Annotated in this window: 60 protein-coding genes and 1 tRNA gene (1 of these 61 running past the window's edge); 34 read left to right on the top strand and 27 right to left on the bottom strand. The window is 61.9% G+C overall.

Features of this window, described 5'->3' with window-relative positions; all coding sequences use genetic code 11:
* On the bottom strand, positions 1 to 868 hold the 5' portion of the coding sequence (locus HNQ71_RS20920; RefSeq protein ID WP_184874551.1) for a TauD/TfdA family dioxygenase. 191 nt of this gene lie to the left of the window's left edge; 868 of the gene's 1,059 nt are visible here — the first part of the coding sequence; its start codon is at positions 866 to 868; its stop codon lies off the left edge, out of view.
* Between the two features lie 314 nt (positions 869 to 1,182).
* Between HNQ71_RS20920 and HNQ71_RS20915 the strand changes: the two genes are divergently transcribed.
* Both HNQ71_RS20915 and HNQ71_RS20910 read left to right on the top strand, forming a co-directional pair.
* On the top strand, positions 1,183 to 1,476 hold the full coding sequence (locus tag HNQ71_RS20915; RefSeq protein ID WP_095091717.1) for a GYD domain-containing protein: 294 nt from the start codon (positions 1,183 to 1,185) through the stop codon (positions 1,474 to 1,476).
* Between the two features lie 133 nt (positions 1,477 to 1,609).
* Positions 1,610 to 1,978, top strand: a complete 369-nt coding sequence (locus HNQ71_RS20910; RefSeq protein WP_184874550.1) for a thiol-disulfide oxidoreductase DCC family protein — start codon at positions 1,610 to 1,612, stop codon at positions 1,976 to 1,978.
* Positions 1,979 to 2,045: 67 nt separating this feature from the next.
* Here HNQ71_RS20910 and HNQ71_RS20905 read toward each other — a convergent pair whose 3' ends face one another.
* Positions 2,046 to 2,303, bottom strand: coding sequence for a DUF2798 domain-containing protein (locus HNQ71_RS20905; protein WP_184874549.1), 258 nt, complete (start codon positions 2,301 to 2,303; stop codon positions 2,046 to 2,048).
* 271 nt (positions 2,304 to 2,574) lie between these two features.
* Here HNQ71_RS20905 and HNQ71_RS20900 point away from each other — a divergent pair, with 271 nt between their 5' ends.
* Both HNQ71_RS20900 and HNQ71_RS20895 read left to right on the top strand, forming a co-directional pair.
* Positions 2,575 to 3,243: a PadR family transcriptional regulator gene (locus tag HNQ71_RS20900; RefSeq protein ID WP_184874548.1), complete on the top strand. Its 669-nt coding sequence runs from the start codon at positions 2,575 to 2,577 to the stop codon at positions 3,241 to 3,243.
* 237 nt (positions 3,244 to 3,480) lie between these two features.
* Positions 3,481 to 3,777, top strand: a complete 297-nt coding sequence (locus tag HNQ71_RS20895; RefSeq protein WP_184874547.1) for an HlyU family transcriptional regulator — start codon at positions 3,481 to 3,483, stop codon at positions 3,775 to 3,777.
* 60 nt (positions 3,778 to 3,837) lie between these two features.
* On the opposite strand, the gene HNQ71_RS20890 is transcribed toward HNQ71_RS20895, so the two are convergent.
* From HNQ71_RS20890 to HNQ71_RS20870, 5 genes are all read right to left on the bottom strand, one after another.
* The gene (locus HNQ71_RS20890; RefSeq protein WP_184874546.1) at positions 3,838 to 4,632 is read right to left on the bottom strand and encodes an ATP-binding cassette domain-containing protein; all 795 of its coding nucleotides are present in this window, start codon (positions 4,630 to 4,632) and stop codon (positions 3,838 to 3,840) included.
* Complete coding sequence (locus HNQ71_RS20885; RefSeq protein ID WP_184874545.1) at positions 4,632 to 5,729, bottom strand: ABC transporter permease; 1,098 nt, start codon at positions 5,727 to 5,729, stop codon at positions 4,632 to 4,634. The genes HNQ71_RS20890 and HNQ71_RS20885 overlap by 1 nt, the downstream gene beginning before the upstream one ends.
* A gap of 57 nt (positions 5,730 to 5,786) precedes the next feature.
* Positions 5,787 to 6,743: a rhizopine catabolism ABC transporter substrate-binding protein gene (locus HNQ71_RS20880; protein ID WP_184874544.1), complete on the bottom strand. Its 957-nt coding sequence runs from the start codon at positions 6,741 to 6,743 to the stop codon at positions 5,787 to 5,789.
* A 115-nt stretch (positions 6,744 to 6,858) separates the two neighbouring features.
* Positions 6,859 to 7,758 (bottom strand): myo-inosose-2 dehydratase, encoded by a 900-nt coding sequence (gene iolE, locus HNQ71_RS20875; protein ID WP_184874543.1) that lies wholly within the window; start codon positions 7,756 to 7,758, stop codon positions 6,859 to 6,861.
* On the bottom strand, positions 7,755 to 8,873 hold the full coding sequence (locus tag HNQ71_RS20870; RefSeq protein WP_184874542.1) for a Gfo/Idh/MocA family protein: 1,119 nt from the start codon (positions 8,871 to 8,873) through the stop codon (positions 7,755 to 7,757). The genes iolE and HNQ71_RS20870 overlap by 4 nt, the downstream gene beginning before the upstream one ends.
* Positions 8,874 to 8,971: 98 nt before the next feature.
* On the opposite strand from HNQ71_RS20870, the gene mocR reads away from it, so the two are divergent.
* Positions 8,972 to 10,423, top strand: a complete 1,452-nt coding sequence (gene mocR / locus HNQ71_RS20865; protein WP_184874541.1) for a rhizopine catabolism transcriptional regulator MocR — start codon at positions 8,972 to 8,974, stop codon at positions 10,421 to 10,423.
* A gap of 10 nt (positions 10,424 to 10,433) precedes the next feature.
* Here the strand turns inward: mocR and HNQ71_RS20860 are convergent, their stop codons facing one another.
* Positions 10,434 to 11,636, bottom strand: coding sequence for an MFS transporter (locus tag HNQ71_RS20860; RefSeq protein WP_184874540.1), 1,203 nt, complete (start codon positions 11,634 to 11,636; stop codon positions 10,434 to 10,436).
* 248 nt (positions 11,637 to 11,884) lie between these two features.
* Positions 11,885 to 12,343, bottom strand: coding sequence for an Lrp/AsnC family transcriptional regulator (locus HNQ71_RS20855; RefSeq protein ID WP_184874539.1), 459 nt, complete (start codon positions 12,341 to 12,343; stop codon positions 11,885 to 11,887).
* A 170-nt stretch (positions 12,344 to 12,513) separates the two neighbouring features.
* On the opposite strand from HNQ71_RS20855, the gene HNQ71_RS20850 reads away from it, so the two are divergent.
* Positions 12,514 to 13,248, top strand: a complete 735-nt coding sequence (locus HNQ71_RS20850; protein ID WP_184874538.1) for an AzlC family ABC transporter permease — start codon at positions 12,514 to 12,516, stop codon at positions 13,246 to 13,248.
* Entirely contained in the window at positions 13,245 to 13,544 is a 300-nt protein-coding gene (locus HNQ71_RS20845) for an AzlD family protein (protein ID WP_184874537.1), read from the top strand. Before HNQ71_RS20850 ends, HNQ71_RS20845 begins: the two co-directional genes overlap by 4 nt.
* 62 nt (positions 13,545 to 13,606) lie before the next feature.
* Here the strand turns inward: HNQ71_RS20845 and HNQ71_RS20840 are convergent, their stop codons facing one another.
* Genes HNQ71_RS20840 through HNQ71_RS20820 form a run of 5 tightly spaced genes read right to left on the bottom strand, consistent with a single transcriptional unit; the run spans position 13,607 to position 18,707 of the window.
* Positions 13,607 to 14,665, bottom strand: coding sequence for an ABC transporter ATP-binding protein (locus tag HNQ71_RS20840; RefSeq protein WP_184874536.1), 1,059 nt, complete (start codon positions 14,663 to 14,665; stop codon positions 13,607 to 13,609).
* Between the two features lie 44 nt (positions 14,666 to 14,709).
* Positions 14,710 to 15,642: a 3,5-dioxohexanoate:acetyl-CoA acetone transferase gene (kce, locus tag HNQ71_RS20835; RefSeq protein ID WP_184874535.1), complete on the bottom strand. Its 933-nt coding sequence runs from the start codon at positions 15,640 to 15,642 to the stop codon at positions 14,710 to 14,712.
* Between the two features lie 32 nt (positions 15,643 to 15,674).
* Entirely contained in the window at positions 15,675 to 16,523 is an 849-nt protein-coding gene (locus HNQ71_RS20830) for an ABC transporter permease subunit (protein WP_184874534.1), read from the bottom strand.
* A complete protein-coding gene (locus HNQ71_RS20825) occupies positions 16,520 to 17,455 on the bottom strand; it encodes a carbohydrate ABC transporter permease (protein WP_184874533.1) in 936 nt (311 codons plus the stop codon). Before HNQ71_RS20825 ends, HNQ71_RS20830 begins: the two co-directional genes overlap by 4 nt.
* A gap of 1 nt (position 17,456) precedes the next feature.
* Positions 17,457 to 18,707, bottom strand: coding sequence for a sugar ABC transporter substrate-binding protein (locus HNQ71_RS20820; protein WP_184874532.1), 1,251 nt, complete (start codon positions 18,705 to 18,707; stop codon positions 17,457 to 17,459).
* A gap of 150 nt (positions 18,708 to 18,857) precedes the next feature.
* On the opposite strand from HNQ71_RS20820, the gene HNQ71_RS20815 reads away from it, so the two are divergent.
* From HNQ71_RS20815 to HNQ71_RS20805, 3 genes are all read left to right on the top strand, one after another.
* Positions 18,858 to 19,784: a BadF/BadG/BcrA/BcrD ATPase family protein gene (locus HNQ71_RS20815; RefSeq protein ID WP_246461747.1), complete on the top strand. Its 927-nt coding sequence runs from the start codon at positions 18,858 to 18,860 to the stop codon at positions 19,782 to 19,784.
* Positions 19,785 to 20,807, top strand: coding sequence for an SIS domain-containing protein (locus HNQ71_RS20810; RefSeq protein WP_184874531.1), 1,023 nt, complete (start codon positions 19,785 to 19,787; stop codon positions 20,805 to 20,807). It begins immediately after the preceding gene.
* Between the two features lie 130 nt (positions 20,808 to 20,937).
* Positions 20,938 to 22,164: an ROK family transcriptional regulator gene (locus HNQ71_RS20805; protein WP_184874530.1), complete on the top strand. Its 1,227-nt coding sequence runs from the start codon at positions 20,938 to 20,940 to the stop codon at positions 22,162 to 22,164.
* Positions 22,165 to 22,217: 53 nt separating this feature from the next.
* Here HNQ71_RS20805 and HNQ71_RS20800 read toward each other — a convergent pair whose 3' ends face one another.
* Positions 22,218 to 22,853, bottom strand: coding sequence for an FMN-dependent NADH-azoreductase (locus HNQ71_RS20800; RefSeq protein WP_184874529.1), 636 nt, complete (start codon positions 22,851 to 22,853; stop codon positions 22,218 to 22,220).
* A gap of 113 nt (positions 22,854 to 22,966) precedes the next feature.
* Here HNQ71_RS20800 and HNQ71_RS20795 point away from each other — a divergent pair, with 113 nt between their 5' ends.
* Positions 22,967 to 23,926 (top strand): LysR family transcriptional regulator, encoded by a 960-nt coding sequence (locus HNQ71_RS20795; RefSeq protein WP_184874528.1) that lies wholly within the window; start codon positions 22,967 to 22,969, stop codon positions 23,924 to 23,926.
* Here the strand turns inward: HNQ71_RS20795 and HNQ71_RS20790 are convergent.
* On the bottom strand, positions 23,856 to 24,485 hold the full coding sequence (locus HNQ71_RS20790) for a TetR/AcrR family transcriptional regulator (protein WP_184874527.1): 630 nt from the start codon (positions 24,483 to 24,485) through the stop codon (positions 23,856 to 23,858). The genes HNQ71_RS20795 and HNQ71_RS20790 overlap by 71 nt on opposite strands.
* Positions 24,486 to 24,582: 97 nt before the next feature.
* Here HNQ71_RS20790 and HNQ71_RS20785 point away from each other — a divergent pair, with 97 nt between their 5' ends.
* On the top strand, positions 24,583 to 24,969 hold the full coding sequence (locus tag HNQ71_RS20785) for a VOC family protein (RefSeq protein ID WP_246461738.1): 387 nt from the start codon (positions 24,583 to 24,585) through the stop codon (positions 24,967 to 24,969).
* Positions 24,962 to 25,981 carry an arginase family protein gene (locus HNQ71_RS20780; protein ID WP_343068203.1) on the top strand — a complete coding sequence of 340 codons (1,020 nt, stop codon included), beginning with the start codon at positions 24,962 to 24,964 and terminating at the stop codon, positions 25,979 to 25,981. Before HNQ71_RS20785 ends, HNQ71_RS20780 begins: the two co-directional genes overlap by 8 nt.
* Positions 25,982 to 25,984: 3 nt before the next feature.
* On the opposite strand, the gene HNQ71_RS20775 is transcribed toward HNQ71_RS20780, so the two are convergent.
* Positions 25,985 to 26,932: a S1C family serine protease gene (locus HNQ71_RS20775; RefSeq protein ID WP_184874526.1), complete on the bottom strand. Its 948-nt coding sequence runs from the start codon at positions 26,930 to 26,932 to the stop codon at positions 25,985 to 25,987.
* Between the two features lie 224 nt (positions 26,933 to 27,156).
* Between HNQ71_RS20775 and HNQ71_RS20770 the strand changes: the two genes are divergently transcribed.
* From HNQ71_RS20770 to HNQ71_RS20760, 3 genes are all read left to right on the top strand, one after another.
* A complete protein-coding gene (locus tag HNQ71_RS20770) occupies positions 27,157 to 28,029 on the top strand; it encodes a S1C family serine protease (RefSeq protein ID WP_184874525.1) in 873 nt (290 codons plus the stop codon).
* Between the two features lie 8 nt (positions 28,030 to 28,037).
* Positions 28,038 to 28,667, top strand: a complete 630-nt coding sequence (locus HNQ71_RS20765; protein WP_184874524.1) for a helix-turn-helix transcriptional regulator — start codon at positions 28,038 to 28,040, stop codon at positions 28,665 to 28,667.
* Positions 28,668 to 28,777: 110 nt separating this feature from the next.
* A complete protein-coding gene (locus HNQ71_RS20760; RefSeq protein ID WP_184874523.1) occupies positions 28,778 to 29,644 on the top strand; it encodes an SDR family oxidoreductase in 867 nt (288 codons plus the stop codon).
* A 108-nt stretch (positions 29,645 to 29,752) separates the two neighbouring features.
* On the opposite strand, the gene HNQ71_RS20755 is transcribed toward HNQ71_RS20760, so the two are convergent.
* Together HNQ71_RS20755 and HNQ71_RS20750 are read right to left on the bottom strand one after the other, a co-directional pair.
* A complete protein-coding gene (locus HNQ71_RS20755) occupies positions 29,753 to 30,268 on the bottom strand; it encodes a TIGR00645 family protein (RefSeq protein ID WP_184874522.1) in 516 nt (171 codons plus the stop codon).
* A 322-nt stretch (positions 30,269 to 30,590) separates the two neighbouring features.
* Positions 30,591 to 32,846 (bottom strand): OmpA family protein, encoded by a 2,256-nt coding sequence (locus HNQ71_RS20750; RefSeq protein ID WP_184874521.1) that lies wholly within the window; start codon positions 32,844 to 32,846, stop codon positions 30,591 to 30,593.
* A gap of 197 nt (positions 32,847 to 33,043) precedes the next feature.
* On the opposite strand from HNQ71_RS20750, the gene HNQ71_RS20745 reads away from it, so the two are divergent.
* Both HNQ71_RS20745 and HNQ71_RS20740 read left to right on the top strand, forming a co-directional pair.
* Positions 33,044 to 33,490, top strand: a complete 447-nt coding sequence (locus HNQ71_RS20745) for a YcgN family cysteine cluster protein (RefSeq protein ID WP_184874863.1) — start codon at positions 33,044 to 33,046, stop codon at positions 33,488 to 33,490.
* 177 nt (positions 33,491 to 33,667) lie between these two features.
* A complete protein-coding gene (locus HNQ71_RS20740) occupies positions 33,668 to 34,066 on the top strand; it encodes a hypothetical protein (RefSeq protein ID WP_184874520.1) in 399 nt (132 codons plus the stop codon).
* Between the two features lie 253 nt (positions 34,067 to 34,319).
* Here HNQ71_RS20740 and HNQ71_RS20735 read toward each other — a convergent pair whose 3' ends face one another.
* Positions 34,320 to 35,033 carry an SIMPL domain-containing protein gene (locus tag HNQ71_RS20735; protein ID WP_184874519.1) on the bottom strand — a complete coding sequence of 238 codons (714 nt, stop codon included), beginning with the start codon at positions 35,031 to 35,033 and terminating at the stop codon, positions 34,320 to 34,322.
* A gap of 135 nt (positions 35,034 to 35,168) precedes the next feature.
* Between HNQ71_RS20735 and HNQ71_RS20730 the strand changes: the two genes are divergently transcribed.
* The 3 genes from HNQ71_RS20730 (at position 35,169) to HNQ71_RS20720 (ending at position 36,534) form a co-directional block, all read left to right on the top strand.
* Positions 35,169 to 35,244: transfer RNA gene (locus tag HNQ71_RS20730), tRNA-Ile, on the top strand.
* Positions 35,245 to 35,523: 279 nt separating this feature from the next.
* Positions 35,524 to 36,072, top strand: coding sequence for an ATP-dependent DNA ligase (locus HNQ71_RS20725; RefSeq protein WP_246461735.1), 549 nt, complete (start codon positions 35,524 to 35,526; stop codon positions 36,070 to 36,072).
* Between the two features lie 168 nt (positions 36,073 to 36,240).
* Complete coding sequence (locus HNQ71_RS20720) at positions 36,241 to 36,534, top strand: hypothetical protein (RefSeq protein WP_184874518.1); 294 nt, start codon at positions 36,241 to 36,243, stop codon at positions 36,532 to 36,534.
* Between the two features lie 653 nt (positions 36,535 to 37,187).
* On the opposite strand, the gene groL is transcribed toward HNQ71_RS20720, so the two are convergent.
* Both groL and HNQ71_RS20710 read right to left on the bottom strand, forming a co-directional pair.
* On the bottom strand, positions 37,188 to 38,816 hold the full coding sequence (groL, locus tag HNQ71_RS20715; RefSeq protein WP_184874517.1) for a chaperonin GroEL: 1,629 nt from the start codon (positions 38,814 to 38,816) through the stop codon (positions 37,188 to 37,190).
* 49 nt (positions 38,817 to 38,865) lie between these two features.
* On the bottom strand, positions 38,866 to 39,135 hold the full coding sequence (locus tag HNQ71_RS20710) for a co-chaperone GroES (protein ID WP_343068202.1): 270 nt from the start codon (positions 39,133 to 39,135) through the stop codon (positions 38,866 to 38,868).
* Positions 39,136 to 39,678: 543 nt separating this feature from the next.
* On the opposite strand from HNQ71_RS20710, the gene HNQ71_RS20705 reads away from it, so the two are divergent.
* Positions 39,679 to 39,978 carry a DUF982 domain-containing protein gene (locus HNQ71_RS20705; RefSeq protein ID WP_184874516.1) on the top strand — a complete coding sequence of 100 codons (300 nt, stop codon included), beginning with the start codon at positions 39,679 to 39,681 and terminating at the stop codon, positions 39,976 to 39,978.
* Positions 39,979 to 40,242: 264 nt separating this feature from the next.
* On the opposite strand, the gene HNQ71_RS20700 is transcribed toward HNQ71_RS20705, so the two are convergent.
* The gene (locus tag HNQ71_RS20700) at positions 40,243 to 40,419 is read right to left on the bottom strand and encodes a hypothetical protein (RefSeq protein ID WP_343068201.1); all 177 of its coding nucleotides are present in this window, start codon (positions 40,417 to 40,419) and stop codon (positions 40,243 to 40,245) included.
* 234 nt (positions 40,420 to 40,653) lie between these two features.
* Between HNQ71_RS20700 and HNQ71_RS20695 the strand changes: the two genes are divergently transcribed.
* The 3 genes from HNQ71_RS20695 to HNQ71_RS20685 all read left to right on the top strand — a co-directional run bounded on the left by HNQ71_RS20695 (position 40,654) and on the right by HNQ71_RS20685 (position 42,121).
* Positions 40,654 to 41,121 carry an Hsp20 family protein gene (locus tag HNQ71_RS20695; protein ID WP_184874861.1) on the top strand — a complete coding sequence of 156 codons (468 nt, stop codon included), beginning with the start codon at positions 40,654 to 40,656 and terminating at the stop codon, positions 41,119 to 41,121.
* Between the two features lie 84 nt (positions 41,122 to 41,205).
* Positions 41,206 to 41,715, top strand: a complete 510-nt coding sequence (locus HNQ71_RS20690; protein ID WP_184874515.1) for an Hsp20/alpha crystallin family protein — start codon at positions 41,206 to 41,208, stop codon at positions 41,713 to 41,715.
* Positions 41,716 to 41,854: 139 nt separating this feature from the next.
* Entirely contained in the window at positions 41,855 to 42,121 is a 267-nt protein-coding gene (locus tag HNQ71_RS20685; protein ID WP_184874514.1) for a DUF982 domain-containing protein, read from the top strand.
* Positions 42,122 to 42,640: 519 nt separating this feature from the next.
* Here the strand turns inward: HNQ71_RS20685 and HNQ71_RS20680 are convergent.
* Positions 42,641 to 42,883, bottom strand: a complete 243-nt coding sequence (locus HNQ71_RS20680; RefSeq protein WP_184874513.1) for a hypothetical protein — start codon at positions 42,881 to 42,883, stop codon at positions 42,641 to 42,643.
* 547 nt (positions 42,884 to 43,430) lie between these two features.
* On the opposite strand from HNQ71_RS20680, the gene HNQ71_RS34950 reads away from it, so the two are divergent.
* The 3 genes from HNQ71_RS34950 to HNQ71_RS20665 all read left to right on the top strand — a co-directional run bounded on the left by HNQ71_RS34950 (position 43,431) and on the right by HNQ71_RS20665 (position 44,994).
* On the top strand, positions 43,431 to 43,844 hold the full coding sequence (locus HNQ71_RS34950) for a cupin domain-containing protein (protein ID WP_246461733.1): 414 nt from the start codon (positions 43,431 to 43,433) through the stop codon (positions 43,842 to 43,844).
* Positions 43,845 to 44,019: 175 nt separating this feature from the next.
* Positions 44,020 to 44,493 (top strand): YidB family protein, encoded by a 474-nt coding sequence (locus tag HNQ71_RS20670; RefSeq protein ID WP_184874512.1) that lies wholly within the window; start codon positions 44,020 to 44,022, stop codon positions 44,491 to 44,493.
* Positions 44,494 to 44,715: 222 nt separating this feature from the next.
* Entirely contained in the window at positions 44,716 to 44,994 is a 279-nt protein-coding gene (locus tag HNQ71_RS20665; RefSeq protein WP_184874511.1) for a hypothetical protein, read from the top strand.
* A 128-nt stretch (positions 44,995 to 45,122) separates the two neighbouring features.
* On the opposite strand, the gene HNQ71_RS20660 is transcribed toward HNQ71_RS20665, so the two are convergent.
* Positions 45,123 to 45,362, bottom strand: coding sequence for a hypothetical protein (locus tag HNQ71_RS20660; RefSeq protein ID WP_246461731.1), 240 nt, complete (start codon positions 45,360 to 45,362; stop codon positions 45,123 to 45,125).
* Between the two features lie 208 nt (positions 45,363 to 45,570).
* On the opposite strand from HNQ71_RS20660, the gene HNQ71_RS20655 reads away from it, so the two are divergent.
* The 5 genes from HNQ71_RS20655 to HNQ71_RS20635 all read left to right on the top strand — a co-directional run bounded on the left by HNQ71_RS20655 (position 45,571) and on the right by HNQ71_RS20635 (position 49,387).
* Positions 45,571 to 45,861, top strand: a complete 291-nt coding sequence (locus tag HNQ71_RS20655; RefSeq protein WP_184874510.1) for a DUF982 domain-containing protein — start codon at positions 45,571 to 45,573, stop codon at positions 45,859 to 45,861.
* A 679-nt stretch (positions 45,862 to 46,540) separates the two neighbouring features.
* A complete protein-coding gene (locus HNQ71_RS20650) occupies positions 46,541 to 47,062 on the top strand; it encodes a hypothetical protein (RefSeq protein ID WP_184874509.1) in 522 nt (173 codons plus the stop codon).
* 76 nt (positions 47,063 to 47,138) lie between these two features.
* Complete coding sequence (locus HNQ71_RS20645; RefSeq protein ID WP_184874508.1) at positions 47,139 to 47,348, top strand: hypothetical protein; 210 nt, start codon at positions 47,139 to 47,141, stop codon at positions 47,346 to 47,348.
* A 628-nt stretch (positions 47,349 to 47,976) separates the two neighbouring features.
* Complete coding sequence (locus HNQ71_RS20640; protein ID WP_184874507.1) at positions 47,977 to 49,029, top strand: HWE histidine kinase domain-containing protein; 1,053 nt, start codon at positions 47,977 to 47,979, stop codon at positions 49,027 to 49,029.
* Positions 49,022 to 49,387, top strand: a complete 366-nt coding sequence (locus HNQ71_RS20635; protein WP_184874506.1) for a response regulator — start codon at positions 49,022 to 49,024, stop codon at positions 49,385 to 49,387. Before HNQ71_RS20640 ends, HNQ71_RS20635 begins: the two co-directional genes overlap by 8 nt.
* 68 nt (positions 49,388 to 49,455) lie before the next feature.
* On the opposite strand, the gene HNQ71_RS20630 is transcribed toward HNQ71_RS20635, so the two are convergent.
* Together HNQ71_RS20630 and HNQ71_RS20625 are read right to left on the bottom strand one after the other, a co-directional pair.
* Positions 49,456 to 50,316 (bottom strand): alpha/beta hydrolase, encoded by an 861-nt coding sequence (locus HNQ71_RS20630; protein ID WP_184874505.1) that lies wholly within the window; start codon positions 50,314 to 50,316, stop codon positions 49,456 to 49,458.
* 587 nt (positions 50,317 to 50,903) lie between these two features.
* On the bottom strand, positions 50,904 to 51,233 hold the full coding sequence (locus HNQ71_RS20625; RefSeq protein WP_184874504.1) for a hypothetical protein: 330 nt from the start codon (positions 51,231 to 51,233) through the stop codon (positions 50,904 to 50,906).
* A 1,438-nt stretch (positions 51,234 to 52,671) separates the two neighbouring features.
* On the opposite strand from HNQ71_RS20625, the gene HNQ71_RS20620 reads away from it, so the two are divergent.
* The gene (locus HNQ71_RS20620; RefSeq protein ID WP_210333985.1) at positions 52,672 to 53,460 is read left to right on the top strand and encodes an NYN domain-containing protein; all 789 of its coding nucleotides are present in this window, start codon (positions 52,672 to 52,674) and stop codon (positions 53,458 to 53,460) included.
* Positions 53,461 to 53,487: the final 27 nt, after the last annotated feature.

The following is a 53,487-nucleotide window of genomic DNA, read 5'->3' as shown; positions in this document are numbered from 1 at the left end:
GCAGCGAATGATTGTAGACGAACTGCATGTCACCGGGCCGCAGCCGCATCGACAGGTTTAGTCTGGGATCATTGGCGAGGCTGTCGAAGAGATCCAGCGCTTCGACATGCGCGGCGCTGAGCCGCATGGCATCCGGGAAGCGTTGCGCGCTGTCGATGTACTGGCGCTGATAGATGCCGGTCAGCAACCCCGCATGCCAATTGAAGACCGGGATTTCGAAGTAGGGTTTTTCCCCTTCCGGTATCTCGCCGCGCCGGTCGGTGGCGATCCGATCAAACAGCAGGCGGGTGAGATCGGGCGGGCTTTTGCGCATCTCATTGTAGATCGTCACTGTGCTTACCAGCAGGGACTCGCCGCCTTGCATGGCATCGCGCAGGCAGAGCAGGCCGACCACGTCGGCGGAGTCGGTGTGAAAGGTCTGGCGCTCCGAGGTCTGGTAGATGCGTGTCGTGGCGTCCCTGGCGTCGGCGCCTGTGTCGCGAACATGGCCGAGGATATGGCCCTGGGCATTCTGGGATCTTGCGCTTCCCAGATGCGCGCCAATCCCGCAGAAAATCGTTGCCGCCATTTGCGCGGAATATCTCTCGACCGGGAGACCGCGAAGCACCTCGAACCCAATGCCTGCGATCAGTTTTTCGCGAAGGGCGGCAAGATGGCCGGCAAGCCGGGGCAAGGGGAAATCGGCCTTGGTCAGGTTGCCGATGTCCTGCGAGCGGGCGAGAAAGCCGGTTGCCCCCAACTCCAGTTCCGCGACGTCGCGCGGGTCCAGTTCGACCAGCCAATGCTCAGGATGTTTCGCCATGTCCTCGCCGGTCCATGCGGCAGGACTTTCGATCGATTCCGGCGGCAGGTCGATGGTCTCGCGCATGAAGCTCTCCGGCGGCGGGATCGGGCTCGGATGCCGGCTGGGGATTCCCGCCAGATCGACCGCCGACAGAGATTGCCGCAATCAGTCGGGTTTTAAAACCGGCTTTCCCTGGTCGGCGCCGAACGTCTTACGGTCGTTGCCTTGCCGCCTCGCGAGGCCTGCCTTTACCCGGCAACAGGGCGTCGGCGCGGTAGTCCTTGCAGGACGCTCGCCGCGGGAGGATAATTTTGCGTCGGATGCATTTTCTGGGCGACAAACCCCGGATGCCCGCCCCGGCGAAGCCGCCGTGCTCCGTGGCCCGGAGGGAGGTGTGCATGACAAGCTACATCGTGCTGATGAACTGGACGGAACAAGGCGCCAGAAATGTGCGCGATTCACCGAAACGACTCGATGCCGCCAGGAAGCAACTGGGAGACATGGGCGGATCGTTCAAGGCATTCTACCTGACCATGGGTGAATACGACATGGTGGCGGTGGTCGAAGCGCCCGACGACGCGGTCCTGGCTCGCTTCTCGCTGATGCTGGCGGCGGCCGGCAACATCAGGACGCGGACGCTGAAAGCCTTCCCCGAATTTGCCTATCGCGAGATCATCACCTCGCTCGGGTAAAGCTCTGTCGTGGAACGGCCCGGATCGGCTGGTCCGAAATATTCTCGTGTGAGCGCATCTGATCGGCGCCGTCTTGACGGCGCCCGATCATTCGTGGTCCTTCAGGTTGCGTTATCAACGAAATGCCGGGGCTATGCTGACCGTCTGGTACAACACACGCTGCCCGGTCTGCGATGCCGGCATCAGCCGGCAAAAGCGGCGGCTGATCGAAGCGGTCAAGGCCGGGCGGATCGCGTTTCGCGACATCAATCTTGAACCGGCAGCACTTGCCGGATTCGGGGCGTCCCTTGAGGATATCCGCCGCCGGCTGCACGCCACCGACGCCGACGGCCGACTGCTGGTCGGCGCCGATGTCGCGATTGCCGTGTGGCAGGCAACGCCGGGCGAGGGCTGGCTGGCGACGGTGTTCGGCAATCCGGTCGCCTTGCCGCTGACGCGTTTTGCCTATGATCGGTTCGCCGACCTGCTCTACGCCTGGAACCGGCGCAGCGGCCGCTGGTAGCGGTTCCTCGTCGGCGACCGGGCGAATGGAGGTCCGGAACCATTTGCGGACCTCCCTTTGCCGGACCTTATCGGCCGGCCGGCTCGCAGAGCGCGCCGACTATGCGGCGCACCACAGGCAGCACCAGTAGCAGCGTTGGAAACGCCACCAGCCAGGACAGACCCCAGGCGGTCATCCAGATGGACGGCAGGTTGGGGTGGAAACCAAGGCTTTTCAGCGTTGAGATGAACGAGACGATGAAGGTCATCAACAGCGACAGCACCAGCGGGCTGACGATGGCAGCATAGCGGGCAGGCAGCTTCCTGCGCCGATTTCTTGCAGTCATTTTGGGAGGTTCCTGAAGTGTCCGGTCCGTCGCATTTGGCATCCATTCGCCGGTGACCGGCGCAATTGCCCGGAAAGACCGGGGTTGGATGCGCTGCTTGACGTCAGACGCTTACGGAGTAGCCGAGGCGCTCGCGGGCCTTCTAGCGGCACGTTTCGGCTAAATCAAGCCTCTGGCGCCATCTTCAGATACATCGTAAGATATATCTTGACTCCGGTACTTGGTGCGCTTAATTAAGATATATCGTAAGATAGAACTCAAGGAGCAATCAATGCACAAGCACAATCATTTCGGCGAGCGCATATTCATGCACATGGCCGGCAAGTTCGGCGGCCGTGGCGGTGGTTTCGGCCCGTTCGGGCATGGCGGTCGTGGCGGCGGACGCGGCGGCCCGGGCGACATGTTCCGCGCCGGGCGCATGCTGGCCGACGGCGATCTCAAGCTGATCACGCTGTCGCTGCTGGCCGAGGCACCGCGCCATGGCTACGACATCATCAAGGCGCTGGAAGAGCGCACAAGCGGCATCTACAGCCCGAGCCCGGGCGTGGTCTACCCGACGCTGACCTTCCTGGAAGAGGCCGGCTATGCCGCTTCCGCGGCCGACGGCAACAAGAAGGTGTTTTCGATCACCGAGGCCGGGCAGGCGCATCTCGACGACAACCGCGAGATGATCGATGGCGTGCTCGACCACCTCGAGCGCTTCGGCCGCAAGATGGCCAAGGCGCGCGACTGGTTCGGCTGGAACGACGAGAGCGAAGAGGGCGGGCGTCGAGGCGGTCGTGGTGGCCGCTCTGAAGCGCGCGACGGATTCCGCGCCGTGCGTCACCGGCTGCGTGCGGCCCTCGGCGACTTCGTCGATGCCCCGGCTGACAAGCAGGCCGAGGCGATCGCCATTCTCGAAGGTGCCGCCGAGGCGCTGGAAGCGCTGTCGCGCGGCTGAGGCCGCAGTCCACCCAAAAGCCAGAACAGACAAAAGCCCGGGAAACCCCGGGCTTTTGTCATTTCGATCGACGGGCGGCGGCATATTGACGGGATCGGCCCGCCAATCGAGGCGCTAGCCGACGCTCCATCAGGGGACTGGAATGCGGCGGCACATTCGCGCATGCTGGAACAACAGCCGTCGTGAATCGCGAACAGGGCAGGCCGCGATTGCAAGGCGAACAGGGAGATTTGAGCGATGTCTTTTCTAAAGCGTCTTTTCGGCGGTGGAGGCGGAGCCGAGGCAGGTGACCCGAAGACCGCAGCGCCGGCCAAGCAGGTCGAACATAAGGGGTTCCTGATCAGCGCCACGCCCTACAAGGCCGAAGGCCAGTACCAGACCTGTGGCGTCGTCTCCAAGGAGATCGATGGCGTCGTCAAGGAGCACAAATTCATCCGCGCCGACCGCTTCGCCGGGCTCGACGACGCCGTCGACATCTCGATCAAGAAGGGCATCCAGCTGGTCGACGAGCAGGGCGAGCGGATCTTCGGGTAGGGCTCGACTGTCGAGGCGACGACCGTCGGCTTTGGGTCACCTAATTGACCTTTGCTCCCCTTACGCGTGGCTGCCTTTGACCGCTCTATTCAGTTCCTGTTCCAGGTCCACCAGTTCCTTGCCGCCGGCCATCAGATTGAGCAACTGGTCGCGATCGATTTCACTTTTCGCGTAAGTGCCAGTGCATCTGCCGCGCTTCAACAAAGTAAAGCGGTCGCCGACCACATAAGCGTGATGAACGTTGTGGGAAATGAAGATGACGCCGATGCCGCGCGCCTTGGACTGGACGATGAGCTTCAGGACCACGGATGCCTGATGGACCCCCAGTGCCGATGTCGGCTCATCCAGGATCAGCACCTTGGCGCCGAAATAAACGGCGCGGGCGATGGCCAGGCACTGCCGTTCCCCGCCCGAAAGCGTGCCGACGGGCTGTTCCGGATCGCGCAGTTGGATGCCCATCGCCGACAATTCGTCATAGGCGGTGCGGTTGGCGAACTCGGCGTCAAACTGGCTGATCGGGCCAAACTTGCGCATCGGCTCGCGCCCGAGAAAAAAATTTCGCGCCACGCTCATCAGCGGCACCAGAGCCAGGTCCTGGTAGACCGTCGCGATGCCGCTGTTGCGGGTATCGGCCGGCGACGCAAACCTTGTCGGCTTGCCCTGTACGCGGATCTCACCCTCGTCGGGCGCGTAGACGCCGGACAGCGTCTTGATCAGCGTCGACTTGCCCGCACCGTTGTCGCCGAGCAGGCAATGGACCTCGCCGGGACATACGTCGAACGACACATCCTTCAGCGCAACGACCGACCCGAAATACTTGCTGACCGACTTCAGTTCGACATAGGGCTCGGCCATCACCGGCTCCTCATCGCGCGGTTGCGCACATAGCTGTTGAACAGCACCGCGATGACCATCATGGCGCCCATGAACAGCTTGAACCAGTCCGTGTCTATGCCGGTGTAGAAGATGCCCATTTGCACCACGCCGAAGATCAATGCGCCGAACATGGCGCCGACGGCCGAGCCGTAGCCGCCGGTGAGCAGCGTGCCGCCGATGACGACGGCAATGATGGCCTCGAATTCCTTCTGGGTGCCGCGCAGCGTGTCGGCCGAGCCGGTGACAAGGACCTGGATCGCAGCAAAGAGCGCGGCCGCCATGGCCGTCATGACGAACAGCGTGATCTTGGTCCGCGCCACCGGCACACCGAGATTGCGCGCAGCGTTGGCTTCACCACCAGCGGCGAAGATCCAGTTGCCGAAGCGGCTGCGCGTCAGCAACCAGGTGCAGATCAAGGTCAATACGATCCACCAGACGATCGACACCGGGATGCCGGAGATCGACGGCAGGCCGTCCGCCCTTTTGCCGACCAGGCCGATGTCCGAAAGCCATGCGATCAGACCGGAAAACACCTGACCTGAAAACAGGCTGTTGAGAGGATCGTTCAACGCCAGTTCATGAACGCCGGAAACCTGGGTCCGCCCGGATATGCCGCGCGTGAGACCGAGCGTCAGGCCGCGCAGCATGAACAGGCTTCCGAGCGTCACGATGAAGGACGGCAGTCCGGTCCTGACGACGGCAAGCCCGTTGAGCGCGCCGATACCGCCGCAAACAGCGAAGGAAAACAGCAGCGAAAGCCAGATGGGCCAGCCCCAGAATACGGAGGGGATCGCGATCAGGATGCCGGCAAAGCCAATCATAGAGCCAACCGACAGGTCGAATTCGCCCGCGATCATCAACAGCGCCACGGGTGCGGCGAGAATGCCAAGCTGGGCCGAGACCTCGAGGAAATTGATGATGCCCTTGGCACTGAAAAGTCCGGTATTTCCCGCCGTGATAGCGAAGAACACAAAGACCAGAACGGTCCCGGCCGCCGCGCCAAGTTCCGGCCTGCTCAACAGGCGGCTCAGGCGGGAGACGGACCGGATCCGCTCGTCGCGAATCTCTGCAGCCATGGATGCGTTACCTTCATCAGTGAAAGCGGCCGGGTGCCGAGGCCCGGCCGCCAGCGGTTAACGCTTGCCCTGTTTTGCCAGATCGATGACCGAGGCGGCAGTGTCCTTGGTGACGAAGCCGGGGCCCGTTGGATAGTCGGCGATCGGCATGATCTTGTACTTCTTCCAAAGGTCGAACATCGCGACCGGGATATAGCCCATGGCATATTGCTGGGCGTCGATGCCCCACTCCATCTTGCCGGCAACAACGGCTTGGAGGATCGTGGGAGACAGATCGAACGTGCCGGTTTTCACCTTGCCCGCGAGGCCCATTTCATCGAGCGCGGCCAGCGTTGGTTCGGCACCGCTGGCGCCGACAGCCAGAATGAACTGCGTATCGGCATGAGCGGTCATGTAGGCGATCATGCGGTTCTTCATTTCAGTCGGGTCAATGACGCCGTTCATCACCGGAACATCGACGCCCAGACCCTTGGCAAAGCCCGCGCAGCGATCGTCAAGGCTGGAATTGCCCACCTCGTGATTGGCGCAGACCGCCTTGGTGAGGCCGAGCGCCTTGATGCGCTCGCCCGCCATGACGCCCGCCTGAAATTCGTCCTGTCCCATGAACAGCAGGCCGCCAAGATCATGGGTCAGCTTCGAGCCGCCGGAATCGATGACTATGACCGGGATGCCGGCGGCAACGGCATTCTTGACCGGACCTGAAAGGGCCGCGGCGTCAGGGATCGAAACAACCATCCCATCGGGCTTCGACGCTGTAATGGCGTCGATCATTTGCGCCATTTTGGCCATGTCGAATGTTTCGGGCGCCAGATATTCGGCCTTGACGCCCAGGGTCTTGGCCGCATCGTCCATGCCGTTCTTCACGACCGACCAGTAGGGGTCGCCGCTCTGGCCATGGGTTACAAACACCACGTGCGTATCATCGGCGGCCGCAAGGCTGGTGGCCGCCGCCATCATTGTAGCGCCGGCCAGCAGGCCGAGCGCAGGCTTTATTAATTTCGCAAGCGAAAACATAACAACCTCCTGTTTTGTTTTCCGCCGCCGCAGTTACGGTCGGCAGTCCAGTTGCCCCTTTATTCCAGTTTCATTCATCAGCACTGGTCCCCTGGAGGCCGCATGGCGGCCGCGACTATTCTGTGACGGTAAATCCGGCTTCCCTGGCCATGCGCGACAAATTCTGGAATCCCATTGTCGCATAGGTCAGCGGGTTAGCCTTGCTGGGATCCTGCTCGGCCTCGACGACCAGCCAGCCGCTGTAGCCGTTGTCGGCAAGAACGCGCAAAATCGAGGGATAATCGATGAAACCGTCGCCGGGAACGGTGAATATCCCGTCCATAACCGCCCCCATGAAACTCATGTCTTGCGCGCGGGCCCGATCAAGCACGGCTTTGCGCACGTCCTTGCAATGCACGTGCACGACGCGCTTGACGTGCGCCCTGATCAAGGCCAGCGGGTCGCCGCCGGAAAATGTCGAATGGCCGGTGTCGTAGAGCAGGCCGACCGCCTCGCCGGTGTGCCGCATCAGCAGGGCCACCTCGGCATCGGTCTCGACGAGGGTTCCCATATGGTGGTGAAAGGCCATGCGCACGCCGAAATCCGCCATCCGCTCGGCCAGCTCGGTCAGTTTGCTGCCGTAGGCCGGCCATTCCTCCAAGCTCAGTGCAGGGCGCTGCGAGATTGGTCCCCAGATGGCATTGTGGCGCCCGCGCGAGGTGTCGGCATAGACGACATGGGCCGCGCCCATATCCTTCAACAGCTGCAGATGCGGCATGATCGCATCCATTTCCGCGCTGACTTCCTTCTCGTCGCAGCGGCCATCATACCAGCCGGAAATCACGGCAAGGCCATAGCGCTCCATGATCGGCTTCAGCTCAGCCGACCGGCGCGGAAACTTGCCGCCCAGTTCGGTGCCGGAATAGCCAGCCTGTTTGGTCTCGCCGAGACAGACCTCGAGCGGCGTATCGCCGCCGAGTTCCGGCACGTCATCGTTGCTCCAGGTGATCGGATTTATGCCGATGCGGACCGTCACGGGCGAGCTCCTGATTGCTTGAGCTGGGCAAGATGGTGCCGGGTGAGCCCGGCCAGCAGCGCCATGTCGCGACGAGCGTCTTCGGCGCTGTTGCGCACCGGCGTGCCTTCGACGATCGCCGACCAGAAACCTTTCAACTCCTCGATAAACGCCTCTTCGTATCCGCTGCGGACGTCTCGGCTGGAAAGCGTGTGGCCGTCGCTGGTGCGCAGGGTCAACCGCGTCGGTTGGTGGTTGAGATAGGGCGAGGGGAATTCCAGTTCGAGCGAGGCTTGGTCGAAGTAGAGCGTTATGCGCTCGCGGTAGTCGGCGAGCCCCGGTACGGCCAGGTGCACCATGTTCCACAGCGCCTGGCCACCGAGCAGCCGCACGGCACCCTGACCGCCTTCGCCCCTGGCAAAAAGCGAGGCGCCGACAATGTCGCCATCCGTGACGCCGAGCGCATCGAGCAGCCCGTGCACGGCGTTCACGTCGTGCACGATCGCCGAACAATAGGCGCCGACAAAACCACGAAAGGCGTCGGCATCATCCAGTCCAGGCACCGCTCTATCCACCTGCTCGCGCTGCCTGGTTTCGGTCGAGGCAACCAAATCCACCGCGACGTCGTCACCCCGGCAAGTGGAGTAGTGCCGGACGAAGGGCCACGCGTCGGGATCATTGACCTCGACCGAAATGTAGCGAAGCGTCCGCGCCGTGCCCGGCAGCATCTTCAGCGCCGCCTCGTAGCTCGGATCGAAACGCTTCATGTAGCCGACCTGAAGCACCTTGCCGGCGCGATCCCTGGCGGCGATCAAGTCGTCGATGTCCCCGGCACTGTAGCAAAGCGGCTTTTCGCAGAAGACGTGCAGCCCCCTGGCGAAGGCGGCGAGAGCCTGTTCCCAGTGCAAGGCATCGGGCGAAGCTATGACCACCGCGTCAAGCGGCATCGCCAGAAGTCCGTCGAGATCGGCGAATGTAGCGAGGCCGAATTCCTCGCCGACAAAGGCGCGGGTTTTGCGCGAAGGATCATAGACGCCGAGGATCCTGAACTGCCGGTGCAATTTGAGCAGATTCGGGATGTGCTCGACCTGGGCGACGCCACCCGCACCGATCACTCCCACCCTTATGCACTGCATCGGCCAGCCCCACCTGAACCTCAACGCATTTTTCTTGAGCGTAGGACTGCTTTGGTTCCATTGTTAGAACCAGTTTGCATTGATTTTTGGGAACCACGATGAAGGCGAGTTTTCCAATCGACGGCATTGCGCTGGATCGCGGCAGTTCCGCCAACCTGCACAGGCAGCTCTACGTCCAGTTGCGCGGTCTGATCGAACGGCGTGTGCTGCCGAGCGGCCACGCGCTGCCCTCGACACGGGTCATGGCGCGGGATCTGCAGGTGGGCCGCAACACGGTGATTGCCGCTTGCGACCAGCTCGCGCTGGAGGGCTATCTGGCCATACGCCCACGCCGGCCCTCGGTGGTCATGGATCTGCCGACCCGATCGACCACGGCGGAGCATGTGTCGGCAGAGGACGAGAATCCGATATCGTTGCGCGGGCAGGCCATGCTCGCCCAACCCTATCATCACGGCCGGCCCGGCATGCTGGCATTTCATCCAGGCATGCCGGACCCGGATAATTTCCCGTTCAACACCTGGTCGAAACTGCTCAGCCGCCGTGCAAAATTTGCGCATATCGACCTTTTCGGCACCTATCACGTCAAAGGCTATCCACCTCTTTGCGAGGCCATAGCCCGATATCTCACCGCATCGCGGGGCGCGCAGTGCACCGCCGAGCAGATCGTCGTGACCAATGGCGCGCAGTCGGCGTTCGACCTCCTGGCCCGGCTGCTGATCGATGAAGGCGACACGGTGTGGATGGAGGAGCCGGGATACTACGGGGCGGGTTCGGCTTTCGTCTCGGCAGGTGCGAAACTGGCGCCGCTGCGCGTCGGCAATGCAGGCTGGAACCTCGATCCACCTCCTGTCGTCCCGCGCATGATTTTCGTGACGCCCTCCTGCCATCACCCGCTCGGCATAACCATGCCGATGGAACAGCGGCTCAATCTCCTGCACATGGCCGAGACTTGGCGCTCATGGATTATCGAGGACGACTACGATGGCGAATACCGGTTTCAGGGGCAGCCTATACCGGCGCTGCAGGGCATCGGCGCGTCAAACCGCGTGGTCTATGTCGGTACATTCGCGAAAATCCTGTTTCCGGCCATGCGCCTCGGCTTTCTGGTGGCGCCCAAGGCGATAGACCACACAATCGTCTCGGCGCTGAGCGTGACCGGCCAGTTCGCCCCATTGCTTGCCCAGGCAGCGCTGGCGGACTTCATGAACGAAGGGCACTTTACCCGCCATCTCAGGCGCATGCGACGCCTCTACGCGGAAAGGCGGCAGTTCTTCCTGGATAGCGCTCAAAGGCATCTCGGAGAATGGCTGGATTTCCATTCCACCGAATCCGGCATCCAGGTTGTCGGCATTTTCTGCCAGAGATGTAACGACGCGGCGATTGCTGAGGCGTTGCTCCAACAGGGGATCAATGTCTCGGCTCTATCGATTCAGTACCGTCACGGCTCGGAACAAAACGGGCTTGTCATGGGCTTTGCGGCTGCCGATGCGCAGACAACCGAAAAGACGATGCAAAAATTTCGAGCCGTGCTGAAAGCCCATTTCGGCTAGATTCCCCAGGTCACGCCGTCTGCAACTCCCGGCGCGGCAGCGGCGGGAATGCTATGGCGATGCCGACCGCGCCAAGGCCGATGATGGCCGAGCCGATGAACAGCCAGGAATAGTTGGCGTAGGCATCGAACACCATGCCGCCGGCCAGCGGACCCAGCGCCATGCCGAGGCTGGACAGCATGGTTGCAGCGCCGAACACGGTGCCCAGGATGCGCTGGCCGAAATACTCGCGCGCCAGCACCGCATAGAGCGGCATCACGCCGCCATAGGTGGCGCCGAAGATGAAAGCCAGCATGTAGAACTGCTCGAGCTGGCTGATGCTGAGATAGGCGGCAATGACGATCGCCTGGATCGCCAGGCCCGCGATCAGCACCGGCTTGACGCCGAGCCGATCGGCAAGCACGCCATAGAGAAGCCGCCCGCCGAGCCCAGCCAGGCCCTCTACGCTGTAGATCGAGACTGCCGCCATCGGCGCGACACCGCACAGCATGGCATAGCTGACCATGTGGAAGATCGGCCCGGAATGGGCAGCACAGCAGGCAAAGAAGGTCAGCCCGAGCACGATGAATTGCGGTGAGCGCAGCGCCTGGCCGGCCGTCAGACCGGCGCCTTCGGCAACCGGTGCGGAACCGATATCGGCCACGGCTGGCTTCGGTGGCTGACGGACCAGCAGCACGGCCGGCAACAGCAGCACCCATGCGGTGATGCCGATGTCGAACATGGCCGTGCGCCATTCATAGGCCGAGATCAGCCAGCGGGCGAAGGGCGAGATCGTCATCGGTGCCACGCCCATGCCGGCCGAGACCAGCGAGACCGCAAGGCTGCGGTTGGTCTCGAACCAGCCTGATGTCAGCGCGATCATCGGCGCGAAGAAGGCACTGGCCGCGAGGCCGACCAGCACGCCATAGGTGATCTGGAAGCTCAGCAGCGAGCCGGCGCGGCTGGCCAGCACCAGCGCCAGCCCGAGCAGCACCGCGCCGATCGTCACGACGATGCGGGCGCCAAAGCGGTCGGTCAGGGCGCCCCAGGCGAAGCCGCCAAGGCCCATCACCAGGAAGTTGAGGGTCATGGCGCTCGAAATGCCGGCGCGCGACCAATTGGTGTCGATCGCCATCGGTTCGAGGAAGATCGCCAGCGAAAACATCGTGCCGATGGCGATACAGGACATCAGCGCGCCAGCCGCGACGATGACCCAACGATAGGAAAGGTTCATGTTCTTTCTCCCATGCCAGAGAGCAGCGCTACGCGCTGCCTGCAGCCGAAGGACGCCGGCACAGAGGCCGATCCTACAATCCGGTTGCATTTTTTATCCAGTCTAACTCGCGTCTTTTCCGGTCGCCCCGGCCGCTTTCTACGGGCGGCTTGTCACGCCCCCAAACCGCTTCGCACTTTTAGGCGACATGGCTTTTTTGGACGCATGTCGTTATCCCAAAAACGCTTCACACTTTTGGGCGACATGCGTCAGAGCGGCAGTTCGGACGTGTATTTGATCGTCTGGCTGGGGACGTCGGTCTTGACGTTCTGCACGCCCTTGATGCGGCTCAGATGCTCCGACTGGAAGCGGCGGTAGTCGTCAATGCCGGCCGCCACCACGCGCACCAGGGCATCGCAATCGCCGAGCATCAGATAGCATTCCATCACCTGCGGCAGCTTGGCCACTTCGGTGGCGAAATGCTCGATCGTGTCCTCGTCCTGCTGCTTCAGCCAGATGCGGGCGAAGAAGGTCAGGCCCTTGCCGATGCTGGCCGGGTTGAGCACGGCGACATAGCGGTCGATGACGCCGGCCTCCTCCAGCAGCTTCACGCGCCGCAGGCAAGGCGATGGCGACAGCCCGACCTCGTTGGCCAGATCATTGTTGGCCATGCGGCCGTCGCGTTGCAGTGCCCGCAGGATGCGCTTGTCGATCTCATCGAGCTTCATGGCTGTAGATTCCATTTTCTTGGCGGTTTGTGACACTCAATGCCAAAATTGGACGAAATACAACAATCTTCGCAACCAAATTGCCGGACGGTATCGGTATATTTGCCGCCGACATCATTGATTTCAAATGCAACGGAAGCGGCGGCCGCGAGGCCGACCGATGGCAAAGCATGAGCATTTCACAGGCAGTCGAGGCGGCAGGCGACGGTTCGACGTCCGAATTCCGCCGTGGCGTGGCGTCATGCGCGCCGGTGCTGTTCGGCACCATTCCCTATGCGCTGGTGCTCGGCGCCCAGGCCACCCAGAAAGGCTTGAGCGTTGTCGAGCTCTCGGCAATGACAGGGCTGAATTTCGCCGGCGGCTCGGAATTCGCGGCGATCCAGTTGTGGACGTCGCCGCCGCACATCGTGCTCATCGCCGCCATCACCTTCCTGGTCAACAGCCGGCACCTGCTGATGGGGGCGGCATTGGCGCCGTTCCTGCGTCACCTGCCGCGGCGCAAGATGTTTCCGGCGCTGTTCTTCCTATGCGACGAAAGCTGGGCGCTCGGGCTTGCCGACGCCAGGCAGCGCGCCGCGGCTGGTATCACGCCAGCCTTCAGCCCTCGCTACTATATGGGTGCGGCACTGGCGATGTATTTCACCTGGGTGGCCTTCACCACGCTAGGTGCCTTGCTCGGCCCAATGTTGGGCCACGTCGAGACCTATGGCTTCGACATGGCGTTCCCGGCCGTCTTCCTGGTGTTGATGCGCGGCATGTGGAAGGGCGTGGCGGCCGCACGGCCCTGGCTGGTCAGCCTTGTCGTCGCGGCGCTGACCTATCTCATGGTTCCCGGCGGCTGGTATGTCGCGGCGGGCGCCGTGTCGGGACTGGTGTCGGCCTGGTTCTTATGGAGAGAAGCATGATCGACGCGACGACCCTTTTCACCATCGTGCTGATGGCTGGTGTCACCTATCTGACCCGGGTCGGCGGCTATCTCGTGCTGCGCAACCGCACACTCAGCGCCCGTGCCACGGCGGTGATGGAGGCGGCGCCCGGCTGCGTGCTGATCTCGGTGATCGCACCGGCCTTCGTGTCGAGGAATCCGGCTGACCTTCTGGCGTTGGCCATCACTTTTGTCGCCGCAACACGGTTCTCCATGCTGCCGACCGTGCTGATCGGGGTCGCCTCTGCGGGTATTCTGAGGCATCTGATCGGTTAGGACAAAAAGAGCAGACGCCGGCGCCTGCTTTTTCTCATCGGTGGCTATCTAGCCGCCGCGATCTATTGGATCGCGGACGTGATGCGCCGACCCTCGGCGTTGAACAGATGGAGCTGTGTCAGGTCCGGGGCCAGGAAAAAGTGCTGACCCGGCATCACGCGGATCCGCTCGCGCAGCAGCGCGCTCAGCGTGTTGTTGCCGGCTTTGGCAATGACAAGGGTTTCCGAGCCGGTCGGCTCGACCACTTCGACCACTGCCGGCACGCCGCTGTCGGAAAGCCTGAGATGTTCGGGCCGGACGCCCCAGGCGACGGCGCTTTCGGTCTGTTCCAGCACAGGCAGCGGGAACACGATGCCGTCGCCAGTGGTGAAGCCGTCGGCGGTGGTGCGCCCTTGCAGGATGTTCATCGCCGGCGAGCCGATGAACTGGGCTACGAACAGGTTGGCCGGTCGGTCGTAGAGATCGAGCGGGGCACCGACCTGTTCGACGATGCCGCCATTCATGACGACGATCTTGTCGGCCATGGTCATGGCTTCGACCTGGTCGTGAGTGACATAGACGATGGTGGTTCCCAGGCGCTGGTGCAGCGCCTTGATTTCGGTGCGCATCTGCACGCGCAGCTTGGCGTCGAGGTTGGACAGCGGCTCGTCGAACAGGAAGACCTTCGGCTCGCGCACGATGGCGCGGCCCATGGCGACACGCTGGCGCTGGCCACCGGACAGCTGGCGCGGGAAACGCTCAAGCAGATCCTGCAGGCCCAGGATTGTCGCGGCGCGCGCAATCTTGTCGTCGATCTCGCGCCTGTCTTCCTTCTTCAGCGTCAACGCGAAAGCCATGTTCTCGCGCACTGTCATATGCGGGTAGAGCGCATAGTTTTGGAACACCATGGCGATATCGCGCGATTTCGGCGCGATATCGTTGATGACCTTGCCTTCGAGTGCGATCTCGCCGGTGCTGATGTCTTCCAGCCCGGCGATCATCCTCAGCAAGGTCGACTTGCCGCAACCGGATGGGCCGACGAGGGTGACGAATTCGCCCGAAGCGATGTCCACCGACACGCCGTGGATGACCTTCGCCTTGCCATACGCCTTCTCGACATCGGTGATGGAAAGCGCGCTCATCGTGTCATCCTTGGAAAAGACTGGCCTCGGGAAAGAAAATCGTCTCAGAAAGAGACCTTGTCGCCGCCCTTGAGTTGCAGGATCTGCCGCGCTTCGTCAGGGGTGGCCACCGAGGCGCCGAGCCCCTCGATGATCTGGCGCACCTTGCGCACCTGCTCGGCGCTGGATTTCGCCAGCTGGCCCTTGCCGATCCACAATGAATCCTCCAGCCCGACCCGCACATTGCCGCCAAGCGCAATCGCCTGGGTGGCGATGGGTAGCTGGCTGCGCCCGGCGCCCAGCACCGACCAGTGGTAGTCGTTGCCGAACAGGCGGTCGGCGGTGCGCTTCATATGTGCGACATCCTCCGGATGGGTACCAATGCCGCCGAGGATGCCGAACACGCTCTGGACGAAGAACGGTGCCTTGACAAGGCCGCGGTCGACGAAATGGGCGAGCGTGTAGAGATGGCCGATGTCGTAGCACTCGATTTCAAAACGCGTGCCGTTTTCCGCGCAGGTTCGCAGGATGTGCTCGATGTCGCCAAAGGTATTGCGGAAGATACGATCGCGCGACCCTTCGAGGTATGGCCGCTCCCATTCGTGCTCGAAGGTCTTGAAGCGCTCAAGCATGGGATAGAGGCCGAAATTCATCGAGCCCATGTTGAGTGAGGCGACTTCCGGCGCAAAGGTCGCCGCCGGCTTGACCCGTTCCTCGACGCTCATCGTCGCGGCACCGCCGGTGGTGATGTTGATCACGCAGTCCGAGCGCTGCTTGATCACCTGCAAAAAGGGCGCAAAGGCCTCGGTCGACTGGTCGGGACGGCCATCGGCGGGATTGCGCGCATGCAGATGGACGATGGCGGCACCTGCCTCGGCGGCTTCGATCGCGGCCTGTGCGATCTGCTCGGCGCTTACCGGCAGGTGCGGCGACATCGACGGCGTATGGATCGAGCCGGTGACGGCGCAGGTGATGATGATCTTGTTCTGGTTGGCCACTTGAAAGGATTCCTCGTCTATTTGACCGCGCCCTATTTGACCGCGCCTTGGGTGATGCCCGAGATGAACTGCTTCGACAGCACGATGTACACCAGGGTGATGGGCAGTGCCGCCAGCGTCAGTCCGGTGAACAGCACACCCCAGTCGGTGGTGAACTCGCCGACGAAGACGGTGAGGCCCTGCGGCAGAGTCTTGAGATTGTCCGAAGTGATCAGCACCAGCGGGAAGAAGAAATCGTTCCAGATCGGAACCGCGTTCTGGATCGCGACGATGACCAGGGCCGGGCGCGCCAGCGGCAGCATGATCGAGCGCATGATGCGAAATTCGCTGGCGCCGTCCATGCGCGCCGATTCTTCTAGTTCGCGCGGCAAGGTCCTGAGGAAGCCGGTCATGATGAACACCGCAGAAGGAATGCCCATGGCGACATAGACCAGCACCAGGCCGGCATAGCTGTCGACCAGCCCCAGCGTGTCCAGCTGGATGAACAGCGGAATGATCGCCAGTTTCAACGGCACGGTCATGCCGCTCAGGAAAAACATCAGCACCAGCGCGCTCAGCCTGAACCGGTAGCGGGCGATGGCGTAGGCGGCCATGGTGCTGAACAAGAGGATCAGAGCCACGGCCACCGTGGTGATGCCTACCGAATTGGCGAGGTAGCGGACGAAGTTGGTCTCGGTCCACACGCGTTCGGCGTTGGTCAGCGAGAAGCTCGACGGCATGGCGAAGGGCGAACTGAAGATCTCCGCATTGGTCTTGAAGGACGAGATCACCATGACGAACAGCGGATAGATCATGATGACGGCATTGAGCGCCAGCATCAGCTGGATGGCGCCGTTCTTCAACAATTCGCCGCGGTCCCGGCTGCCGGCTGTTGTGCTCACAGTTCGATCTCACGACGGCGCAGGTAGCGAAGCGCGATTGCGGTCACGCCGGCAACGATGATGAACATCATCACGGCCAGAGCGCTGCCCTGGCCGAAGTCCTGGATGCCCGTCGTCGTGCTGCCGAAGGCAGTGCGGTAGAAATACAGGCCGAGCACGTCGGTAGCGCCGCCGGGCGAGCCGGTAAGACCGGCCATGACGTAGGGGATTTCGAACCAGTTGAAGCTGCCGATGAAGGTCAGGATGGTGACGATGGTGACGCTCGGTGCAATCAGCGGCCAGATGATCCGGGTCATCAGCACATAGTCGCCGGCGCCGTCGAGACGGGCGGCCTCGATCACTTCCTTGCTGACGCGCTGCATGCCGGCCAGCAGCACCAATGTCGGGAAGCCGAGCCAGTGCCAGATGTTGGCGAACAGGATGCTGCCCAGCGCGGTCGATTCATTGCCGAGCCACGGGATGGCGCCGATGCCGACAAGCGCCAGAGTCTGGTTCACCAGCCCGAACAACGGATGCAGGAACAGTTTCCACAGGAAGCCTACGATGACCGCCGACAGCACGACAGGAAGAAAGACGATAACCTGGTGGATGCGATGGCCGGGCAGCGCCTTCAACAATGCGTAGGCGAGCAGGAAGGCGGTGCCATTCTCGAACACCATCAGCGCCACGAAGGCGATGATGTTGTGCTTCAGCGCATTGTAGGTCCAGTCGCTGTACGGGGTTTCGAACAACACCTTGCGGAAATTCTCGAAGCCGACAAAGCCGGTGGGCTGCAAGCCATTGAACTCATAGAAGGCAAGGCGGAAAGCCGAGAGCAGGGGCCACAGCACGAAAAGCACCATGACCACCAGGGCCGGTGTCAGCAGGGATGCGATCCAGAGTGACCGGCGCCACGGAAAGGCTTTTGCAGTGTGGCGCCGGCCGATGTTCATCTCAATTGCCCTGGAAAGGCTTGTACCACTTGGCGAGCCCGTCGGTCAGGTCAGCGGCCAACTGGTCCGGGGTGATCGAACCCGACATCATCTTGGTGATGTCGCCCTGCAGCAGCTCCGATCCCGTCGGCTTCTCGAAACGGAAGTAGACGACATTGATATGCGGCATGGCCGTTTCGTTCAACTTGGCGACGTGGGCGAGCAGTTCGTCCTTGATGACCACGCCCTTGATGGGCGAGATGTTGCCGAGCAAGGCCGAGAACTTGTCGCCGAACTCCTTGGTCCCCATCCAGTTGACCAGCTTTAGCGCGGCCTCCTTGTTGGCCGACTTGGCGTTGACGGCATAGCCACCGTCGAAGAACTTGGTCACCTGCGGCGTGTCGCCAGCCTTGGCCATTGGCGGGGCAATGAAGTCCATGTTGATCGCCGGGTTCTGGGTCCGATAGGTGGCGATGTCGAAGCTGCCGCCGGCCAGCATCGCGGCCTTGCCGCTGATGAACAGCTGGCCTGCGGTTTCATAGTCTATGCCTTCGAATCCGGGGGGCATGTAGTCGCGCAGTTCGAGCAGCTTGCCGAGTGCCGCGACATAGCGCGGATCCTTGAAGGTGGTCTTGCCCGAAGTCAGGTCGCTGACAAAGTCCTGGCCGAGGAAAGGGTTGGTGAAGATGGCCACGAACATCTCGTTGAACCAGCTCGTGCCCATGCCGTTGGCCAGGGGGTAAATGCCCTTTTCCTTGAGCGCCTTGCTGACGGTGATGAACTCATCCCATGTGGTCGGCGGGGTCAGCCCGGCCTTGGCGAAGACATCCTTGTTGATGAACAGACCGAGCGTCTGCGAGGCGAAGGGCAGGGAATAGACCTTCTTGTCGGCGCGGTAGGTGCCGGCCACCAGCGCATCGGCGGGCTGGTTGGCGAGCGAGGGCACAGTGGTCATGTCTTGCGGCTCGAAATAGCCGGCCTTCACGAACTGCTCCAGCCAGCCATAAGCGTGGGTGTGGATGACGTCGCCGCCCTTGCCGGCGGCCAAAGCGGTCGAGACGATCGTTGGATAGTTCTCGTCCGGGAAGGACTCGAACTTCACATGGATGTCCGGATTGGCCTTGGTGAAATCGGCGAAAAGTTCGTTGTAGGCGGCCTTGTCTTCCTGGCGCCAAGTCCAGAACGAGATGTCGGTGGCATGCGCCACGCCTGCGGCGAGTCCCCATGCGAAAGACGCGGCCGCGAGGGCTAGGCCAATCCTTCTCCTGCTCATGTTGCAATCTCCCAATGCGCTTGATGCGCTTTTTACGACGATTATCAAATCATAGTTCTTGCCGTCTGGAAAGATAGTTTGTAAAGTTTCCTAACTAATATGGATTGGACGCGGCAACCCCGCTTCGTCCGGCTTGCGCGGTGGATGTCGTTGACCCAGAAAATGATTGCAGGCGTGGATATCGGCGGCACCAAGACGCGCATCATGGCGTGCCTGGGCGAACGTACGATCGCCGACGAGGTGCTGGTGACCGAGACCTGGCGCATCCGTGACATGGAGACCGATGCCACGACTCTGGCCGGCATCGTCGCCAATCTGTGTGGCGGCATGGCGCCCGCTGCCCTGGCGGTCGGCGCGCATGGCTGCGACACGGATGAACAATGCCTTCGCTTCCAGGCGCTGCTGGCGGCCAGGACCGGCGGCGCGGTGCAGGTCGTCAACGATGCCGAACTGATGGTGCCGGCTGCCGGCCATGTTGACGGCATCGGCGTCGTTTCGGGCACCGGCTCGATCGCGGTCGCACGCACGGCCGAAGGCAAGATGCTGGCTGCCGGCGGATGGGGCTGGATCCTCGGTGACGAAGGCAGCGCACCCGCCCTGGTGCGGGAGGCGGCCAAGGCAATCCGCCGCGCGCTCGACCATGGCGAGGATGGCAGCGACCCGCTGATTGGAGCGCTGATGCGCGAACTTGGCACTGACGACCATACCAAGCTTGGCATCCTGCTCAACGAAACCCGCGGCGCGGCGGTCTGGGGCCGCCATGCCAATGCCGTGTTCGACGCGGCGATCGCCGGCTCGGCGCTGGCTGTCCGTGTGATCAGGGAAGGCGGGGCAGGGCTTGCCGCATTGGTCGAACTGCTGATCGAGCGCGGGGCCAATCCGGCGCTTGTCGTGGCCGGCGGTGGCGTCATATCGGAGCAGCCGATGTTGATGACGGCATTCGTCGACGCCATGGCGAAAGTCTCGCCACCGAGCCAGGTGCTGTTGCTACGCGACCCGCCGGTGCTCGGCGGGGTCGCGCTGGCCAGGCGGCTACTTGCCGGCCAAGGTGTGTCCTCTCAGATCGGAGCCGTTTGAATGATGAAGCGTATCGGCTACCGCCAGGCGGTGGCGCGGCAGACGGAAAGTCTCGAGATCGGCAGGCGTTCGGTGGCCGGGTCGCTCGATGGTCTCGATCTCGACGTCCTTGCCGGCAAGGCGATCGGGCTTGCTGGCATCGGCGCCAGCTATCAGGCCGCCCTTGCCGGGGCACTTTATCTGCGCGCCTGCGGCTTGCGGGCCTTCGCTTACACGCCGACCGATCTCTATGGCCATACGGATGCCGCCGCGGATGCCTTCATCGCGCTTTCGGCCTCGGGGCAGAGCCAGGAAATTTCCGACGTCATGCACGAGGCGTCGGAGGCACCGCGGCTGGCCGTATGCCGTGGCAGCGACAATCCGCTGGCTGATCTGACCGGCGCCGTGCTTGCCACGGATTCGGGCGCCGACAATGGCGCGAGTTCGACCGGCTATACCGGCACCTTGCTGGCGCTTGGCATGTTGATCGACAGGCTTGCCGGCAACAGCTTCGACTGGGCGCGTTTGCCGAGTGCGGTCGCCACCGTTCTTTCTGGTGCCGAGCAGGCGGCTAGCCAGGCGGCACGGCTGCTGCAGGGCAGGACATCCATCGATATCGTCGGCGCAGGTGTCAGTTTCGCCAATGCCGGCGAGGCGGCGATGCTGATCCGTGAGGCGGTTCGGGTACCCGCATCCGGATGGGACACGCTGAACTACCTGCATGGGCCGATGGAATCGCAGGATGCGGCGACCGGACTGATCGCCATCGGCGACGGCCGCGAGGTCAAGATCGCCACCGATGTCGCTGGGTTCGGCTGCCCCTCGGTGCTGGTGACGCGGCGCACGGACGTCGCTTCTGCAGACAGGCTGGTGGTGATCTCCATTCCCGCCCTTGGCAACGCCGTCGCCGACGCCATCCTGGAGATCATCGCCATCCAGCTTATCGTCGGCGACATGCAGGATGCCGCTGGCCTCACAGATATCGTTTTCCGTTACCGCCAGACCGATATCAAGCTGAAGCCTTGGTCGCCGACCGAAGTCTGACGTAACCGCCAGTCGTCGAGAAAATTGCCAAACCGCCCGGCAATGAGGCATTGAAGAGGTGTGAGTCGCGGCGGTGTTCGCTCTCGCGGACCGGCAACAGGATTTGCAGGGCAAAGCTCGAAAGGCAGAGATGGCGGCTGCGGAAATCCCCAATCTGACCGACAGTGCCCGCGCCGTGCTGCGTGTGCTCGCGGCGCATGGGCCCGTGACGCGGCCGAAGCTCGGCGCGATGCTCGACCTGTCGAAGCCGACCATGTCGGCAGCGGTTTCGGAATTGAGCGAACTGGGGCTCGTCGCGTCGCGCGGGTTGGAGCGCGGCGCCATTGGCCGCACGGCAACCATCTACGGCATCGGTCCGGGCGCCGGTTACGCGATCGGCGTCGATGTCGGCGCGGCCCAGGTGCGCGCTGTCGCGTATTCGATGGACGGGCAGCCGTTGTCGGCGGCGGAAGAGCCGATACCGGAGGCCAAATCCAGCCATCCCGACGACGTTGGCGCGATCGTGCTGTCGGTGACGCATGCCACCATGAGCAAGGTGGGCAAGAGTTTTCGTGCGCTGCGCGCCGTTGCCGTGGCGGTGCCGCGTATCGTTTCCAACGACCGCTTCGACCGGCCGGGCGGACCGTCGGCCGTGCTTGGCCTGCTGCGGCGTCATGTCGAAGTGCCGATCATCCTGGAAAACAACGTCAACTGCGCCGCCATTGGCGAAATGCATTACGGCGCCGCGCAGGGCCACCAGACCTTCGCCTTCCTGCAGGTTGGCGTGCGGGTTGGCCTTGGCTTCATCACCGAGGGACGGTTGTTTCGCGGCGCCGGCGGCGCCGCCGGCGAAATCGGCCGCATGCCGTATCCGTGGTCCGTCAGCGAGACGCCCTATCGTGAAGGGCTCGAACATTATCTCGGCTCGCGGGCGCTGATCGAGCGATGCCGTGTCGAATGGCCCTTGCAGGAAGGCGCGCCGCCCGACTCGGCCAAGGATCTGTTCGCGCGCGCCCGGGAGGGTTCGGCGTCTGCGATGGCGGCTGTCGAGCGTCATGCCGCCGATATCGGCAGACTGGCGGCCGGCTGCATCGGTATGCTCGACCCCGGCCTGATCGTGCTTGGCGGCGGCGTTGGCAGAAACCCACTGATGACGGAAAACGTCGAGCGCGTCGCGGCAGAACTTGCGTGGCCGACACGGATCGCCGTCAGTTCGCTGGGAGACGGCGGCACCGCGCTTGGTGCGATGAAGCTGGCCGTCGACTACAGTCTCGGGCTCATGCTGCGCGAAGGCCGGCATCCGGCTGTGGTTTTGCCGCCTTTGCCCGAGATGGCGCAAGACACGACGGATATGGTCGCTGAAGCAAAGGACGCTTGACCACAAAAAAGGCAGGCGCTAGGCGCCTGCCTTCAAATTCGACGATTGATGGCTTATGCCGCCGCAGAGACCTGGTGGCTGGCCGCCACCACGGCATCGACCTTGGCGGTCGCTTTGGCGAGCGCAGCGGTCACCGCATCAGGGCCCATGCCGACGCCTTCGATGCGGATGACGTCGACGTCGGTCATGCCGAGGAAGCCGAGCACGCCGCGCAGATAGGGAATGGCGTGATCGAGCTGCACGGCCGCGCCTTCGGAATAGATGCCGCCCGAAGCCAGCACGATATAGACCTTCTTGCCGGTGACGAGGCCCTTGGGGCCATTCTCGCCATAGGCAAAGCTCTTGCCGGAGCGGGCGATGTGATCGACCCAGGACTTCAGCGTCGAGGAGATGTTGAAGTTGATGAAGCCGGTGGCGAGGATCACCGTATCGGCGGCGAACAGTTCGTCGAGCACAACGTCGGAGACGCCGACGACTTCGGCCTGGCGCGGGGTGCGGGCTTCAGCCGGGGTGTAGATGCCGGTCGAATAGTCGGCGTCGATATGCGGCAACGGGTTGGCGACGAGGTCGCGCACGACAAGCGTGTTCGACGGATCGGCGGCGAGGAGCTTTTCGGCGAATTCAGTGGCAATGCGGGTCGAGTGCGAGGCAGTGCCGCGGGGGCTCGATGTAACGAGAAGGATAGACATTTTGGGGCTCTCCAGGGGGTTGGAATAATTTGTCCCCCTGGATATGGGACCATCGACCCATTTGAAAAACTGGTATATTTTCTATACTATCCATCCATGAAGTGGATATGATCATGCAACCCAACCCGACGCTCGATCAACTTCAGGTCTTTCTGACAGTCGCCGAGACCGGCAGTTTCTCGGCCGCCGGCCGCAAGCTCAACCGCGCGCAATCCGTCATCAGCTATGGCATCGCCAATCTCGAGGCGCAGCTCGGATTGAAGCTGTTCGAGCGCGAGGGCACGCGCGAGCCGCAACTGACCGAGATCGGCCGGGCGATGCTGGAGGATGCGCGCCGCATGGCCGGCGTGCTGCAGCGGATCCGCTCGCGAGCCGACGGTTACCATCAGGGACTGGAGGCGGAAGTCGCGCTGTCGGTCGACGCGGCACTGCCCTCGCCAGTACTGGTTCGGGTGCTCAAGGCATTCGAGGTGCAGTTTCCGACCGTGATGCTGCGCCTGCATATAGGCTCGCTAGGGCTGATCCCGGATCACGTCGTCAATGGACAGGCCGATCTCGGCATTGGCGGTCTGCTGGGCGAGGTCGATGTGCATCTTGTGCGCATCGGCTTCATGTCGATGGTGCTGGCTGCTGCGCCCAGCCACCCGCTGGCGCTGCTGCCGAAGCCGGTGGCGATCGAGGATGCGCGCGAACACATCCAGCTTGTCGTTACCGACCAGTCCGAACGCACCAAGGGGCGCGACTTCGGTGTTTTCGCCTACCGCACCTGGCGGCTGACGGACATGCGCACCAAGCATATGCTGATGCGCGAGGGGCTGGGCTGGGGTGGGCTGCCGCGCTGGCTGATCGCCGAAGATCTGGCCTGCGGCCGACTGGTGGAACTCGACCTGGAGGCTTTCAGGGAAGTGAACTCGCCGCTGTTTGCCATGCATCGTAACGACAGCAGCCCGAAGCCGGCGGCGGCCTGGCTGATCGAGCAGTTCAAGCGCCAGCTCGGCTGCTTCAACGAGTTCGAGCCGGGCCAGATACCTGACGACGAGGAACTGGAGCGAGCCCGTCAATCAGCGCCATGAGCACGGTGCGGCAGTCGTCGGCTGACTCACCGGCCTCGATGGCCAGGGCCGCACGGTCGAAGGCGGAAGCCAGCAGCGCGGTCAGCGCCTCGACCGGCAATCTCGTCATCGTCTGCGCCCGCATAGCCGCGACAAGCCCCTCGCGCAGCGAGCGGTTGCCATGCCGGTTGTCGATCGCGTCCATGGCGGCGCGGCCAAGCACAGCCGGCCCGTCGAGCAGCAACAGCCGCGTGCGGCCGGGCGCGCGCATGGCGGCGAGATAGGCGTCCGAACCGGCGATCAGGGCGTCGCGGGCAAACAACGAGGGCGGCGAGGCGCGCTCGATTTCGTCAGCCACAACTGCTGCCTCCTGCTCAACCACGGCGGCGAACAGCGCCTGCTTGTCGGCAAAGTGGTGATAGAGCGCGCCGCGCGTGACGCCTGCGGCGGCAACGATCTCGGGCGTGCCGGTCTCGGCATAGGATTTTTCGGTGAACAATTTGCGCGCCGCGGCGATCAGGTCGGCGCGCGTCGCCTCGGTGCGGTCGCGGTTGGAACGGCGCGCGGATTCTCGTTGCATACATGCAGCCTGTATGTTAATTCAATCTACATGCAGACTGTATGTTGTTAGGCGGGAGAAGGAAAGATGGAAGACCACGAGCTATTACCCGGTGCTGATGACAGGCGATGTTGCCGCCACAAAGGCCTTCTATATTAAGCATTTCGGCTTCAAGCCGCTGTTTGAGAGCGACTGGTACGTGCATTTGCAGTCTGCCGAGGATCGCCGCGTCAATCTCGGCATCGTCCATGGCGATCATAAAACGATTCCGGAAGAGGGGCGGGGTCGCACGTCCGGCCTGCTGATCAATTTCGAGGTCAGGAACCCAGATGCTGTCTACGAACGGATCACCGCCGCCGGCCTGCCGATCTTGTGCAGCCTGCGCGACGAGCCCTTCGGCCAGCGCCATTTCATCACCAAGGACCCCAATGGCGTGTTGATCGATGTGATCAAGCCGATCCCGCCGAGCCCGGAGTTTCAGGCGCAATTTACCGAGGGTGCCTGAATGGGGTCGCTGGCAGGAACTGTCGGCAGAGATGGGCGGCGGCTCCGGCTGCGTGACCTGGCGGGCATTCGCGGTCTATGGTGGGCTTGGCAAACCTAGGCTCTCCATGCGTGAAATCTGCCTTATCCGCGCGCCGTCCAACCTTGGTCTTCGCCCGCTGCGGCCCGGCCATGTGCCGGGGACATGGCGGGCGCCGCAGGCGCTGAGCGAGGCCGGCCTGGTCGAGGTGGTTGCGCCCGCCAAGGTGGTCGATCTCGAACGGCCCGCCTACGGCACCGAACCGCAGCCGGGCACCCGACTGCGCAATGGCCCTGCGATCCGCCGGTTTAATCTGGAGCTTGCCGAGTTTGTCGCCGGCGCGATCGGGCAGGGCGAATTTCCACTGATCGTCGGCGGCGATTGTTCGATCCTGCCTGGCGCGCTGGCGGCCGCACGGCGGTCCGGTCCACTGGCCCTGGTGCATGTCGACGGTCACAGCGATTTCCGTCATCCCGGCAACTACGATGCCGATGCCGCGCTCGGCTCGGCCGCCGGCATGGATCTCGCGCTCGCTACCGGGCGCGGCGAACCGCTGCTGACCGAGTGGCCAGGCATTGCCGGGCCGTTGGTGCCCGACGAACGGGTGATCCAGATCGGCGAACGCGAGAGCCGTGATGCCGACTTCGCCTGGCCGGACATCAACTCCACCGCCATGACGCTGATCGACGTCTTTGCCGCGAGAGAGCTTGGCGTGGCGAGGGTGTTGGAAAAGACCCGGGCAACGCTGGCGCGGTCCCCCTACTGGCTGCATCTCGACATTGACGTGCTCGACCAGACGGTGATGCCGGCGGTGGATTCGCCCGGCAGTCCCGGCATCGATCCCGACGATCTCGTCGCAATCCTGTCCGCACTGGTTGCCGGTCCTGCCTGCATCGGCATGGACATGACGATCTTCGATCCCGACCTCGACCCGACCGGCGAACTGGCGGCGTTACTGGTGTCGCTGCTTGGGTGGGTGCTCAAGCAGCGATAGACCTCAGCTGCGTGCCACCGGCGTCACCGTCACTTGGCTGACGCCGGTGCGGCGCACGACGGTGCACAGTGTCTCGCGGCCGATGCGCTCTGCATCGAGCAGGCGCACCAAATCGTCGACGCCGGTGACCGGGCGGCCGTCGATGGCGGCGATGATATCGCCTTCCTTCAGGCCCGCCTTCGCCGCCGGGCCATTCTTCTCGACGCTGCGCAGCCGCACAGCCGTGCTGGTCGAGACTTGCGACAAGAGGGCTGCGCGGCGCGGCAGGTTCGTCGTGTCGGCCGAAACGCCGATGAAGGCGCGGCGCACGCGGCCGAAGCGGATGATCTCCGAGATGACGAAATTGGCGGTGTTGGAGGCGACGGCGAAAGCAATGCCTTGCGCGCCATGGATCATGGCGGTGTTGACGCCGATGACCTCGCCGGCCGACGACACCAGCGGCCCGCCGGAATTGCCGGGGTTGAGCGCTGCGTCGGTCTGGATGACGTCGTCGATCAGCCGCCCGGTGGAGGCGCGCATCGAGCGGCCGAGCGCCGAGACGACGCCCGAAGTGACGGTCCATTCGAAGCCGAGCGGATTGCCGATGGCAATGGCGATCTGGCCGCGCCGCAGCCGCTTGGAATCGCCAAGGGGGGCGACATCGGCAAAGCTGCCGTCGGCGCGTACCAGCGCGATGTCGGTGTCGGGGTCGCGGCCAAGCACGCGGCCCTCGCGGGAGGCGCCGTCCGGCATCGAGACGCGCACTGTCTTGGCGTCGCCGACGACATGGAAATTGGTGACGACCAACCCGTCCGGCGCGATGACGAAGCCGGAACCATGGCCGCCCTGACCGCCAATGCGCTCGATACGGCAGACGGCGGGGCCGATGCGGTCGACGGCGTCGGCAACCGTCGTCGAATAGGCATCGAGCAGCGTATCGTCGGTTTGGAATTTGGCAGCGGCGAGGGCCATTGGTGGGCTCCGTGTTTTCAGTTGTAACGCGGTTTTTTCCTGTGCGCGTCGTTGTCCCAAAACCGTTGAGCACTTTTGGGCGACACGCACTATATGTGCGGAGCGGCTGGAACCGCCGCGACCTGACCAGATGGCCAGTCAAACCAGCAACTAGCCGTCAGGCGAGTACCTCCAAGCGCGCTGCCGAGCGATATCTGGGGCATAAAGAAACCCAGGAGACCAATATGACCGATTTCAATCTGAGCGCGTTTTCCCAGGCCATCGCCGATCTCGCCGCCAAGGTGGCTCCGGCTACGGCGAGTTTCGCCACGCATCATCATCGCACGGCAAGCGCCTTCCATTGGCGCGACGGTTATTTCGTCACCGCCGAGGAAGCCGTCGAGGCTGGCGAGGAGATCGAGCTGACGCTGGCCTCTGGCGAGACGGTGAAGGCCGAACTGGTCGGCCGCGATCCATCGACCGGCGTCGCCCTGCTGAAGCCGGCCGATGCGGGCACAGCGCCTGCACTTACCAAGGCGGATGCGGTACGGCCCGGCAACATCGCCATCGCCATCGGCAACAGCCAGGGTTCGGCGCTGGCCGTGTCGGGCTCGGTCGGCGAGGTCGGCCCGGCATGGCGCTCGATGCGCGGCGGCACCATCGACCGACGCATCAATCTGGCCGTCGGTGCCGGCGGCCGTTTCGAAGGCGGCCCGGTGCTCGACGCCAAGGGCGCGCTGATCGGCATGCTGTTGTTCGGGCCGCGCCACCGGGCACTGGTGATGCCTTACGAGACTATCGAGCGGGCGGTGGCGACCTTGCGTGAAAAGGGTCATGTCGCGCGCGGCTATCTCGGCGCCGGGCTGCACCCGGTGCGCGACCGCGACGCGCATGGCGCGATGGTGATGAGCCTCGATGACGAGGGCCCGGCCAAGGCCGCCGGTCTTTCGCTCGGCGACATCATCGTGGCATGGAATGGCGAGGCGGTGCATGGTCCGCGCGACCTGATCCGCAGGCTCGGCCCTGACAGCGCCGGCGTTGCGGTGACACTCGGTGTCGTGCGCGGCGGCGAACAGCGTGATGTCGCGCTGACGATCGGCGAAAAGCCGCTTTCCTGAGAGGAGTGATGGACACGCTCACCAGCGACGGGATCATGCATGACGGCGCCGCCTCGCGGCGGCTGGTGGTGCTGATTGCGCTTCGAGACGCAGGGCGTGCCGAGCGCCTGGCTGCGTCGCTTGCTGCCAGCGACGACCTGCTGCCGGTCGTGGCCGGCGGCGGCACGGCAGATGTCGCCATCGTTGACGACAGCAGCGGTGATGCCGTGCCGGCCTCCACGCCACGGGTGCTGCTGTCGGGCCGCGCCGAGCGGCCTGCCGGCGAGGTGTTGGCCGTGCTGCCTGCGGGCGCGGACGATTTGCTGATCGCGGCGGCGGCGCGGCTGGCGGCGGCCGGCTATCGCGTATCGGGCGATGGCAGAAGCGGGCGCCATGAGGGTTTCCATGCAGGCGATGGCGAGCCGTTTGACGACGAGGCCTCCGATGAGCACGTCGCCCGCCCTGCGCTGTCGCCGCGCGAGGCGGAAGTGCTGGCGCTGCTGGCCGAGGGCGCACCCAACAAGGTGATCGCGCGGCGGCTGAATATTTCGGTGCACACGGCGAAGTTCCATGTCGCCGCGATCCTGATCAAGCTGGGTGCCGCCAACCGGACCGATGCGATCGCCATCGCGATGCGCCAGGGGCTGGTGCTGGTCTAGTCATAAACCCTACGCAGCGTAACTCGGCATCCAGCGCCTCGGGCCTTGCGCTGCAGTCGCCTGCCGCGCAAAGGTTCGCGCCTGCCATGTTGCAAGGGAGGCGCAAGGAAATGTCGCTGAAGGGAAAGACGCTGTTCATCTCCGGCGGGTCGCGCGGCATCGGGCTGGCGATTGCGCTGCGCGCCGCGCGTGACGGCGCCAATGTGACGATCGCCGCCAAGACCGCCGAGCCGCATCCGAAGCTGCCGGGCACGATTTACACGGCGGCGCAGGAGATCGAGAAGGCCGGCGGCAAGGCTCTGCCCGTGCTGTGCGACATCCGCGAGGAAGCGCAGGTTGCCGAGGCGGTTTCAAGGACCGTGGAAAAGTTCGGCGGCATCGACATCTGCGTCAACAATGCCAGCGCCATCCAGCTCACCGGCACGCTGGAGACCGACATGAAGCGCTACGATCTGATGCACCAGATCAACACGCGCGGCACCTTCCTCGTCTCCAAAATGTGCATTCCGCACCTGAAGTTGGCCAATAATCCTCACATTTTGAATCTGGCGCCGCCGCTCGATATGAAGGCCAAATGGTTCAAGAACCACGTCGCCTACACGATGGCCAAGTTCGGCATGTCGATGTGCACGCTGGGCATGAGCGCCGAGTTCGCCAGGGACGGCATCGCGGTCAATTCGCTGTGGCCGATTTCGACCATCGACACGGCGGCGGTGCGCAATCTGCTCGGCGGCGCGACGGTGGCGGCGATGAGCCGTTCGCCCGACATCATGGCCGATGCCGCGCATGCGATCTTCATGCGGCCGTCACGCGAGGCAACCGGCAATTTCTATATCGACGAGGAGGTGCTGCGCGCGGAGGGCGTCAGCGTTTTGTCCATCTATGCGCCAGGCGCGACCGGACCGCTGGCCGGCGACTTTTTCGTGCCGGACGAGGTGTTTGCGCGCACGGACACGAAGATCAAGCGGATCTATTAGAGGCTTGAGGCCGCCGGCCGCCAATCCTAGAGCCGCGGCAAATCCTGCTCATGCAAGGCGATAGGGTGCCGAACCTGCCGGATTGATTCAACGCCGGCAGGCGCCACCTCATGCCTCGTCCTTCTTGCCTTTGCTCAGGCCCATCAGCCGATCGATATAGGCGAGCATGAAGGCCGAGGCGACGAAGGCGAGGTGGATGATGGTCAGCCACATCAACTGGTCGGTCGAATAGGAAGACGAGTTGAGGAACACCTGCAAGAGATGGATGGAGGAGATGGCGACGATGGTCGAGGCAACCTTGACCTTCAGCGAACCGACATCGATCGTGCCCAGCCAATGCACACCGCCGTCTTCATCGTCGAAGCGGCTGACGAAGTTCTCGTAGCCCGAGATGATGACCATCACCACCAGCGAGGCGACCAGTGCGGCATCGATCAGTCCCAGCATCTTCAGGATCGTGTCGGTGTCGCCAAGCGTGAACGCCACGGTGACGAACTCGTAGAGCTTCTTGCCGAAGGACAGCGCGTAGATCGCCAGCGCCACGCCAAGCCCGAGATAGAAGACGACCAGCAGCCATCGCGAAGCAAGGATGATCGATTCGATGGCGAGTTCGAGACGCTTCATAAAATGGTTCCGGTTGGTTCCCTTGGGATAGCGGACCGCAGGGTGGGTGGCTCGTATTTCGGTCAGGTCGCCCCTGTTTGCAAGACAAAAAACCCCGCCGGCGAGGGACCGGCGGGGCTCAATGCGTCCCGCTGGAGTCGGGACGGGGCAGGGAACGCCCAGTCCAGAATCTGGGGTGGATGCCCTCGCGATTCAATGAGCAGGCTCTAATGCCGGTACAACTCTTGTTGAACCTGGCACGCCGAACCATCCCCGGCAGGACCAGGGATGGTTGCTTTTCGTGTAGAGTCCGCAAACCAGGTCATGGTTTTGAAATCATGACCTAATTGTTGCTGGCGACCGGCGCCACCAACGAGGTGATGCGGCGAATGGCGACGCGCCGGTTCTCGCGGTTGGGCGCGGCCGTGTTGACCTTCAGGTACTCCTCGCCATAGCCCTGCGTCGTCAGGTTCTCCGGCGGAATGCCGAAGGCATTGGTGAGAGCCTCCGCCACCGCTTCGGCGCGGCGGTCCGACAAAGCGAGGTTGGCCTCCGGCGTGCCAACGGCATCCGTATGGCCTTCGATCAGGAAGGTCTCGGCCGGGTTCTTCTTCAGCAGCTTGTCCATGGCGCCGGCGACACCCTCGAGCTTCTGCACCTCGGTGTCGGAGATCGTGGCCGAGCCGAATTCGAAGTTCAGAGTGTCGAGGTCGACGCGGCGTGCAATGTCGCGCACCCGGGCCGAACGCTTGACCTCGTCGATCGAATAGAGGCGCTGGACCTTCTCGACAGGCGGCTGCTCGAGGAAGGTGTAGTAGTCGTCCGGGCTCTCGACGTCCTCGGAATCGAGAATGTACTCCCGCCGCGGGATGGTCAGTCGCATCGGCGGCAAGTCGTCGCCGGGATCGCGCCAGTCGCCCTCATCCTGATAGTCCTGCTCGTCGACATAGCTCAGCACATATTCGCGGCCGTCGGGGGTAATGCGCGAACGCTGGATGACATCGCCGTAGCGGTTGCGGATGGTGACGATCTGGACGCCATTGCTGCGCTGGACCGTCTCGCGTATGCGGCCTTGCGGCAGATCCTCGTAGTAGACATCCTTGGCGCCGCGGTTCATGCGCGGACCGTCATTGCTCTGGACAATCGTCTGGTCGTTGAGCTGGATGATGACGCGGTCGCCGATTTCCTTGAGCACGTCGACGCCCTTGGGGCGGCGGCGGTCGCGGATGTTCTCGTCGGGCGCACGATCGACACGCGTGCCTTTTTCCTCCGTCACCGGGACGATTTTTTCGGGCTTGATCTCCTGCTGGGCGGCCTTGTCGTCGGTGGGCGGTGGGCCCTGATCGACAGGCGCGACCACGGGCTTCCGGCCCTGATCGCCACCTTGCTGGGCGTTCTGCCCACCATTCTGCTGCTCGCCATTCTGCTGGCCGTTCTGGTTGGCGGGCTTCCTGCGGCCCTGCTCCTTGCCGCCCTTGCGCTCGGCATCCTTCTGGCTGTCCAGTATGGGAGCTGCGTTCGGATCGGCAGGCGCTTCGCCCTGAACAGGCGCCGCCTTGCCGCCATTGGCCGGCTGCTCGGCTACGGCAGGCTTTTCGCCATTGGCCGGTTGTTGGCCCGTGACAGGCTGCTCGCCCGTGGCAGGCTGCTCGCCGGTTACCGGCTGCTCGCCAACCGGTTTCCTGCCGTGCTTTTTGGTCTTGTCCTGAGGCTGCTCGCCCTGTGCAGCAGGCTGTTCGCCGGCAGGAGCCGGTTCGACCTTGGGCTTCGCCACTTCGGCCGGAGCTTGCTCCCCGGTCGGTGCCGGGGCGGCTTCCGGCACGACGGCCGGTTTGGCAGCTTCGACAGGCTTCTTCTGCTTCTCAGGCTTCTGCGCGGGCTCGACGGCCGGCGCTACCGTGGTCGGCTCGGCCTGCTGATCCTGCTTATGCTTCTTGCGCGGCTTGGCTTGCTCGGTCTGCTGGTTGTCGTTGGCCGGTTCTGCCTGGCCGGCAGGAGCCGCTTCGGCTGGCGCCTGCTCGGTCTGCTGCTGCTGTTCGCGCTTTTTCTTGCGCGGCTGCTGCGCCTCGGCGGCTGGAGCGGCCTGTTCGGCGGGTGCCGCTTCGGCCGGCGCCTGCTCAGTCTGCTGCTGCTGTTCGCGCTTCTTCTTGCGCGGCTGCTGCGCTTCGGCGGCTGGAGCGGCTTGCTCGGCTGGCGCCTGCTCAGTCTGCTGCTGCTGCTGTTCGCGCTTCTTCCTCCGAGGCTGCTGCTCTTCGACAGCCGGAGCGGCCTGCTCGGCAGGGGCGGCCTCCGTCTGCTGTTGCTTCTCACGCTTCTTGCGCGGCTGCTGCTGCTCCGCGGGCTGCTCGCTCTGGGCGGCGGGCGCCGCCTGCTGCTCAGGCTCGGCCTTCTTCCGTTCCCTTTGTTTTGGCTGCTTCTGCGCACAGGCTTCGGCCGATTCGCCCTCGGCGCACGCTGCCTGCGCCAAAATGAACGCGGCTGACGTGTGCTGGGCGGGGCCGAAGGCGGCACTTCCCTGAAGCGGGAACGCGCCCAACGGCGCGGATGCCATCAGCAGGCCAAGTGCGGTGCCTGCCAGAATCCGTGGTTGGCGTTTCATCGAAAACTCTCCTTGTGGGGTCCCATCCTTGTCGAAACCGATCTTGGGCCGATTGGTTCCAGTTTGGTTGCGATAGACGCCGTACGGGGCGATTGGCCGGCCTTTTGAAGGCAACTTCGTGTCATTCACCTGGCGACCGTCGCATTCCGGCCGCTGCCGCGCTTGACCTTGCCGGCGGCCGGGGCCACATGCCGGGAATGGAAACGCCATTCTGGAAAACCAAGGCGCTGGAGGCGATGAGCCCGGCCGAGTGGGAGTCGCTGTGCGACGGCTGCGGCAAATGCTGCCTGTCAAAACTCGAGGACGAGGACACCGGCGAGATCTACTGGACCAGTGTCGGGTGCCGGCTGTTCGACGCGCAGAGCTGCCGCTGCTCGGACTACGCCAACCGGCTGGCGCGCGTTCCCGACTGCGTCGGGCTGACGCCGCAGAACGTTCGCACCATCAGCTGGTTGCCCAGCACCTGCGCGTACCGGCTGGTGGCCGAGGGCCATGACCTCTACTGGTGGCACCGGCTGGTGTCGGGCAGCGCCGAGACCGTGCATGAAGCCGGCATGTCGATGCGCGGGCGGGTCAAGGCAAGCGAGACCGATCTTGCCGAGCCGGAAGACTATTTTGATTACCTGCTGGCCGACGAGCCATAGGGCTCGCGTCGAGACGACGAGCCCTATGGCTCGCGCCGCGACGAGGCGGCGAATTCCCTTTCCGCGACATGAACCGGAGATGAACGGCCGGTTCGCAATGAGTTCAGACAGGCAAGTGCATTCTCCCCTCATCGGTTCACGAGGACGGGCGAAAGCCCGCAACAAGGAGAGAAGACAATGTTCAACACGATCAAGACGGCAGCCCTTTCGGCTCTGGTCGGTCTCGGCACGCTGGCCGCCATCCCGGCCCATGCCGACAGCCTCTATCTCGGCTTCGGCAACAACAGCGACACGCGGTTCGGCGTCTATGCCGGCGACGACGGCTATCGCCATCGCCGTGATGAACGTCGCGGCTGGGGCGATGAACGCCGCGGCTGGGGTGATGAACGCCGCGGCGAATGGCGTCGTGGCTGTTCGCCGGACCGCGCGCTCGACAAGGCCGAACGCATGGGTCTCCACCGCGTCCGCATCCTCGACGTCGGCCGTCGTACGGTGAAGGTGATGGGCCGCCAGTACGGGGACCGTGTTGTCGTCGTGTTCGCCAACGACCGCGGCTGCCCGGTCATTTATCGCTGAAGCCGGGTTCGGCTTGAATACAAGGGCTGGTGTCCTTTGAAGATCAGCCTGGCGGCATGACCCTCTGCGAGGGTTAGCCGGGCAGCATGATCTTCTGCGAAGATCGGTTAGGAGTAGCGGAGCCCCTTTCCTGCTGGAAGGGCGTGGCTCGAAAAAACCCCGCGGGAGCAATCCCGCGGGGTTTTTCATGCACGGTGTTGGCTGAAGGCTCGATCCATGGCCGAGCAAGCCCCAGCCACGGATCGTCAGGCGCCTACTTCAATTCGAAGGTGACGGTGACCTGGACGTTGTACGAATTCTCGCCGGCCTGCACCGGAGCCGCGGCACCCGCCGCGGCATCGAAGGCCTTGGCGTTGATCGGCATTGGCGTCGGCGCGATGTTCTGGTCGGTGATCTCGAGCACCCGACCGAGACTGACGCCGGCGGCCTCGGCAAGCGTCTTGGCCTTGGCCACGGCGTTGGCCACCGCCTTCTTGCGGGCCTCGGTGACGGTCGCTGCGGGGTTGTCATTGGTGAAGGCGATGCCGCCGCCCTGGTTGACGCCGAGCGACACCGCCTTGTCCAGAATCTCGCCCGTCTTGTCGACATCGCGCACCCGCACTGACAGCGTGTTGGTCACCTGATAGGCGACGAGTTCGGCTTCCTGGCTGCCGTCCGGCTTGTTGGTGTAGTTGTAGCGCGGGTTTATCTGGATGCCGGCGGTCTGCAGGTCGCGGTCCTTGATGCCTGCCGATTTCATGGCTGCGATCACCGCGGCCATGGCGTCGTTGTTGGCGTCGAGCGCCGCGCGCGCGGTCTTGGCTTCGCGCATGACGCTGAGCGTCAGGATCGCCAGATCGGGGGCTACGGTTGCTTCGCCTTCGCCTGACACGACGATGCGGGGCGGCGTCGGCAAATCGGTGGCTCCAGCCATCGCCGGAAAAGCGATTGCAGCGGCGAGCGCGAGAGGCAAAAGGTGTCTGGTCATGAAAATCTCCTTGGTCCGCGATCAAAGTCGCAGAGGTCGCGTAGAGCGCGATTATGGGTTGATTTGGGCGATCCGCGGAAGCCCGACGGGAAAGCCTTGTGCCGCGATGCGAAAAACATTAATCCAGCCCGCGTGGGGCCTGTAGCTCAATGGTTAGAGCCGGCGGCTCATAACCGCTTGGTTGGGGGTTCGAGTCCCTCCGGGCCCACCATGACCATTGATTTTATTGATAAAAAGTGGCCTGGGCCCAAAACGTTTTGGGCCCATTACGGGCTTGGGTATGTGGCGTCGGCCACGATTTGTTCCGGCTCGATCTGATCCCTTGACGAGTCACACGACAGTTCGTTGCTTCATTGCGTCGCGTTTGGCCTCGCGCTGAATGATAGAGCGAGCGAATCCATCTTGTTTGCCCGGGCGCGCATAAATCACCGGTCATGGAGGAATGCCCCTTGCCTCCATGATGGGTCTCGATTTTTAGTCGAGGACTTAGTTGGTCTTCGGCAGCTCGGTGATGCATTCGCGCATGGCCTGGAATGCCGAGCAACTGGCCTTCGTCGCCTTCGATATCCTCCATAAGAACGGCCAGGATCTGCGGTCGCGGCGGGCGATCGAGCGCAAAGCCCTCCTGTGGGACCTGGTGAAGCCGGCAGAAGGCATCATCCTGTACAGCCAGCATGTTGAAGGCGGGGCCGAGTTCTTCGGCGGTGTCGAGCGTATGGGCCTGGAAGGCATGGTGTCGAAGCGGCGCAACAGCCCCTATCGCAGCGGTCCCTTCGATTCCTGGGTGAAGACGAAATGCTGGGACGTCGCCGATTTGGATCTGATCGGCGTCAAGCGCCAAGCCGGTAAGCAGACCGAGGGGCTGTTCGCGATGAACGGCAAGTATGTGGGCAAGGCCGTCATCGCCACAAACAGCGCGATCAAGGATCGGTTGTGGAAGCGGGTGCAGCAGGCCAAGGGCGGGCCGCCGGAGGCTTGCCGAAGGCGGTGGTCACCCCGGATGTCGAATGGGTCGGGCCCGGTATCAAGGCTCGCGTGAAGTTCCTGCGCGGCGAGCTAAAGCTGCGCCATGCGTCGGTGCAGGATTTCGGGGAAGAATGAGCAAAACGCACGCGAGGAAAGGAACATTAGAGACAGCTAATAGTTTTTAGTCAGCAGGGGCAAACCAACACCCCAAGCCGCACGCGCTCAAACCGGGAGAAATATCATGCAACGGCTTATGTTCACATCAGTTGTAATCGCCTTGTCGGCTGGCCTGTCGTTGTCACACGCCGCCACGCCCGTTCAACACAAATACGGTATCAGAACGAATTATGGTGCGGCCGGCGGCATGAAGCTTGACCCCACCATAACGGGCGGCACGTCGAAACCGAATGCGGCAAAAGATTGTGCCACCGGCCAGCAGACCGGCAGTGCACAGTCTTCGGTGCCTGGTCAGGCGACAGTCGACGCGAAGAGTGCCGCCCCGGGCCAGATGGAAAAGACAGCTGCGCGCTGCTGAACCATCGCCGCGCGCTTCAAGGAGATCGGTGCGGATCGAGGAGGTGAAGCCGGGTTGAATAAAGCACCTGCGCGGCGACGACGATTTACGCCATGCCGCGGCGACCCCTTCCTCGGCAAAACCGGAAACCGTTCGCCCGGTCAACTTTAAATGAAGACGACGCCCGGCTGACCCGGTGCTGTCTTGTTACGGACTGTTTCCATCGGAGTAAACGGCAGGTCCGCCCCACAGTGGTGCCGCCTGTCCGTGGCGGAAGAAATGACTTCGGACGCGGTAGCCGCCTGAGCCTGGATCGGCCGAGTGATGTCCCCACCACCCGTACGACCACACCGCGTCCTTGTCATTCGCTTAACATGCCGTGAGCGCGTGAGATATGTTGCTGATGTAACATGCCGGTCAACAAAGAGCGCAACCACCCGCTCCGCCGCTCGTTGATCCTGTGCTGGTTGATCCCAGCACTCCATAACCTTGCCCGCTGCCGAAAGGTGGCGGGCTTTTTTGTTCCCGAGGGTGGAACCTGGTGCAGAAGGTGAAGTTCCGATCCTGCTCGGCTTCCCCTCATCGAGCGCTATGCGCGGCGTGTTAGATGCAACTAATGTGACGCAGAAAGTTACCTCTCGGTTCGGCCAGCTGCCTGTCGAACTCCCGTTTCCTCAGAAGTCCATGCCGCCACCCGGCATTGCTGGAACGGCAGGTTCCTTCTTCGGCTTCTCGGCAACCATCGCCTCGGTGGTCACCAGCAGGCCGGCAACCGATGCCGCATCCTGGAGCGCGGTCCGCACCACCTTCACCGGATCGATGACGCCCTCGTTGTAGAGGTCGCCGAACGCATTGGTCTGTGCGTTCCAGCCCCAGCCGAATTCCGGTTTCTCGCGGAGCTTGCCGACGATGATCGAACCTTCCGCGCCGGCGTTCTCAGCGATCTGGCGCACGGGCGCCTCGATCGCGCGGCGCACGATCTCGATACCGTGCTTCTGGTCCTCATTCTCGGCCTGCACGCTGTCCAGTGCCGTAGCCGCGCGCAGAAGCGCTACGCCGCCACCTGGTAACACGCCTTCCTCGACCGCTGCGCGCGTCGCGTGCATGGCATCGTCGACGCGGTCCTTGCGCTCCTTGACCTCGAGCTCGGTTGAGCCGCCGACGCGGATGACGGCGACACCGCCGGCGAGCTTGGCAAGCCGCTCCTGCAGCTTCTCGCGGTCGTAGTCGGAGGTGGTTTCCTCGATCTGCGCCTTGATCTGGCTGATGCGTCCCTGGATCTCGTCCTTGCGACCGGCGCCGTCGACGATCGTGGTGTTCTCCTTCTCAACCTCCACCTTCCTGGCGCGGCCGAGCATCGCCAGCGTGACGTTCTCCAGCTTGATGCCGAGATCCTCCGAGATCGCGGTGCCGCCGGTGAGAATGGCGATGTCTTCCAGCATTGCTTTGCGGCGGTCGCCAAAACCCGGCGCCTTGACAGCGGCAACCTTCAGCCCGCCACGCAGCTTGTTGACGACCAGCGTGGCCAGTGCCTCGCCCTCGACGTCCTCGGCGATGATCAGCAGCGGCTTCGACGACTGCACCACGGCCTCCAGAACCGGAAGCAGCGCCTGCAGATTGGAGAGCTTCTTTTCGTGGATCAGTACGTAAGGCTCCTCGAGCTCGACGCGCATCTTGTCCTGGTTGGTGATGAAGTAGGGGCTGAGATAGCCACGGTCGAACTGCATGCCCTCCACGACTTCCAGTTCAGTCTCTGCGGTCTTGGCTTCTTCGACCGTAATCACGCCCTCATTGCCGACCTTCTGCATCGCCTCGGCGAGGAAGCGGCCGATTTCGACATCTCCATTGGCCGAGATGGTGCCGACCTGGGCGATCTCGTCATTTTTGGTCACCTTACGGGCGTTGGTCTTCAACTCCTGGACAATCGCCTCGACGGCCTTGTCGATGCCGCGCTTCAGGTCCATCGGGTTCATCCCCGAAGCAACGGCCTTCGCACCTTCCTTGACGATCGCCTGAGCGAGCACCGTTGCGGTCGTCGTCCCGTCACCGGCGATATCGCTGGTCTTCGAGGCAACCTCGCGCACCATCTGAGCGCCCATGTTCTCGAACTTGTCCTCGAGCTCGATTTCCTTGGCGACGGTGACGCCGTCCTTGGTGATGCGCGGGGCGCCGAAGGACTTGTCGATGACGACGTTGCGGCCCTTGGGCCCGAGCGTGACCTTCACCGCGTCGGCGAGGATGTTGACGCCGCGCAGCATCTTCTCGCGCGCTTCGGTATGAAATTTCACCTCTTTGGCAGCCATTGGATCACTCCTTAATCTACGCATCATTGATTGGATTTCGAAAAAGCCGTCAGGCGGCCTTCTTCACCTGCGCGGCCTGTTCGATCACGCCCATTACGTCGCTTACCTTCATGACGAGCAGGTCTTCGCTGTTGAGCTTGATCTCAGTGCCGGACCATTTGCCGAACAAGATGCGGTCGCCGACCTTGACGTCGAGCGGCGTGAGCTTGCCACTTTCGTCGCGCGCGCCCGGGCCGACGGCGATGACTTCGCCCTCCTGCGGCTTCTCCTTGGCAGTGTCGGGAATAATGATGCCGCCGGCCGTCTTCTCCTCGGGCACTCGGCATTTCAGAGTGCTAGCGACATGAATTTATGGAGCTATTTTTGCCAGGGCGGGCGATTTTCAGGTCTTGAGATTCGGTCCGAACTCCACGAATTTTTTGCAGTTGAGTCCCGAAAGGGGCACGGCAACACCAAAGATGCCAAGGAGATTGTTAGGAAGCGGAGACCATTGTGGAACGAACCTTGTCGATGAACATCCTCTCGATCGCCCCTGCTTGCGCCGTTGACCCATGCCTTCGCTGCGAAAACCACCGGGTGCTGCGAGCCCGCGTAAGACGGCATCTTCACAATTCATTTGCCGGCGTCGGGTCCGCTCCCCTTGAATTGAAAAGAGGCGTTTCCAATCTTTTTATGTGTCCAGCGCGGCTTGCCGGATGTCGAGTTGAGCAGGAGTGGAAGGATCGCATGGAAACGATGCTCTTTGAAATCCCGTTTCCGCCGCGGTTTGCCGCGGCGTTCGCCAAGCTCGCCGGCCTCGTTTGTAGGAGCCGCGCACGGTGAGGCAGGATCCAGTTGCCCCATGATTTGAAGGGAGGTCACTATGGAAAGCGCGACGTTCAAACAACCGGTTTTCGTAAGAGATGAGGGCCATGTTGTCCAAAAGATCGGCTGTGTCATGGATGCGATAGAGTTTCTGGAAGAATGGCCGATTGAAAGGCGCGGCCTCCTCCACGCTGCGGCGTTGGATGCATGCTACTCCGCGTACGATGGCCGGAAGCCTGTCGAGGCGGCGAACAGGGCCTTTACGACCTGGGCACGCAGGGTCGCCGTCATCGAGGATCTGCCCGCAGCGCCGCACTGGATGACAGGGCCGAAGATCAGCAAAGTAGACCATCTTTAGATAGTCAGGGTTAGTACTGCGGCGGCAATCTACCGCCGCAGCATCAAAGCGGTTCGTCACCGGGGCATGGGGAGCGGAAAGCCGAGTCCTTTTTCGTTGTCTGTTCATATAGGTGCCGTCAGCACAGACAAACTACCAAGCGGATCGCGCGATTAAGCGCGTCTGCCTGAATGGCAAGCCGCCGGCGGCATCTTCACGCATCGCCCGGATGCACCTGGGCCGGATCTGCCAGGTCGCCTTCGTCATCGGGCTCGATAAGGTCAATTAGCGCTGCCACCCGTGTTCCCGGCAGCGGTCGCCCTGGCTCATCAGCGCCTCGTCACCAAAGGCCCAGGCCCACGCCTCTCTCAATTCCTCGAGCGAGGCACCGGACGCGATGATCTCCGCAATCGTCACGTCGTCTATGGATCCGAGGACCGAGACAACGTCTTGGCGTGTCATGGTCATCCTTTTCCTCCGTTCGAATACCAGCGAAGCAGATGGGTATTCGATGGAACGCTTGCCACCAGCCATTTGAAGGCGGTCGCGAAACTGCCTTGGCGGACCCTCTTGACGCCGCGGAAGTCAATTCCCAATTCATTCTCGTCGGTCGCCACGTAAGGGCCCGATGTGTCAGGGAGCGCCATGCTTCTTGGCGTTCCCTCGTATCTATGTTGCTCTAAGGAGGATGTAGTTATGAGAACGAACCTGGACTTTTCCCCCTTCTATCGGTCAAGCATCGGCTTTGATCGCATCTTCAACCTGCTCGAAAACGCCGGCCCCCCACAGAACGCGGACAACTGGCCGCCCTACGATATCGCCAAGCTCGGCGAAGACACCTACCGCATTGTCCTTGCGGTCGCCGGTTTTGGTGAAGACGAGCTTACGATCACGCAGGAGCCAAATATGCTCGTGATCGAGGGCGCCAAGACAGAGAACGACGAGGTTCAGTACCTCCATCATGGCTTGGCGCTGAGGTCGTTCGCGCGCCGCTTCGAACTGGCCGATCATGTGACCATTGTCGGGGCAAAGCTCGAAAACGGTCTGCTGATCATCGACCTCAAGAAGGAAATTCCCGAGGAGATGAAGCCGCGCCGCATCGCGATTAATGTCGAGACCGACAAGAAGGCGGCCTCCAAGCGGATTGAAAGCGCGGCGGCCTGATCTTTGGCGGTCGGCCTGCAGCAGACATCCCGTCCTGTCATGGGTGGGGTCCGGGTGCGACCCATAAAAAAAGGAGAAGGACAAATGAACGTACGTGACTTGATTCCTTGGAGCCGTGGCGGCGGCCAGGCACCGAGCATTTATCGCAGTGACGACATGGATCCGTTCCTGTCGTTGCACCGCAATGTCAACCGGCTATTCGACGAGGTGTTCCGCGGTTTTGAGACGCCTTCGGTTCTGGGCCGCGTGCCCCCTCTCAACGGCACTTGGCCAAGCGTGGAGTTCTCGGAAACCGATAAGGAAATCCGGGTGACGGCCGAAATCCCGGGCCTCGATGAAAACGACGTCGAGGTCATGCTGGATGATGGCGTTCTGACGCTTCGCGGCGAGAAGAAAGCAGAGACCGAGGACAAGGACCGCCAGTTCAGCGAGCGCTATTATGGACGCTTTGAGCGGCGCTTCAGTCTCGGCCGTGAGGTTGAAGACGACAAGGTGGCGGCCACGTTCAGGAACGGTGTGCTCACCGTGACACTGCCGAAGACCAAAAAGGCGCAGGCAAATGCCAAGCGCATTGCAATCAATGGCAGCAAATGACGGTGGCGAAGGAGGGCCGGGGCTCGTCGAGCCCCCGGTCCTCGCAGATACGAGGACGGTCAAATGACGTCCAACAGCCTCAAACGAAAGAGCCGTCATGGGATGCTGAATCAACCTTGCAACCCCAAGGAGGTAACAAATGACCAGTCTGGCTTTTCTTGCCCCCGTGCAGGTTAAGACCAATGACGTGGGACACGACATCAACTCGGTGCGGGAGGCGCTCGCATTCTTGAATCAATGGCCGAAGGCCCGTCGGGGACCGGTATACAGCTGCGCGGTGAGGAGCTGCAACGCCGCAATCGCCGGGCAAATGACAACCGAACAGGCGCGACGGGCATTTGTCAGCTTTGCCAGGATAGCTGGGGTGCTGGCCAGATCCGATTTTTTGCCACTGGCCCATTGTTGATCGGAGAACGGAGAGCTGCGGCGCGCGGTGTAGTTCTGGCAGGAAGTCTGAATGGTTCGCGTCTGGGTGAACGCCAATCCGCTTGCGAGCCGGAACAGTACCGGACGGCGCGCTCAAGGCAGCGTCGTAGCGCGTGGTCCGGTGGCCATAGCGGGGGGCTCGGGGACTGACCGCCAGGCCTGACCGGCAAAGAGGGTGGGTTTGCCGGCTGGCAGATCATAGGCCGTTTTCGAATGTTCAATTTCTCTAAAATGGTCGATCCGCAACCAACCCCCTCCGCCGCTCGCTGACCTATGCTGGTTGATCCCAGCACTCCACTGGCCCGCCGGCGAAAACTGGCGGGCTTTTTGACTCGAGCGTCAGGGCGCTGCGGCATTGTCAGGTTCGCAGGGGGGCTGGCCTTTGAAGTCACGAGCAAGGCATCCATACTTGTCGAACGTCTGCCCGGTTTCCCTCGCAGCTTTGGCCATACCGCAGCCCGAAATGGCCAGGCAGGAGAGCAGAGCAATCGCGGTTCTCTTAGCGAGCATCGATTTCTTCCTCAGTGGCGGGCTTCCGTTTTTCCCGCGTCCAGCTCCTTGAAGACGCCAAACCAGAAGCGGTAGTGGCTTCCCGTCCAGCAAAGTGCGCCTCCAAGGCGCAGCAAGCCGCTGCCGTCTTCGCTTGGTCCCCGTAAAGTTCGATCGCTGCGGAAATGGCTCGTTGCGGATCAGCGAGTTCTGCCACGGTCAACGCCGGATAGGCTCCGCTGTCGGTCGGCATTCGAAGGCCTCCTGTATCGTGCCAATAGCTTAACACGACGGCTTCACGCGTCCAGTTCAAGCGTTTCGTACCCTCGCTGATGGTGCGGCAGTCTAGGGTCAGGGAGGGACGCGCGGGACCCCTAGGCGATGTGATAGTCACCGCCTTTTGAAGGTTCACTTGCGCCGCAAGTAAATGCATTTCTGCTAATGTAACCCGTTGCGCACATTTAAGCTGCGTGACGAATATGGGAGGATGCGATGGATAACATGTTGAGAGGTTCACCACGTTCTAATGGCCGATCAATGCTCCTTGCCCTAGGTCTCACAGGTGCGGCAGTCTTTGCATTTGGAGGTTGTGCATTCGCGGCGGCGGACCAGGAAGGTGTGAAGTCGACCGCTGTCCTAAACACCGACAGTGCTGACCTGAAGTGGGTCGACATTCCCGACCTTCCGCCCGGCGCCAAAGTCGCTCTTCTGGCGATGTCCGGCGATTGGAGCGTTGCCCGAGTGAAATTCCCGCCCCACTACGTTGTGCCTCCGCACAGTCATCCTAATGCCGAGGCCGTGTGGCTGATCAGCGGCCAATCGGGTTCGGGTTTGGCGATAAGGCCGACACGATAGGCCCCTGGCTCAAGCCTGGATCCTTTTTCGTGCTGCAGCCGGGCGGCAAGCACTACGTGTGGACTGGAGACGAAGGAGGGGTCATTGACGTTCAGGTGAGCTCCCCCGGCGGCATCACATTTGTCAACCCGGCTGACGCTCCGACGAAAAAGTACCTTCTGCTCGGCGTCGAGCGAGAGACAGACAAGCCAGCCTTCGCCCTGATGGCAGAGCGGGGCACCGGCCGCTATGTCGGCTCTGCGTTCATCACCTTGAACCGGGAGATGCGCGAACGGCTCGGGTCCCGCGTTCAGGACCACGCTGGCATGACACCTAAAGGCATGAAGCACCGGCGACGCAGTGGGTCAAGCCGGGCCTGATCGGCCGTGTGAAGCATCTACGCGGCGAGCAGGTATCTGCGTCATGTCTCGCTGCAGGATTTCCGGGAAGAGACGGGCTAGCGCGAAGCACATGTCAAAAGTCTACCGGGATCGAACAGAGTGGAACCTTTATGAGCACTGAACCTTCTCCTTTGTGACCCAAGGGAGGAAAACAATGGCAAATCTGGGAAGACTGGCTGTCGCCATGCTTGGCGTTCTCGCCTACCAAAATCGAGACAAGATCGGCGACTTGATCCGCGGCGCAGGAAATCGCGATCCCAACGATCCGCAGGGCGGGCTCCTGGATCAGCTGTCTAAGGGTGTGTCCGGAACGGCGCTTGGAGACGTCCTTGACCGCTTTAGAAATGCAGGAGTGGGATCGAAGGTGGATTCGTGGGTTGGTACCGGAGCCAACGAGCCGATTGAACCGAAAGATGTGGAGACGGCAATAGGCGAGGACACCCTCACTTCCCTTTCGATGCAGACCGGTCTGTCGCGCGATGAGTTGATTGCCAGGATCACGAAAGATTTGCCCGAAGCAGTCGACAAGCTGACGCCTGAAGGTGCACTGCCTGCAGCAAATGCGACCCAACAGACCGATGAGACTACACTCCTCGATCCGGTGCCAGCACGCATCCCCGAGCGATAGGTGGGATTACGAGCTCCGTGAACGTCGCGAAGGGAAGCGGCGCCGAGAAGTGAGCATAGCGCTTCGCTAGAGTTGTCGGAATACAACCTTTCGGATGATGCCCGGCGCGCCTCTGTGGGAGCTTGAGCCTGATCGGGCGGAACATAAGACGCAGGCGCTGGGAACCGAGTTCAGCTGATGACGTTTTTCCGGAAGGTCAATGACCTAACTACGGAGGAAACAATGAACATCAAGATGCTCGCAATGGGCGCGATGGCGCTTGCAATGATGTCTGGTTCGGCTCTTGCCGGCGACACATCCGCACTCGACGACCCGGCAAAGATGTCGCCGTTCTTCACCGATGCCGGCATGAAAACTTTGAAGGCGGAAAAGGATTTCAAGACCGCATGGATGGCCATGAAACCCGACGAACAGAAGGCGGTGTTGAAGGACTGCGGCGACACCACACTCAACAAGTCGCATGCAGATTTCTGCGCTATGGCAAAGATGATGGGCGGCTAAATCTGGGTTGAACGTCGAAGGCGAGCACAGTCCCACTTCGAGTCAATTGAGTAGGGCCGGCGACATCCTCAGGTTGCCTGAAAGCGCCGGCCGGGTTGGGCTTCCGCGATCACACGGCGGAAGTCCGCCTAAGCGCTCGCGTCTGTCTCGCTTTCCTCATCGATCATCTGGACCGGCAGATAGGCGTTCGTTTCCAGCCACTCGATCTGAATGAGATCTGACTTACCGATTCCCATCTCGGCAGCTCTGGACTTCAGCACATCCTCTGTTGTCGGCTCCAGTGGCACGCCAGCGACGTTGCGGAGCATTAAGGCAGCACCGCGAAGGATGATCTGGAGATCGAAGCGCCCGGTTGGGAGCGTAGACAAGCAGCCGCAGCCGTCATGTATCTGGCGGCCAAGGACCTCAACTCCCCAGAGGAATTAGCGGTTGGAAACGCCCACCGATAACCGCTCCGAATCGTGGCGCGAAGCCCCTTGAAAAAATGCCAGCGCTTCACAAATTTCTTTTCACGCCGCGTTGCGGCCATTCATCAAACTGAAGCCGGATTGCCGGCCAAAAGCTAAGGAGGTCACTATGCTTGCGAAGCCTTTTGAAAAGCCCGTCCGCGTATGGGTCGGTCTTGGCTTCCCTCGTCAACTCAACACCGTGGCCGATGCATATCAGTTCGTCACGGAATGGTGCGGAAACAGTCCTGAGCAAAGGGCCGCGATACGCGCCTGTAAAGCAGCGCTGACCGGTGACGTCGACGCCGAGACAGCTCGTGGGGTGTTTGTCGCCTTCGCTCGCAGGAAAGACATCCTGTTCGAAGGGGAAAATGCCCTGCCATATCAAACCACCGAATATGATCCGACGTTACAGCACTGAGCCGATTGCGGGGGAGCGATGGATGAGGTTCAGAGTTGTACAGGAACCGTCAGGAACGTGGGCGGTGTTCGATGAGATTTTCGGTCTGCCGGCCGAATTCGCGGGTCGAACCTTGATCGGACTGCCGCGCGATGAAGCTTATCGTCTCGCGGCAAATGCCAACCATGGGGTCTTGAGATGGAGGTCAGCGTTGACCACACAGGGTGCGAGTCCATAGCTCCTGTCAGAGGAACAAACCTTCGGTGGCAGGCGAGAGCTCGGTGTACGAGCTCAGCTGCCCTATACGGCTTTGCCCAAGCATGAATTGACGTTCATCATGAAGCTCGGGCTTCTCGATCGTGAGCAGGCTCTTGCCCTGGTGAAAAAGCATCAGGGTGATCGAGAGAAAATATATGCCGACCTGCCTGCGCGAAAGAAGTAGCGCGCACAGGGGCTATTGAGAGACGCAACTCTCTTGGCAGTCGGGGCGGCAGCGCAGTGGTCTTGTTCGGCATCCCTTTGGGCCGGTGGACCAGGGCCTTTCAGGTTTTTGGTATTTTTTTAACAAGTGCTGGCATTCTCTCTCCTCGACGGCATCAGCGGCCTCGCTTGGGCCGGCTGTCCGTGTTGGTTTGAAGTCGGCTAGTCGCGGCGAGGAACAAGCCGGCTCCTGGAGGATAAGATATTAGCGGAGGGTCATATGCTCGCGGCTGTATGCGCGGTGTTGGCTGCCAGGAATAACGAAGCCGAAATCATTGGTGTGATTGACCTCGCGAGCAAAACGGAAGTCAAGCTCGGCACCACTCGCCTCGGGAACGCCATCCAGTTCGTCGCCAATGCAGCGGTGCTTGGATATGACGTCCGGGCAGCGATGGTATTCTATGGCAAACCGGGTACGCCAAGCCTGAGGGCAAACGACTGTGAGCAGCTGTGGGCGCAGTATGGTGCTACCCTGCTGGATCATAGGCGCAAGAATGAACCCTACATAAATGCCGGCGGTGTAGAGGTTCTAGTCTGGGACCAAGATGGTGGCACGTTCACCTTGACCGTTTCGCAAGAAGCCTTGGAGGACTACGCTTCTTGTAACGGCCTTACAGGCGGCGACACCATGTCGATCTTCAATGCAGCTTTTACTCCGGTTATGGAGGTCGCGGACAAGCTACACGCGCTTTACGGGAAGCCAAGGAAGGTCCTTGTGAAAACCAAGGACCTAAACGGCTAAAATCAGTCTTTTAGACGCGTGCGGGGCAACTTCCCCTTCATAGACACGTTAGGCCTCCAGCTAACGGAGGAAAGTCATGGACGACGATCTGCGCCTGAAATTGAAGGAACTCAGCACCAGCATGCAAACCAGGGCGGATGAACTCGCCTTGCCCGGCGGCAACACCGATATCTCCGCGCTGATGTCGGGCATTGCAGTGACCCTTGAAGCGCTGTTGGTGATGGCCGAAGACAGCAGGACGCCACGGTCTGGACCGTCTGTCGAGCCTGTGACTTCGTTGTCCTGACAGGCTGGTAGGAGGTCAGTGTGACTGATTTTATTGAGACCACGATTGACGGAAGACAGCATCTCGGCCAGAGCGAAAATGCACCATTGGAAAACCTTGTGGATCAGCTCAGCTCAAAAGGACACTTCGAGCTCGTTGTCGTTTCGGCAGACGCCCTCCGGGACCACCATTATCTTTATTTATCAATAGGTTAGAGGCCTTCAGGTTCTCGGTTAGCCAATCCTATCTGGCGAACCTCGGTGCATCGCTTTGATTTCGTTGACTTATGGCGGGCTACTGACAACCCCGTGGGCAGACCGGGCGGGATAGGCGCTTTTGCCATTCGTGGTCAGGATATGAAACCGGGAAAACCATCCTGTTCACCGTACCGCCACGCCCGGTTGACGCGGTCCGCAGCAGTCAAGGAACGCCGGCCCCAAACAACCGTTCTCGCAAGGATTTTAGCGTATCTGCGCCCAATACAGTGGGCGTGGAATGACTCGCTAATCGACAGTCGGAAGCGTACAAAGCAGGTGTCACCAGCCTGTGAGTGGGCGCTGGCGATTGAAAGAACGATCACGCTTTCGCCCCTCCATGGGAGATGAGTGATGACGGTCACCGACATAGCGGACGCCCACCGGTCAAGCACATGTCCAGCGTAGTCGCCAAGTCCGAAGAGCAGAAGGACGCCGAAGCCGAAGTCGAGGGCTTTCAGGACGGCCTTGGCCCGTTCGTGGTTGCCGCTGAGACAACACGAATGGCCATGGTTTTCACCGATGCGAAAGAGCCCGGCAATCCCATCATCTTTGCCAATGACGCGTTTCTCGCCCTGACCGGATACGCCAGGGATGAGGTTTTGGGTCAGCCCTTCAATTTCCTGATGGCGAACGGTGCCGACACCCGAGCCCTGAAACGCATCAAGGTCGAGTTCGAAGCCAATGCGGAGTCGGGTGCGGAAATCCTTTACCGGCGCAAGGATGGCACCGAGTTCTGGGCGGGTCTTTTTGCCAGTCCTGTCCAGGACAAGAGCGGCGACGTGGTTCAGTATTTTGCCTCCTTCGTCGATCTCACCAGACACAAGGAAGAGCAGGCGCAATCCAAAATGCTCATCGACGAACTGAACCATCGCGTGAAGAACACGCTGGCAACAGTGCAGTCGATCGTCTGGCAGGCCTCACGAGCCAATTCCGATCCGAAAGCGATCCGCGAAGCCGTCGAGTCCCGGCTGTTTGCGCTCTCCCGGTCGCACAATTTGCTGACCCGTGAAAATTGGCACAGCGCCGGACTGCTCGACGTGCTGCACGATGCCCTGGAACCGTTCGGCGTCACCGATGGGCGGGCCGAGCGACTGGTGATTGCCGGGGAGAATATCCGCCTTTCGACAAAGGCGGCGCTGGCGCTTGGCATCGCGTTCAACGAACTCGCGACCAACGCGGTGAAATACGGTGCGTTTTCCAACGACAAGGGCTCGATCCGGATCGACTGGAGGATCGAGCCGACCTCGGAGGGCCGCCGGCTGATCCTGTCCTGGCAAGAGAAGGACGGACCACCTGTTACGCCACCGTCACGACAGGGATTCGGCTCGCGCGTGATCGAGCGCGGCCTGACCCACGAACTCGAAGGCACTGTGCAACTTGACTATCGCCCGGACGGGTTGATCTGCACGATGAACGTTCCGGTACCGGGAATTCGCGATGGATAAACTGCTTTCTGGCCGGCGCTTCCTCGTTGTCGAGGATGAAATTCTGGTCCTGATGATGATTGAGGACATGCTGGGCGATCTTGGATGCCAGTCAGTGACCTCGGCCGCTACGATCGAAAAGGCGATCGCCCTGATCGAAGCGCAGGTTTTCGATGCCGCCATGCTGGACATGAATCTGGACGGCGGGGACAGCAATACCGTGGCCGACGCGCTTGCCGAGCGCGGTGTGCCGTTCATCTACTCGACCGGCAACAGTGGTCGCGACATGCGCGAGGGTTTCAGCAACCGTGCGGTCCTTCGAAAACCGTTCAGCTTTGACGAACTGACCGCCACACTCGAACGCCTGCTTTCCAGTTGACCGAGGGAACGGGGGACTTTTGTTGGCGGCTGTCCATCGCGCCTGGCGGATGGACCTCAGGCGCGGGGCTAGATGGTAGTCAAGAAAGCCAGGATTTCTGCCGCGAGCGCTTCTGGCGCCTCTTCAGCCATATGGTGTCCGCTGGCGATGCCTTTCCCCTGCAAGCTTGTCGTCCACGGTCGCCATACGCCGAGAACGTCCCCATAAAGCCGTTCCAGATCATCACGCATCGACCATAGAACCATGGTGGGACATTGGACCCGTCGGCCTGCCGTTCGGTCATCCGCGTCGTGCAGATGGTCGATCGAGAGGCCGGCTCTATAATCCTCGATCATCCCATGGACGACACGAGCGTCGAGAATTGCCGTCCTGTAGTCCTCAAACGCCAACGCGCCCATCTGGTCTGCTGAGCCGCCGTACCAGGCTTGCGGGTTGGCCATGATCGCCTGTTCCGGCTTGTCAGGCTGGGCGAAGAAGAACCAGTGCCACCACTCGGTAGCGAAGCGGGCGTCGCATCGTTCGAGCGCTTCCAGGATGGGAACGCCGTCCAGAATGATGAGATGCGTTGCTGCGTCCGGATGATCCATCGCCATCCGGAAAGCGGTATAGCTTCCCCGATCGTGCCCAGCGACGGCAAAGCGGTCAAAACCCAGATGGCGCATAAGCGCGACACAGTCTCTCGCTTTCGCCCGCTTGGATGACCCCGCGTGATCGTGGCTATCCTCGGGAATCGAAGAGTGCCCGAAACCGCGCAGGTCAGGGCACACCACCGTATGGTTTTCGACGAGAAGCGGCGCAACACGGTGCCACGTCGCATGCGTGCGAGGGTGGCCATGCAGAAGCAGGACCGGCGGTCCTGAACCGCCGTGCCTGACCCGAAGCGTTGCCTCGGGCAGCCGGATTGTCTCAAGTCGAAAACCTTCGAACATCAAGGTGCTAACCTTGGCTGCGGTCGGAGGTTCCACATCTGATCGGAACCGTCGCCTGTCGTCGAAGGTTTCTGTACCAGACTGGGCGGGCGGAAAGAGGCCGAAGTCGAGCCAGACTGTCGGTCATGCGAGGCACAAATGGCCCATACGAACGGGGGCATGCCCCAAGACGAGCCTTATGGAGCGATCTACTTTGCAAAGAAGTACGCCCTCACGCTGAGAGACGCCAAGTTTATCATCGCCGCGAATGGACCATCGCGAAGGACGTGTGATGCGGCAGTTGCTGCGTTCGTGCGGAATAAAGCCGCGAGGTTCAGGAAGTGGCTTCGCTGATTGTGCCAAGACCAGTGCATCGGCTTTGGTAGTCCGCGTCCAGGATCAACTATTCCTTCGGTATCGAAGACACAGATGCTGCCGACGCTCAAGCAAGGCGATGAGCCCTGTCAGGGCCAAGTTCAGATCCTGGGCGGCTGTGTCGCACCTGACACGTGAAGGGCCGAAGTCCTTGGTGATCCGTCGTGCCTGGGCCTGTGTGATCCCGTGCTTCCTGGCGAAATAGGCTGTTTCATAGGGTTTTTGCACAGCGGTCAGCGCCACCTTTTCTTGCTATCGACCGGCAGAGGACGAACAGCCCCGGCCGAGAACGTGTATGTGGCAAAAGGATCCGGCCTGTGAGCGGGATGCCCATATCCAAATCGACCGCCGAAATCGCCTTCAGCATCCTGATGTTGGGATGGCAATTCGGGCGGCGTAGGGGCTGAACCGGTGTGATCGTGATCTTCCGTTCCGGGCGTGCCAGGTTTTTTCATGCAGCTAAAGAAATCGTCAGGCCGGTTGGTTCCTTGGTGAACCCGGACATGGTTTCTGAAACCTTTCCAGGAGAGGTGAGAGGCCAGCACTTCCGTTGGGCTGGTCATGCCTGAGTCCATTGGAACAAGAATGCCATGCTAAACGTTGATGGATGTTGAAGTGGCAGGAACGATTCCTGCCCTACAGGGCACGAGGGCGAACGGCGAACGCGGTCGGGCGCGCTCAGGAGGCACACATGGATATCACCACAATTCTGGTCATAGTTCTTATTGTTATTGTGCTGGGCGGTGGCGGTTTTTACGGTCGCGGACGCTGGTACTAGCTCCCGTAGTGGATAATCAGCACAACAGCATTCTGGAGGCTCGCTGGCTTCTTGCCGTCCCTCTGTCGCTTGTTTTTGCGGTCCTTTTGGCCGGCTTTGTCCTTGCCTGAACCGAGACAGTCTGTAGTCCTCCTTTGAGGCTTTCAGGAGCTTTCAAGAGTTGTGGGTTGACAGTGTTCCTGCTCGATCGGGACCCGTGCTCGAAGGGGTCCACTAAAAGTATCGTTCGTTGCGTGTCCCCGCAACCAATTTCATCATAAATCAATTACCGTCCCGGTCTAACGCGGGGCGGTTTTTTGCGTTTTGAAGACCACGCAATCGCTGCCGTTGTTCGCCTTCGCGTTTTCTTCCTGGTGCGCACGCCGTGCGTCCAGACGCCTGCTCAGCAGGAAGGCGAGTTGTTATCTTCGCGTGTAAATGTGCAGCATCATGAAGAGCATCCCAACAAATGACGCGACAACGCTTACCGCCGATCTCCTCTGCTCTACAGGATCGGATGGATAATTCCACAATCCGCCCTTCCAGGGCTTGAATACGCTGAAAACGGCGATCCCAAATCCGGTCGCGAACGCAATAATGAGGAAGATGTTGTCACGAATGTAGCCCAGCACCTCTGTGCCCTTTCAAATTCCCGCCTATCGGAAAGCTTCCACCATTTCTACAGATTACAGGAAACAAGGCGGATGCACGATCACTGTAGGTCAAATCGGCCTCAACTCCGCAGGCGCCGCCGTTGCGCTCCCCTTGCGCTTGGCCGAATCGCCACGGGCGGCGCCACTGGTACCGGGCAAGACCGTCACCCTGCAGCGCCGAGCGACGTGCCGGCGGCCATCCTCGAACAGCTCTGCCCCCGTCAGTGGTATCGAGCCGAGCTGCAGACGGTCGGCAGCCAGCGCGTCGCCGAACCCAGCAGGTTGCATAGTGGTTTGAGATGGTAGCGGGAGACCGCTACATCGCGAGACCCACTATCGAAGAAGCACTCTTCTGCTATCGCCGACGCTCTTCATAGCCCGTAACGTCGCCGAAGATCGATCGAAATTAGGTGGCAGGGCCCCACGGGCTCGACATCCAACTGCCCCTCGCCGTACACCCGAGGGCGCTGCTTGAACCACAATCGTGCGCACATCCCACATAGATGCTATCAATGAAGATGCGCAGGGAGGGCGAACAATCGAATGGAGAATGAGGACAGGTCGCGAACCAGATCTGATCGGCGAATCGCCTTGCTCATCGATGCGGACAATGTGTCCCACGGCAAGATCGCAGCGATACTGGCGGAACTTTCAAAATACGGCACGGCCAATATCCGCCGCGCCTATGGCGATTGGGCAAGCGCCAATCTCAGGAACTGGAAAGACAAGCTGCACAATTTTGCAATTCGGCCCATTCAACAGTTCACCTATTCGGCCGGCAAAAACGCCACCGATATTGCGCTTGTGATCGATGCAATGGAGCTTCTCTACACGCAAAAGCTTGACGCTTTCTGTTTGGCTTCCAGCGACGCCGATTTCACCCCGCTAGTCATGCAGTTGAAGGCTAATGGACACGACGTCTACGGATTTGGGGAACGCAAAACGCCCACACCCTTCGTCAATGCGTGCACGACTTTCCTCTACCTCGATAACCTGGACGATGCTGAGCAACCGACAACTCCTGTAGTCCCCGACGAGAAACCAAAGACCAAAGCGGGACCAGCGGCCAGATCTAAGACACCCCCTGAAAAGCCCGCCGACAATCGAACCGGCAAGTCTCTATCGCAAGATACGACCCTTGTGACGATCCTGCGTGGCGCTGTGGAAGCCACGGCGCAAGACGATGGATGGGCGGCTATGTCATTGGCAGGAAGCGCAGCGAAACGACAGGCGCCCATCGACCCACGAAACTATGGGGTGAAGAACTTTTCCGCACTCTTCGCGGCGACTGGCCTCTTCGACATAGTGAAAATGGAGAGTGGGCAGAGCTACGTCGCGGACAAGCGGAACAAGGACCGCTCACCAAAGCCGGGCCGATAGGGACAAGGAATTTCATTGTTGCCGTTG

Origin of the sequence: Mesorhizobium sangaii (assembly GCF_014207355.1) — a bacterium.
GTDB classification, from domain to species: Bacteria; Pseudomonadota; Alphaproteobacteria; order Rhizobiales; family Rhizobiaceae; genus Mesorhizobium; species Mesorhizobium sangaii.
This window is presented reverse-complemented; position numbering and strand designations above follow the sequence as displayed.

Excerpts from the sequence above, each read along its gene's own strand:
- HNQ71_RS20745 (WP_184874863.1), top strand. The coding sequence starts at position 33,044 with ATGGAAACGCCATTCTGGAAAACCAAGGCGCTGGAGGCGATGAGCCCG.
- groL (WP_184874517.1), bottom strand. The coding sequence starts at position 38,816 with ATGGCTGCCAAAGAGGTGAAATTTCATACCGAAGCGCGCGAGAAGATG.
- HNQ71_RS20720 (WP_184874518.1), top strand. The coding sequence starts at position 36,241 with ATGCAACGGCTTATGTTCACATCAGTTGTAATCGCCTTGTCGGCTGGC.
- HNQ71_RS20705 (WP_184874516.1), top strand. The coding sequence starts at position 39,679 with ATGGAAAGCGCGACGTTCAAACAACCGGTTTTCGTAAGAGATGAGGGC.
- HNQ71_RS20655 (WP_184874510.1), top strand. The coding sequence starts at position 45,571 with ATGCTTGCGAAGCCTTTTGAAAAGCCCGTCCGCGTATGGGTCGGTCTT.
- HNQ71_RS20630 (WP_184874505.1), bottom strand. The coding sequence starts at position 50,316 with ATGTTCGAAGGTTTTCGACTTGAGACAATCCGGCTGCCCGAGGCAACG.
- HNQ71_RS20840 (WP_184874536.1), bottom strand. The coding sequence starts at position 14,665 with ATGAGCGCGCTTTCCATCACCGATGTCGAGAAGGCGTATGGCAAGGCG.
- HNQ71_RS20885 (WP_184874545.1), bottom strand. The coding sequence starts at position 5,729 with ATGGCTGCAGAGATTCGCGACGAGCGGATCCGGTCCGTCTCCCGCCTG.
- HNQ71_RS20910 (WP_184874550.1), top strand. The coding sequence starts at position 1,610 with ATGCTGACCGTCTGGTACAACACACGCTGCCCGGTCTGCGATGCCGGC.
- HNQ71_RS20670 (WP_184874512.1), top strand. The coding sequence starts at position 44,020 with ATGGCAAATCTGGGAAGACTGGCTGTCGCCATGCTTGGCGTTCTCGCC.
- HNQ71_RS20890 (WP_184874546.1), bottom strand. The coding sequence starts at position 4,632 with ATGGCCGAGCCCTATGTCGAACTGAAGTCGGTCAGCAAGTATTTCGGG.
- HNQ71_RS20680 (WP_184874513.1), bottom strand. The coding sequence starts at position 42,883 with ATGCCGACCGACAGCGGAGCCTATCCGGCGTTGACCGTGGCAGAACTC.
- HNQ71_RS20645 (WP_184874508.1), top strand. The coding sequence starts at position 47,139 with ATGGACGACGATCTGCGCCTGAAATTGAAGGAACTCAGCACCAGCATG.
- HNQ71_RS20790 (WP_184874527.1), bottom strand. The coding sequence starts at position 24,485 with ATGCAACGAGAATCCGCGCGCCGTTCCAACCGCGACCGCACCGAGGCG.
- HNQ71_RS20785 (WP_246461738.1), top strand. The coding sequence starts at position 24,583 with ATGACAGGCGATGTTGCCGCCACAAAGGCCTTCTATATTAAGCATTTC.
- HNQ71_RS20825 (WP_184874533.1), bottom strand. The coding sequence starts at position 17,455 with ATGAACATCGGCCGGCGCCACACTGCAAAAGCCTTTCCGTGGCGCCGG.
- HNQ71_RS20905 (WP_184874549.1), bottom strand. The coding sequence starts at position 2,303 with ATGACTGCAAGAAATCGGCGCAGGAAGCTGCCTGCCCGCTATGCTGCC.
- HNQ71_RS20735 (WP_184874519.1), bottom strand. The coding sequence starts at position 35,033 with ATGACCAGACACCTTTTGCCTCTCGCGCTCGCCGCTGCAATCGCTTTT.
- HNQ71_RS20880 (WP_184874544.1), bottom strand. The coding sequence starts at position 6,743 with ATGTTTTCGCTTGCGAAATTAATAAAGCCTGCGCTCGGCCTGCTGGCC.
- HNQ71_RS20690 (WP_184874515.1), top strand. The coding sequence starts at position 41,206 with ATGAACGTACGTGACTTGATTCCTTGGAGCCGTGGCGGCGGCCAGGCA.
- HNQ71_RS20900 (WP_184874548.1), top strand. The coding sequence starts at position 2,575 with ATGCACAAGCACAATCATTTCGGCGAGCGCATATTCATGCACATGGCC.
- HNQ71_RS20845 (WP_184874537.1), top strand. The coding sequence starts at position 13,245 with ATGATCGACGCGACGACCCTTTTCACCATCGTGCTGATGGCTGGTGTC.
- HNQ71_RS20860 (WP_184874540.1), bottom strand. The coding sequence starts at position 11,636 with ATGAACCTTTCCTATCGTTGGGTCATCGTCGCGGCTGGCGCGCTGATG.
- HNQ71_RS20755 (WP_184874522.1), bottom strand. The coding sequence starts at position 30,268 with ATGAAGCGTCTCGAACTCGCCATCGAATCGATCATCCTTGCTTCGCGA.
- HNQ71_RS20740 (WP_184874520.1), top strand. The coding sequence starts at position 33,668 with ATGTTCAACACGATCAAGACGGCAGCCCTTTCGGCTCTGGTCGGTCTC.
- HNQ71_RS20805 (WP_184874530.1), top strand. The coding sequence starts at position 20,938 with ATGGCGGCTGCGGAAATCCCCAATCTGACCGACAGTGCCCGCGCCGTG.
- HNQ71_RS20895 (WP_184874547.1), top strand. The coding sequence starts at position 3,481 with ATGTCTTTTCTAAAGCGTCTTTTCGGCGGTGGAGGCGGAGCCGAGGCA.
- HNQ71_RS20795 (WP_184874528.1), top strand. The coding sequence starts at position 22,967 with ATGCAACCCAACCCGACGCTCGATCAACTTCAGGTCTTTCTGACAGTC.
- HNQ71_RS20915 (WP_095091717.1), top strand. The coding sequence starts at position 1,183 with ATGACAAGCTACATCGTGCTGATGAACTGGACGGAACAAGGCGCCAGA.
- HNQ71_RS20700 (WP_343068201.1), bottom strand. The coding sequence starts at position 40,419 with ATGACACGCCAAGACGTTGTCTCGGTCCTCGGATCCATAGACGACGTG.
- HNQ71_RS20685 (WP_184874514.1), top strand. The coding sequence starts at position 41,855 with ATGACCAGTCTGGCTTTTCTTGCCCCCGTGCAGGTTAAGACCAATGAC.
- HNQ71_RS20820 (WP_184874532.1), bottom strand. The coding sequence starts at position 18,707 with ATGAGCAGGAGAAGGATTGGCCTAGCCCTCGCGGCCGCGTCTTTCGCA.
- HNQ71_RS20855 (WP_184874539.1), bottom strand. The coding sequence starts at position 12,343 with ATGAAGCTCGATGAGATCGACAAGCGCATCCTGCGGGCACTGCAACGC.
- HNQ71_RS20775 (WP_184874526.1), bottom strand. The coding sequence starts at position 26,932 with ATGGCCCTCGCCGCTGCCAAATTCCAAACCGACGATACGCTGCTCGAT.
- HNQ71_RS20665 (WP_184874511.1), top strand. The coding sequence starts at position 44,716 with ATGAACATCAAGATGCTCGCAATGGGCGCGATGGCGCTTGCAATGATG.
- HNQ71_RS20870 (WP_184874542.1), bottom strand. The coding sequence starts at position 8,873 with ATGCAGTGCATAAGGGTGGGAGTGATCGGTGCGGGTGGCGTCGCCCAG.
- mocR (WP_184874541.1), top strand. The coding sequence starts at position 8,972 with ATGAAGGCGAGTTTTCCAATCGACGGCATTGCGCTGGATCGCGGCAGT.
- HNQ71_RS20640 (WP_184874507.1), top strand. The coding sequence starts at position 47,977 with ATGTCCAGCGTAGTCGCCAAGTCCGAAGAGCAGAAGGACGCCGAAGCC.
- HNQ71_RS20765 (WP_184874524.1), top strand. The coding sequence starts at position 28,038 with ATGGACACGCTCACCAGCGACGGGATCATGCATGACGGCGCCGCCTCG.
- HNQ71_RS20810 (WP_184874531.1), top strand. The coding sequence starts at position 19,785 with ATGATGAAGCGTATCGGCTACCGCCAGGCGGTGGCGCGGCAGACGGAA.
- HNQ71_RS20695 (WP_184874861.1), top strand. The coding sequence starts at position 40,654 with ATGAGAACGAACCTGGACTTTTCCCCCTTCTATCGGTCAAGCATCGGC.
- HNQ71_RS20635 (WP_184874506.1), top strand. The coding sequence starts at position 49,022 with ATGGATAAACTGCTTTCTGGCCGGCGCTTCCTCGTTGTCGAGGATGAA.
- HNQ71_RS20760 (WP_184874523.1), top strand. The coding sequence starts at position 28,778 with ATGTCGCTGAAGGGAAAGACGCTGTTCATCTCCGGCGGGTCGCGCGGC.
- HNQ71_RS20750 (WP_184874521.1), bottom strand. The coding sequence starts at position 32,846 with ATGAAACGCCAACCACGGATTCTGGCAGGCACCGCACTTGGCCTGCTG.
- HNQ71_RS20625 (WP_184874504.1), bottom strand. The coding sequence starts at position 51,233 with ATGACCAGCCCAACGGAAGTGCTGGCCTCTCACCTCTCCTGGAAAGGT.
- HNQ71_RS20770 (WP_184874525.1), top strand. The coding sequence starts at position 27,157 with ATGACCGATTTCAATCTGAGCGCGTTTTCCCAGGCCATCGCCGATCTC.
- HNQ71_RS20850 (WP_184874538.1), top strand. The coding sequence starts at position 12,514 with ATGAGCATTTCACAGGCAGTCGAGGCGGCAGGCGACGGTTCGACGTCC.
- HNQ71_RS20650 (WP_184874509.1), top strand. The coding sequence starts at position 46,541 with ATGCTCGCGGCTGTATGCGCGGTGTTGGCTGCCAGGAATAACGAAGCC.
- HNQ71_RS20800 (WP_184874529.1), bottom strand. The coding sequence starts at position 22,853 with ATGTCTATCCTTCTCGTTACATCGAGCCCCCGCGGCACTGCCTCGCAC.